Annotated in this window: 44 protein-coding genes and 5 pseudogenes; 18 read left to right on the top strand and 31 right to left on the bottom strand. The window is 35.9% G+C overall.

Annotated elements, in window-relative coordinates:
* Nucleotides 1-226: 226 nt before the first annotated feature.
* The 4 genes from yidD to ACP6PK_RS28050 all read right to left on the bottom strand — a co-directional run bounded on the left by yidD (nucleotide 227) and on the right by ACP6PK_RS28050 (nucleotide 4,479).
* Complete coding sequence (yidD, locus tag ACP6PK_RS28065) at nucleotides 227-463, bottom strand: membrane protein insertion efficiency factor YidD (protein WP_426564627.1); 237 nt, start codon at nucleotides 461-463, stop codon at nucleotides 227-229.
* Nucleotides 464-1,093: 630 nt separating this feature from the next.
* Complete coding sequence (locus tag ACP6PK_RS28060) at nucleotides 1,094-1,975, bottom strand: aspartoacylase (protein WP_426564648.1); 882 nt, start codon at nucleotides 1,973-1,975, stop codon at nucleotides 1,094-1,096.
* Nucleotides 1,976-1,990: 15 nt separating this feature from the next.
* A complete protein-coding gene (locus ACP6PK_RS28055) occupies nucleotides 1,991-2,866 on the bottom strand; it encodes a M15 family metallopeptidase (protein ID WP_426564625.1) in 876 nt (291 codons plus the stop codon).
* A gap of 980 nt (nucleotides 2,867-3,846) precedes the next feature.
* The gene (locus tag ACP6PK_RS28050; RefSeq protein WP_426564623.1) at nucleotides 3,847-4,479 is read right to left on the bottom strand and encodes a GUN4 domain-containing protein; all 633 of its coding nucleotides are present in this window, start codon (nucleotides 4,477-4,479) and stop codon (nucleotides 3,847-3,849) included.
* A gap of 472 nt (nucleotides 4,480-4,951) precedes the next feature.
* Between ACP6PK_RS28050 and ACP6PK_RS28045 the strand changes: the two genes are divergently transcribed.
* Nucleotides 4,952-6,076 (top strand): SGNH/GDSL hydrolase family protein, encoded by a 1,125-nt coding sequence (locus tag ACP6PK_RS28045; protein WP_426564621.1) that lies wholly within the window; start codon nucleotides 4,952-4,954, stop codon nucleotides 6,074-6,076.
* A 542-nt stretch (nucleotides 6,077-6,618) separates the two neighbouring features.
* Here the strand turns inward: ACP6PK_RS28045 and ACP6PK_RS28040 are convergent.
* The 5 genes from ACP6PK_RS28040 to ACP6PK_RS28020 all read right to left on the bottom strand — a co-directional run bounded on the left by ACP6PK_RS28040 (nucleotide 6,619) and on the right by ACP6PK_RS28020 (nucleotide 11,842).
* The gene (locus tag ACP6PK_RS28040; protein ID WP_426564619.1) at nucleotides 6,619-7,884 is read right to left on the bottom strand and encodes a glycoside hydrolase; all 1,266 of its coding nucleotides are present in this window, start codon (nucleotides 7,882-7,884) and stop codon (nucleotides 6,619-6,621) included.
* A gap of 243 nt (nucleotides 7,885-8,127) precedes the next feature.
* The gene (locus tag ACP6PK_RS28035; protein ID WP_426564617.1) at nucleotides 8,128-8,700 is read right to left on the bottom strand and encodes a hypothetical protein; all 573 of its coding nucleotides are present in this window, start codon (nucleotides 8,698-8,700) and stop codon (nucleotides 8,128-8,130) included.
* Nucleotides 8,701-9,303: 603 nt separating this feature from the next.
* Nucleotides 9,304-10,566 (bottom strand): valine--pyruvate transaminase, encoded by a 1,263-nt coding sequence (locus tag ACP6PK_RS28030; RefSeq protein ID WP_426564646.1) that lies wholly within the window; start codon nucleotides 10,564-10,566, stop codon nucleotides 9,304-9,306.
* Nucleotides 10,567-10,652: 86 nt separating this feature from the next.
* A complete protein-coding gene (locus ACP6PK_RS28025) occupies nucleotides 10,653-11,459 on the bottom strand; it encodes a class I SAM-dependent methyltransferase (protein WP_426564615.1) in 807 nt (268 codons plus the stop codon).
* Entirely contained in the window at nucleotides 11,408-11,842 is a 435-nt protein-coding gene (locus ACP6PK_RS28020) for a tetratricopeptide repeat protein (protein WP_426564613.1), read from the bottom strand. Before ACP6PK_RS28020 ends, ACP6PK_RS28025 begins: the two co-directional genes overlap by 52 nt.
* Nucleotides 11,843-12,024: 182 nt before the next feature.
* On the opposite strand from ACP6PK_RS28020, the gene ACP6PK_RS28015 reads away from it, so the two are divergent.
* Nucleotides 12,025-12,867 carry a Tab2/Atab2 family RNA-binding protein gene (locus ACP6PK_RS28015; RefSeq protein WP_426564611.1) on the top strand — a complete coding sequence of 281 codons (843 nt, stop codon included), beginning with the start codon at nucleotides 12,025-12,027 and terminating at the stop codon, nucleotides 12,865-12,867.
* 872 nt (nucleotides 12,868-13,739) lie between these two features.
* On the opposite strand, the gene ACP6PK_RS28010 is transcribed toward ACP6PK_RS28015, so the two are convergent.
* Complete coding sequence (locus tag ACP6PK_RS28010) at nucleotides 13,740-13,946, bottom strand: hypothetical protein (protein WP_426564609.1); 207 nt, start codon at nucleotides 13,944-13,946, stop codon at nucleotides 13,740-13,742.
* A gap of 837 nt (nucleotides 13,947-14,783) precedes the next feature.
* Between ACP6PK_RS28010 and ACP6PK_RS28005 the strand changes: the two genes are divergently transcribed.
* Nucleotides 14,784-15,656, top strand: coding sequence for an S-methyl-5'-thioadenosine phosphorylase (locus ACP6PK_RS28005; RefSeq protein WP_426564607.1), 873 nt, complete (start codon nucleotides 14,784-14,786; stop codon nucleotides 15,654-15,656).
* Between the two features lie 176 nt (nucleotides 15,657-15,832).
* Here ACP6PK_RS28005 and ACP6PK_RS28000 read toward each other — a convergent pair whose 3' ends face one another.
* From ACP6PK_RS28000 to ACP6PK_RS27990, 3 genes are all read right to left on the bottom strand, one after another.
* Nucleotides 15,833-16,519 carry a lecithin retinol acyltransferase family protein gene (locus ACP6PK_RS28000; RefSeq protein ID WP_426564605.1) on the bottom strand — a complete coding sequence of 229 codons (687 nt, stop codon included), beginning with the start codon at nucleotides 16,517-16,519 and terminating at the stop codon, nucleotides 15,833-15,835.
* Nucleotides 16,520-16,883: 364 nt separating this feature from the next.
* A complete protein-coding gene (locus ACP6PK_RS27995; protein WP_426564603.1) occupies nucleotides 16,884-17,675 on the bottom strand; it encodes a tryptophan-rich sensory protein in 792 nt (263 codons plus the stop codon).
* A gap of 106 nt (nucleotides 17,676-17,781) precedes the next feature.
* Nucleotides 17,782-18,156 carry a hypothetical protein gene (locus ACP6PK_RS27990; protein WP_426564601.1) on the bottom strand — a complete coding sequence of 125 codons (375 nt, stop codon included), beginning with the start codon at nucleotides 18,154-18,156 and terminating at the stop codon, nucleotides 17,782-17,784.
* Between the two features lie 229 nt (nucleotides 18,157-18,385).
* On the opposite strand from ACP6PK_RS27990, the gene ACP6PK_RS27985 reads away from it, so the two are divergent.
* Nucleotides 18,386-19,660, top strand: a complete 1,275-nt coding sequence (locus ACP6PK_RS27985; protein WP_426564599.1) for an RNA-guided endonuclease InsQ/TnpB family protein — start codon at nucleotides 18,386-18,388, stop codon at nucleotides 19,658-19,660.
* 700 nt (nucleotides 19,661-20,360) lie between these two features.
* On the opposite strand, the gene ACP6PK_RS27980 is transcribed toward ACP6PK_RS27985, so the two are convergent.
* Complete coding sequence (locus tag ACP6PK_RS27980) at nucleotides 20,361-21,182, bottom strand: DUF928 domain-containing protein (RefSeq protein WP_426564597.1); 822 nt, start codon at nucleotides 21,180-21,182, stop codon at nucleotides 20,361-20,363.
* Nucleotides 21,183-21,508: 326 nt separating this feature from the next.
* Between ACP6PK_RS27980 and galT the strand changes: the two genes are divergently transcribed.
* The 3 genes from galT to ACP6PK_RS27965 all read left to right on the top strand — a co-directional run bounded on the left by galT (nucleotide 21,509) and on the right by ACP6PK_RS27965 (nucleotide 24,296).
* Nucleotides 21,509-22,525, top strand: a complete 1,017-nt coding sequence (gene galT / locus ACP6PK_RS27975) for a galactose-1-phosphate uridylyltransferase (RefSeq protein WP_094674576.1) — start codon at nucleotides 21,509-21,511, stop codon at nucleotides 22,523-22,525.
* Nucleotides 22,526-22,905: 380 nt separating this feature from the next.
* Nucleotides 22,906-24,006, top strand: a complete 1,101-nt coding sequence (locus ACP6PK_RS27970) for a D-alanine--D-alanine ligase family protein (RefSeq protein WP_094674578.1) — start codon at nucleotides 22,906-22,908, stop codon at nucleotides 24,004-24,006.
* A gap of 137 nt (nucleotides 24,007-24,143) precedes the next feature.
* A complete protein-coding gene (locus tag ACP6PK_RS27965; protein WP_168186571.1) occupies nucleotides 24,144-24,296 on the top strand; it encodes a hypothetical protein in 153 nt (50 codons plus the stop codon).
* Nucleotides 24,297-24,563: 267 nt separating this feature from the next.
* Here ACP6PK_RS27965 and ACP6PK_RS27960 read toward each other — a convergent pair.
* From ACP6PK_RS27960 to ACP6PK_RS27950, 3 genes and pseudogenes are all read right to left on the bottom strand, one after another.
* Nucleotides 24,564-24,767 (bottom strand): annotated as a pseudogene (locus tag ACP6PK_RS27960) (IS5/IS1182 family transposase); the annotation flags it as partial.
* A 420-nt stretch (nucleotides 24,768-25,187) separates the two neighbouring features.
* The gene (locus tag ACP6PK_RS27955) at nucleotides 25,188-26,111 is read right to left on the bottom strand and encodes a tetratricopeptide repeat protein (protein ID WP_426564594.1); all 924 of its coding nucleotides are present in this window, start codon (nucleotides 26,109-26,111) and stop codon (nucleotides 25,188-25,190) included.
* A gap of 287 nt (nucleotides 26,112-26,398) precedes the next feature.
* Nucleotides 26,399-28,792, bottom strand: a complete 2,394-nt coding sequence (locus ACP6PK_RS27950) for a CHAT domain-containing protein (protein WP_426564592.1) — start codon at nucleotides 28,790-28,792, stop codon at nucleotides 26,399-26,401.
* A 60-nt stretch (nucleotides 28,793-28,852) separates the two neighbouring features.
* Here ACP6PK_RS27950 and ACP6PK_RS27945 point away from each other — a divergent pair, with 60 nt between their 5' ends.
* Nucleotides 28,853-29,020, top strand: a complete 168-nt coding sequence (locus tag ACP6PK_RS27945; protein ID WP_168186572.1) for a hypothetical protein — start codon at nucleotides 28,853-28,855, stop codon at nucleotides 29,018-29,020.
* Nucleotides 29,021-30,693: 1,673 nt separating this feature from the next.
* Here the strand turns inward: ACP6PK_RS27945 and ACP6PK_RS27940 are convergent.
* Nucleotides 30,694-31,032, bottom strand: coding sequence for a winged helix-turn-helix transcriptional regulator (locus tag ACP6PK_RS27940; protein ID WP_426564644.1), 339 nt, complete (start codon nucleotides 31,030-31,032; stop codon nucleotides 30,694-30,696).
* Nucleotides 31,033-31,623: 591 nt separating this feature from the next.
* Here ACP6PK_RS27940 and ppsA point away from each other — a divergent pair.
* Nucleotides 31,624-34,164, top strand: a complete 2,541-nt coding sequence (gene ppsA, locus ACP6PK_RS27935; protein WP_426564590.1) for a phosphoenolpyruvate synthase — start codon at nucleotides 31,624-31,626, stop codon at nucleotides 34,162-34,164.
* Nucleotides 34,165-34,979: 815 nt separating this feature from the next.
* Here the strand turns inward: ppsA and ACP6PK_RS27930 are convergent.
* Nucleotides 34,980-35,546 (bottom strand): Uma2 family endonuclease, encoded by a 567-nt coding sequence (locus ACP6PK_RS27930; protein ID WP_426564588.1) that lies wholly within the window; start codon nucleotides 35,544-35,546, stop codon nucleotides 34,980-34,982.
* A gap of 490 nt (nucleotides 35,547-36,036) precedes the next feature.
* Here ACP6PK_RS27930 and ACP6PK_RS27925 point away from each other — a divergent pair, with 490 nt between their 5' ends.
* The 3 genes from ACP6PK_RS27925 to ACP6PK_RS27915 are packed head-to-tail and all read left to right on the top strand — an operon-like array spanning nucleotide 36,037 to nucleotide 39,206.
* Nucleotides 36,037-37,068 carry a nuclease-related domain-containing protein gene (locus ACP6PK_RS27925; RefSeq protein WP_426564586.1) on the top strand — a complete coding sequence of 344 codons (1,032 nt, stop codon included), beginning with the start codon at nucleotides 36,037-36,039 and terminating at the stop codon, nucleotides 37,066-37,068.
* A 6-nt stretch (nucleotides 37,069-37,074) separates the two neighbouring features.
* Nucleotides 37,075-37,941 (top strand): 3'-5' exonuclease, encoded by an 867-nt coding sequence (locus ACP6PK_RS27920; protein ID WP_426564584.1) that lies wholly within the window; start codon nucleotides 37,075-37,077, stop codon nucleotides 37,939-37,941.
* 5 nt (nucleotides 37,942-37,946) lie between these two features.
* Complete coding sequence (locus tag ACP6PK_RS27915) at nucleotides 37,947-39,206, top strand: tetratricopeptide repeat protein (protein WP_426564582.1); 1,260 nt, start codon at nucleotides 37,947-37,949, stop codon at nucleotides 39,204-39,206.
* A 302-nt stretch (nucleotides 39,207-39,508) separates the two neighbouring features.
* Here the strand turns inward: ACP6PK_RS27915 and ACP6PK_RS27910 are convergent, their stop codons facing one another.
* Entirely contained in the window at nucleotides 39,509-39,808 is a 300-nt protein-coding gene (locus ACP6PK_RS27910) for an EF-hand domain-containing protein (RefSeq protein WP_426564580.1), read from the bottom strand.
* A gap of 134 nt (nucleotides 39,809-39,942) precedes the next feature.
* Between ACP6PK_RS27910 and ACP6PK_RS27905 the strand changes: the two are divergent.
* A pseudogene (locus tag ACP6PK_RS27905) lies at nucleotides 39,943-40,629 on the top strand (3-hydroxyacyl-CoA dehydrogenase family protein); the annotation flags it as partial.
* Nucleotides 40,603-41,019 carry a 3-hydroxyacyl-CoA dehydrogenase family protein gene (locus tag ACP6PK_RS27900; RefSeq protein WP_426564642.1) on the top strand — a complete coding sequence of 139 codons (417 nt, stop codon included), beginning with the start codon at nucleotides 40,603-40,605 and terminating at the stop codon, nucleotides 41,017-41,019. The pseudogene ACP6PK_RS27905 and the gene ACP6PK_RS27900, both read left to right, overlap by 27 nt.
* A 468-nt stretch (nucleotides 41,020-41,487) precedes the next feature.
* On the opposite strand, the gene ACP6PK_RS27895 is transcribed toward ACP6PK_RS27900, so the two are convergent.
* Nucleotides 41,488-42,960 carry an aldehyde dehydrogenase family protein gene (locus ACP6PK_RS27895; protein ID WP_426564578.1) on the bottom strand — a complete coding sequence of 491 codons (1,473 nt, stop codon included), beginning with the start codon at nucleotides 42,958-42,960 and terminating at the stop codon, nucleotides 41,488-41,490.
* 737 nt (nucleotides 42,961-43,697) lie between these two features.
* Between ACP6PK_RS27895 and ACP6PK_RS27890 the strand changes: the two genes are divergently transcribed.
* Nucleotides 43,698-43,865, top strand: a complete 168-nt coding sequence (locus tag ACP6PK_RS27890) for a hypothetical protein (protein ID WP_426564576.1) — start codon at nucleotides 43,698-43,700, stop codon at nucleotides 43,863-43,865.
* A 511-nt stretch (nucleotides 43,866-44,376) separates the two neighbouring features.
* Here the strand turns inward: ACP6PK_RS27890 and ACP6PK_RS27885 are convergent.
* From ACP6PK_RS27885 to lepA, 7 genes and pseudogenes are all read right to left on the bottom strand, one after another.
* The gene (locus ACP6PK_RS27885) at nucleotides 44,377-45,744 is read right to left on the bottom strand and encodes a UDP-glucose dehydrogenase family protein (protein ID WP_426564574.1); all 1,368 of its coding nucleotides are present in this window, start codon (nucleotides 45,742-45,744) and stop codon (nucleotides 44,377-44,379) included.
* A 447-nt stretch (nucleotides 45,745-46,191) separates the two neighbouring features.
* Nucleotides 46,192-47,064, bottom strand: a complete 873-nt coding sequence (locus ACP6PK_RS27880; protein ID WP_426564572.1) for an RNA-guided endonuclease InsQ/TnpB family protein — start codon at nucleotides 47,062-47,064, stop codon at nucleotides 46,192-46,194.
* Nucleotides 47,061-47,429 (bottom strand): transposase, encoded by a 369-nt coding sequence (locus ACP6PK_RS27875; RefSeq protein WP_426564570.1) that lies wholly within the window; start codon nucleotides 47,427-47,429, stop codon nucleotides 47,061-47,063. Before ACP6PK_RS27875 ends, ACP6PK_RS27880 begins: the two co-directional genes overlap by 4 nt.
* A gap of 333 nt (nucleotides 47,430-47,762) precedes the next feature.
* A pseudogene (locus ACP6PK_RS27870) lies at nucleotides 47,763-48,194 on the bottom strand (GDP-mannose 4,6-dehydratase); the annotation flags it as partial.
* A 3-nt stretch (nucleotides 48,195-48,197) separates the two neighbouring features.
* A pseudogene (locus ACP6PK_RS27865) lies at nucleotides 48,198-49,469 on the bottom strand (GDP-mannose 4,6-dehydratase); the annotation flags it as partial.
* A pseudogene (locus ACP6PK_RS27860) lies at nucleotides 49,470-49,988 on the bottom strand (GDP-mannose 4,6-dehydratase); the annotation flags it as partial.
* Nucleotides 49,989-50,571: 583 nt separating this feature from the next.
* On the bottom strand, nucleotides 50,572-52,377 hold the full coding sequence (gene lepA / locus ACP6PK_RS27855) for a translation elongation factor 4 (RefSeq protein ID WP_426564568.1): 1,806 nt from the start codon (nucleotides 52,375-52,377) through the stop codon (nucleotides 50,572-50,574).
* 523 nt (nucleotides 52,378-52,900) lie between these two features.
* Between lepA and ACP6PK_RS27850 the strand changes: the two genes are divergently transcribed.
* The 3 genes from ACP6PK_RS27850 (at nucleotide 52,901) to ACP6PK_RS27840 (ending at nucleotide 54,687) form a co-directional block, all read left to right on the top strand.
* Complete coding sequence (locus ACP6PK_RS27850; RefSeq protein WP_094675454.1) at nucleotides 52,901-53,128, top strand: type II toxin-antitoxin system CcdA family antitoxin; 228 nt, start codon at nucleotides 52,901-52,903, stop codon at nucleotides 53,126-53,128.
* A 290-nt stretch (nucleotides 53,129-53,418) separates the two neighbouring features.
* Nucleotides 53,419-53,886: a J domain-containing protein gene (locus ACP6PK_RS27845; protein WP_426564566.1), complete on the top strand. Its 468-nt coding sequence runs from the start codon at nucleotides 53,419-53,421 to the stop codon at nucleotides 53,884-53,886.
* A 528-nt stretch (nucleotides 53,887-54,414) separates the two neighbouring features.
* The gene (locus ACP6PK_RS27840) at nucleotides 54,415-54,687 is read left to right on the top strand and encodes a DUF3143 domain-containing protein (protein ID WP_094673211.1); all 273 of its coding nucleotides are present in this window, start codon (nucleotides 54,415-54,417) and stop codon (nucleotides 54,685-54,687) included.
* 15 nt (nucleotides 54,688-54,702) lie between these two features.
* On the opposite strand, the gene uppS is transcribed toward ACP6PK_RS27840, so the two are convergent.
* The 3 genes from uppS to ACP6PK_RS27825 form a co-directional block, all read right to left on the bottom strand.
* Nucleotides 54,703-55,449 carry a polyprenyl diphosphate synthase gene (gene uppS / locus ACP6PK_RS27835; RefSeq protein WP_426564564.1) on the bottom strand — a complete coding sequence of 249 codons (747 nt, stop codon included), beginning with the start codon at nucleotides 55,447-55,449 and terminating at the stop codon, nucleotides 54,703-54,705.
* Nucleotides 55,446-56,363, bottom strand: coding sequence for a diadenylate cyclase CdaA (cdaA, locus tag ACP6PK_RS27830; RefSeq protein WP_094673210.1), 918 nt, complete (start codon nucleotides 56,361-56,363; stop codon nucleotides 55,446-55,448). The genes uppS and cdaA overlap by 4 nt, the downstream gene beginning before the upstream one ends.
* 129 nt (nucleotides 56,364-56,492) lie before the next feature.
* Nucleotides 56,493-57,608, bottom strand: coding sequence for a group II intron reverse transcriptase (locus ACP6PK_RS27825; RefSeq protein ID WP_426564562.1), 1,116 nt, complete (start codon nucleotides 57,606-57,608; stop codon nucleotides 56,493-56,495).
* Nucleotides 57,609-57,671: the final 63 nt, after the last annotated feature.

Genomic DNA, 57,671 nt, shown 5'->3' with positions numbered 1-57,671 from the left:
GAAACAAGAAAAAATTTTCCTTTTATTCAACCCAATCCGTTTTAGGGAGAGGTAATTATCAATTATTGAACTGTTCCCTTTTTATATTTCCTGATACATTCAATCTCTAATCTCCAAGGAGAATTAAAACTTATTAAGAAACAGTATTCGCCAATCATATTTTTGGAGCATTTCCGCAACAAAAACTCAGTCATAAATTACTTTTTACTTTGTAACTTTTTACTTTTTACTTGTGTATAGTGCCCTCCTCTTTCGGAGGCACCGGGTCATAACCACCTGGATGAAAAGGATGACAACGTAAAATTCTCATAACTGCCATTCTACTACCTTTAAAAATTCCAAATCTTTCTATCGCCTCCATTGCATATTCTGAACAAGTCGGTTGAAAACGACATGATGGAGGTAACATTGGCGAAATTAACATTTTGTAGCCTTTAATTAAATTAATCAGTAATACTTTCATATCCAAATCAAAAGTAAAAGATTTTTGCTAAGGTTCCATAATATTATACTCTGTATCACAGTCATTTAGGCTGTTAATCTTGAATAAAATCATAGTCCGTAATACAGTCATATTGCCCCCTCTATACTGTACCTGATTGAGATGAAATTCCCTATAGATATAATGATTTTCAAAAAGAATGCTATACTTAGGAGACAGTTTAATTATTAAGGTAAGCATTCAGCCGTCAGCTTTTAGCTTTCAGCTAGATTATAATTTCTAAGTCTCGTCTTGAAATCAAAAATTATTATTGATATATTTCAGATAATTTCTAGCATCAATAAAAGCTACTCAGTTAATATAAGTGTTCTTAAACAAATCCTTACTTAATTCATAAAAAAAGCAGAGAGCTGATTGCTAATAGCTGTTTGCGCAGCATTCCGTTTGCGCAGCATTCCGCAGGAAAGGAAATGCTTACTATTAAGTAATTAAGATGAGCTTGTTAAATTTTTTGATAATTATTAGCTAGGAGCGCCTTAATTTTTCTTATGTTTACTTCTCCCCCACTCCCCCACTCCCCTACTCCCCTACTCCCTTACTCCCCCACTCCCCCACTCAAGAAAATGTAGCAAATATTTATCACCCTTAATATTAAACTGTGATACTCTCTTGTTTTGTCAAACACATAGCAATTCCTTTTTCATAATAAGCCGCCTCATTAATAAAAACTGGCCAAACAGGATTTTCTTCCTCATAATAAATTGTTTTGCCATCAAAAGTTAAAAACATTGGCTCACCCGGACTTAATTTTTGATAATCTTTCCCTTCTAATTTAGGATGAATCATTGCTGTTATTTCCCCCTCCTCAGTCTTAGGATAATCCACAACTTTTAAATGTTGATAAACGACAATATCCCCATTTATATGATGTAGCTTACCCTCATTAAAATATTCAACAAAATCTAAACTTGTCTGAACTAATTTTTCTGTTTTTTGAAATAAATCTGCCTGGATAACTCCTTGAGCAATCGGACCTACTTCAATACCAAAACCACGTTCACATATAGAATTTATAAAAGAATTTTCCACTCCTGGATTAATCCAACTATAAACTTTCACATTTGGCTCAACCAAACTTAAATAAGCAGCCATTTTTAAGTTAAAGGGATGATTATTTGCCAAAACAATTGTTAAGCCCATGTTAGCAGTAGTAGTATGTAAATCCAAGATTAAATCAAACTTAGGATTCCCTTTCGGTCCTAACATTTGATTAATAAATTTTGCCCGACTCTCCTCATAATTAGTCTTTGTATTATTTTCTAAATCTTTAACTTGAAAACAACGATTTAAATCTGTATCAACGTATCTTCTAACTAATTTCAATGCTTCAGGATTAGCCAATAATGTTTTAGTCTCAAAATTTGTTCTGCTAATCAAATCTGGAAACTTTTCAAATTTTTTGACAAGATATATTCCTGTAAATTCATTTCCGTGTGTTCCACCAATAATTGCTAATTTATTAATTTTTTCCATCATGCTAAATTATGATTATTCACCGTTACTTAATTCTGGATTTTCTTGAACTAACTCTGATTCTTCAGAGATAGTATTAGGTAGATTTTTATAAAAAGTTTCTAGACTTTGGCGATCGCCTACATAACGCCAATGCCAAGGTTCATAACCAACACCTTTCTCATCATCAACAGGTATCATTTCAAAGCTAAAGTAAGCAGCATTATTTTTTAACCACTGAAAAGCTGCCGTATTTTCAAATTCCACATTTTGGTAAGTTTCAGGTGCATTTTTATCCCCAATATCAACAGCATAACCTGTTATATATTCCCCATAACTTAGAGGTGAAAAATTGACCTTAGAATTTTCCTCAATAGTATTAGTCTCACTTACCAAATCCTCCAAATCAGACTTAGACATAAATCCTCTCAAAGCTACTAAATTAATCCCATCATTTCTAGCAGCATAAAGCATTTTCTGAAACTTTTTTGCTGCATTTATTTGCAATTTAATATCACTATCAGCAACTACATAAGCTAGTTCTATTTCTACTATTTGTGAGTAAGGCAAATCTGCAAGGGGATTTTTCTCAGGCTCAATTATAGGAGTTTCTGTAGTAGAAGAATTAGCTACCTCAATACTATCAGTTTCAGTTTCAGTTGATGAAGCATTAACTTGGTTGAGATTAGATTGAACTTGTAATCCTAGAGTAACTACTCCCACCAAAACTACTATTCCCGCCCAACTCCAAATCCATTTTTTATTGTTAGGTTTAGTTGGGATAATTTCTTCATCCTTTTGGGGGTCTCGCACTGCTTCAGGAATTTCATCCACAACAGTTTCCTGGACTAATGATAAATTGTCTGACAGACTTTCGTTGTTCAAAGCTTCACTCCTGCTAGTGAATTTCAAAATCGTTTTTTATTCTATAGGTAAATCTTGATAAGTCAACATTCCATACCTTTTCACGGAAGTCAAAAGTCGTAGGGGCGAATGGCCATTCGCCCCTACAAAAGCGAGTGCGTAATTCTGAGGTTTCCTACGGGGCGTATCAAAGTGGGGAAGTAATTCCGCACACAGCCCCTCCAGAATGTAAGACACACTCAAGACAGTCAAAAGTTATATTTTTAAGGATCAAAACTTTAACTATACAGTAACTTCAGGAAATTATTTCACATTTAAAGTTTGAAACTATTTGTGACATCTTTAAAGTTAATTAGTACGGAAATAAAAGGTAAGCATTCAGCTATAGCAATCCTCTAATCGGTTGTGGTATTTTGGGAGTATTTAGGAGTTGTAATTTTCAAGGTTTTCAGCTTGTTTTAACTATTATAAAACTTGTTACCGAAATAATTAATAATTAAGCAATTAAATAATTAAATAATTAGATAATTAGATAATTAGATAATTCACGCCTTGAAGCCTCCACTTTCAAGGGTGGAAAAAATAAATATTTTCCCCCTTTGTGTCAATCCTCTCCCTTTTAGGGAGAGGTAATTATCAATTATCAATTATCCATTATCCATTAATGAAGACCAATGCGCGGATTGCTATATAAACCCGGTTTCTAAACTTAAAAAAAATCATAGCCACCCATCACCAACCCCTTTTATATAAAATCCGGTTATACAGTAATTCCAAAACTACTTCTTCATTAAGACAAGTTTTTTATTGAATAGGAATTATATAATTTAATACTTCAAATCCAATATTTCTCCTAACTCCTGTACGGGCGTTAACGATAGTTATGCGAAGCTAACGGCCGTTTCGCGGAGCGACATGTTTGCGGAGCATTCCGTCAGGAAAACGCCCCTACGATTCCTGACTCCTCCGCAATACGATAACTAATTACCCGGATTCTATATTAGTAATAACTGATAACTGATAACTGATTATAGTCCACATTCTTCCACCCTAGAATATAGTACCCTACGCAAACGTTTAGTAATCATAAATTCGGGAATATTCACAGTAACTTCTGGTTCTCTTATAGCTACTGGTAAATGACCTTTAGGAGCATCTTCGGAGAAATTTAACTGCTCATATTTTTTCCATTTTCTGGCTTTTCTCCAACCTAGTCTATCCCCAAATATTTGATAACTTTGTGGATTATACCTTTCCAAGTTATTACCAGTTTCTAAGTAAATTGATATTTGGATACTAAGACCAAATTTATCTGCTGAATACTTCCGCCAGAGTTGGTCAATATTACCAATTTCTTCACAAGAAATTTTTTCTTTAATTGCTCTTGTGTTGATACCTCCAGCTCTAGTTCTTTGAGTTAATTTTAAAATCAAATCGTATGTTTCTTCATCTGCTTCTTGCCATTTATTCTCTGCTAATAAATTTTCTAACTGAATGTAAGGAGAATTATCTGAGGGTTGTGAAGTAATAATTTTAGATTGAGATATATCCGATTCTTTTTGGGTAAATATTCCGAAATTATTAGCATTCGCTAATGACGGAAATGCTACTAAAATTATCCCTAAAAAAACAATTAAAATTTTTGGTTTACATTGAATCATAAGTTAATACCCAGATTATTGCCAATAAGATTCTATAATTTATATCATCTCCGGTTGAATAGTTATAAATAACGATGGAGGAGTCAGGAGTCAGGAGGGAAGAATAGGGAATTTAATCGTACAAAGAGGAGAAAGTTTTTTTATCACTAATTATCCGGACACGATATTATTGAATATTTCCGACAATAGATCATATCATTTCAGGTGAATTAGTACAAAATATGAATAAGTCTAGATTTATTTTAATGATAAAATAGCCGCTCCTAACTCCTAGTTAAATTATCTCCTATGGAGCAAATATTTATCTAATTAGTATTACTCATATTACCAAGTCAAACTGGAGAAATACAGTTAAAGATAATTTAGTATCCCTAGGGAATTTTGCTTAAATTATCAAATTTAGTTTGACATTCCTAGGGAATTTTACTTATACTTCAAAAGTGAATCTATTATAATAATCAGGGTTAAATAAATGAAGAACAATATTATTTCAGTTAGCATGGCTCTAACTGCATCTGCTCTAACTATAGGGACCACTCCAGTTTACGCTGCAAATTCCAATTTAGATTTTTCCCAAATGTTCATCTTTGGGGATAGTCTTTTAGATACAGAAAATGCTTTTACTCTTACAAAAGGACAATTTCCAGACAGCCCCCTATCTTTTGAGGGCAGATTTTCTAACGGACCTATCTGGATAGAATCTCTAGCATCATCTTTAGACTTAGCTCCTACAGCTTTTTTTACTAATATTCCTATTTCTCCAGATGGAGCTAACTATGCTATAAGTGGGTCACGGAGTGGAGACCAGAATATTCTAGATAATTTTCCTCTAGGTTTAGAACAACAACTTGGGAGTTTTATTGCTCCTCTGTTAGAAACAGAACAGTCAGCTAACTCTGATGCACTATACACTATCTGGACAGGTGCAAATGACTATCTACATTCTACGTTATCTTTAGTGTCGGAGTCTATTTCGCCACCAGATGCACCTCCTAATTCAGATACAACTGTTAATAATATTACTAATAGTATTGAAGCTTTATATAACGTAGGCGCTCGTGATTTCCTCATCCCTAACTTGCCATCATTAGGTCTAACACCTTTGGCTACATTCACAGGTACATCTGACATATTGAATCAATTAACAAATGAGCATAACCAAAAACTGGAGTTAGCGATCGCTGAGTTAGAGCAATCTTTATCTGAAGCTACTATCACCTTATTAGATGTTAACTCTACTTTAGATGAGATAATTAATAACCCTAATCAGTTTGGTTTTAGCAATGCAACAGATAGTTGGTCAGATACAGTATTAGCTTTTTGTTCAGATGCCTCTTTAGGAGCAGATGGTTCAGTAAAATCTTGTGATGTTGATGTTCCCGATCCAGATGAATACTTATTCTGGGATATACTTCATCCTACAGAAGCAGCTCATCAAATAATAGGGAATGAAGCTCTATATGCTCTGAAATCTGAATATAATCAGACTGTTCCTGAACCTACTTCCATATTGAGTTTGTTAGGATTAGGTTTTAGTTTGCTAGGGGTGTCAGCTTTCAAGCAGAAAGATAAACAAACACAGAAACAGAAAGTATAATTAGGTGTTGGTGAATAAAGGTATGAAAATAAAAATTGAACAATCTCAAATATTTGTTATTCAATACTTTAGGAATTACCAAAAAATACAAATCATACCCTAATTTACCAACATCCTTTTCGGATTATGAATTCTTCCCACCCCACCTCATCTCAAGAAAAAAATGCGTACTTCATCAAATATTCATATAACTGTGTAAATTCCTATATCAACTTCATCAAAAAAAGAGGGAGTAGGGAGTAGGGAGTAGGGAATAGGGGGAAAGAATAGATTATTTATCTACGATAATTGATTTACAGCGGTTTTCATTTCAGTAGACCACAGTAGGGAGGTTGCATGCAACCTCCCTACTGTGGTTTTGGTTATGACGATATAGTTCATCAATTTGAAAAGCGCTGTAATTTTTGATTATTGGAGAGGTCTAATATTTAATCTCCCCATCTCCCAACAACTCTAATAAGTATTCAAACGGATTTGATCTGACTCCTACCCTCACCCATAAGACTTTTGAGCGCCAACCCTAAAAATATCTCAAACAGTATCTATAATATTTCCCTTGCCCAGTCAATAAATAACTTTGCCTGTTCCGCCCAAAAATCAGAACCCCAATAAACAAAACAACTGGTTTCACACAACAACAACGCTCTACTTTTTTCAGCAGAACCCTTACCAGAGTCTACAACCTTAGCATAATCTTGACTCAACCCTTCAACTGCTGCCAATACCTGTTGTCGCAAATCTCCCTCTTGCCATTGCTGATGACCTCCTATCCACGAACCTCCTGTTGATTTTAGTCTAACTTCTGTTGCTGCTCCATCTGCTAAATAACTATCAATATATTGACTCACCGTCATAAAACCAACATCCGACCAGCGATCGCTCTCCCGAAACAGAGGAGCAAAAGAATTCTTAAAATATTCAAACATCATCACATTACCATTTTCCCCATCAGAAGTCGGCACCACCAAAGCAGGCGGTTTCATTCCCACTTCTCCACCACGATATCGCACATCATTAATACAACCCTCAGCATTTTGACCACTTTGTTGTCGAATCCCCATATCCGTATCCCTCACCACACATAGAATACGTTCCGACTCACCCTCTGATTCCACCACCAACCAATGCACTCGGTTTTCTAACTCCGGGGTACTCCAACCTTCAGGATGTTCCAATGCTGCATTCGGTAAAATAATCCATTCATAACCGCACTTTTTCAACAGACGCACAAATCTCAACGCTTCCGCAGGATCGCCAGTCATTCCCATCTCCGGAGGCCAAAACCCTCTTACCCGTGATAGTGCATCTTCTCCAAACAAATCTGCAAACACCTTCCGCCATTCCATAATTTGAGCTTCATGGTCTCGTTCGGGAGTAGCAGGAAAATAACAATGACTATATGCACTACCAGTAAATTCTATTGTGTCTGAATATTCCGTCAGAACTTCTCGCCAAAGACTTATTACATCTCCTACCGCTTCGCCATCAACATGAAGATTAGAGAAAATGCCATTAGTCGAAAGTTTTGCCATCTCTTCGAGCAATACCCCAGAATAATCTACCATCATCCGGGGTCGATGACCTTCTGCCGTCAATTGTTTAGCATAACGAGCAGGATTTTTGTATGCTTGAGCAAACCATTGAGCATTCCAATGCTCTTCGGAGTTAGGTTCACCATTGAGCATTTTTTCTAAGTTGCCCTGTAATTGGCCATTATGCCAAATCGGAGGTTGGTGAAAATGTAACCAGGGGACAAATAAGACTTGAGGATTATTTAACATTTCGGCAACTCCCTGATACAAGACCACTAATTTATTTATTCTTTATACCATAGAAAATAAAAATTGATTTCAAGTTAATTTTCCAAAAGTCTAGTTTCTTACTTTTGACTTTTGACTTTGTATTTAATGACTATTTAACTGGCGATCGGCTTTGAGAAGCTCTCAGTTAAAATCCCCTGCAACCCCAAGGGCGGTATTGTTGAGTCGGTTGAAATCCCCTTCTAAACATTAATCTTGCTGAGTGCTGAGTGCTGAGTGCTAACCGCTTCATTAAAATCCAAAGCTCAAATCTATAACTATGAGCTGGCCGTCAAAAGCATAGAAACTAACTTTGTAAATATTCTCAGCATTCACAGTTAATTTGGCATTTGGAGGAATAAGTGAATCTGGGTAAAGTAAGTTTGAAGCGGGCATTTCATCTTGAACTAAGAGTTCTTCATTTTGATTATAGGCTGACAAAACAGTTCGGCGGGAACTCGTTACCAGCCCACTAACAAACTTGACTGGAGATTTAAACTTCATTTCTATTAGGCCACTTTTTGGCGCTCCCATTAAGACTTTAATACCTGAAGGGACTGCAAAAGCTGGGTTTGAGGGTTCGATGGCGATGGTATTAGAGAAAGTTACGCCCCAATTTTTAAACTGATAGTCTACTACTTCAAAAGATTTTAAATCTTCTAGGCCAAGGCGAATACAACTGGGCATAGTTGAAAGTTTTAATAATTCTGATTCAGTCTGGTCATACTCAGGAGTGGCTACAAATTTATATCCATTTTTGACCCTGAAGTTATCGGTTAGAGGATTGATGTTGTGGGTTGTATCAATCTTAAGACTCTGTAGCATTGGACCTCCTTAATCAATTTACTAATTGAGGGGTCTTACCCCTCACCTATTATTTATTTATAGCTTATTCTTTTGATATGCGCTTTGACCAGGAGAATTTTCGTTTTAATTGACAATTATTTATTTTGAATTTATTGATATTACAAATAAAAAATACTTTTATGAATGTATTATTTGTTTAACAAACCTTTTCATTAAATATAAAAAATTATAAATTGTAGCAATATAAAATTGACATCAAAAAGAACAATACATAAAAAAACAACCGAGTTTCTAACTAAAACAGTATGATAAACTCGGTTTATGAAGCTTTTCAGCAAATTCAACTTTAATTTTTTTTTCAACTAAATAGTGTTTTTTCTATTTGTAGGATCTTGAGGTATTTACCAATGGATAATTGTTGGGTTTCCCTTAAGGGAAGGAAGGTACGTTCCTCAATCCCACCTACTACTAATGGGTGTGCATGAGGGTGGGTTGATATAAATCTGAGAGTGAGCATGAAAATTCTAGCTAAAACCCGCCCCTACGCTTTGCACAATTTCTAGATATGTTTGTTGGATTTCGTTCCTCAACCTAACCTACGCGAATATTAGTTGATGTGGTTCAAAAAATCGAAATTATCATTTTTGCCAAACGTTTCATTCCCTCTTGAATATCCTCATCAGAAGCTGTCAAACTAATCCGAATACACTCTTGTTTATGAACCCATTCTTCACGCAAACCAGGAAAAAATGAACTACCAGGCACAACAATAACCCCCACTTCCTTCAACTTTTGGTAAAATTCCCAGTCAGTCATCGGTAAATCTTTTAACCACAACCAAGCAAAAATAGCTCCCTCAAAACGATGGAGAAACCAGGGCAAATTTTTCGGTAAAACTTTTTCTAAAGTTGATTCTAAAATCGAAAATTTATTTTTATAAAAAGGTCGAATCACTTCAGTAGAAATTTCTGCCAGAGCGCCAGAATTAATTGCATCAGTAGCGATCGCCTGTCCATAACGAGGCGAATGAATACACATATTAGTCTGAAACGCCTGCAAAACCTCAATTATTCGTTCATTCCCAATCGCAACGCCAATTCTTTCTCCTGGAAGTCCAGCCTTTGATAAACTCAGACAATGAACAATATTGTCCCCAAAAACAGGGTCCATCTCCACAAAATTTAATCCTGGATAGGGGGGAGCATAAGCAGCATCTACAAATACTGGCACATCATAAACAGCAGCTTGATGAGCAATTTTTTTCACCTCATCAATACTAATAACATTTCCAGTAGGGTTACAGGGACGTGAAAAAATAACACAACCAGTATTTTCATCAATAACCAATTGACTAAAGTCGGGACAATATTTGAAGCGATGACCCTCAAAATCAATATCTAGAGTTGGTTTGTAGGCAACTACTGCCTCTGGCACTAAACTAACTCCCCCATAACCTGTATAATCTGGACTGAGGGGTAGGACAATTTTTTTCAGAATTTGGCTGTCAGTATATCCGCCAAAAGCATTAGCAGCATAGAAATATATAGACTGAGAACCTGGAGTAATCAAAACGTTGCGATCGCTCAAACTCAACCCATAGCGAGAATTAAAGTCATTAACCACTGCATCAATAAACGGTTGATAACCCTGAGACGAACCGTAACGTCCTACTACTTCCCCATATTCTGGACTTGCCAATAATTTTGTGGTACAATCCTTCCACAATTTTTCTACTTCTGGTAAAACTAGAGGATTTCCAGAACTGAAGTTGAGAAATTCCTGACCTTGACCCGCTCGTAGGGTGGCAATAATATCTGCCATAATAGCTCGCACACCCGTAAGGCGGGACATTGTTGTACCAAATTGACTCAAGGCAGGATTGATCATAGGATTGAATTAACAATAGGTTGATATTTGGTTAATTTTAGCTAAAAGGAATTAAATCTACTAGACTGGCCAAGCCTTTTCCGTCACTCTAAAAATTTCTCATCTGCTGGAAGATCAAAATCTGACCATCTATTATTTTTTTGGTCTTGTGGCACGCTAAGGGTATTATTAACCTTCCGCTCTGCTTTGCTAATATCGTCAACTAATCCTGAAACACAACGCTTCCCAATAGTGTTATTTTCCTGTTCAGATTTAAAAATCACACACATAGAGTTCAGAAAAGTAATTGAGTGAATACTTTGAAGATTGATAGCGTCAATTTGAAAGTTGTATTTCTTAAAAAAGCCTTTCAATATACTTTCTCTTTTTTCTTTTACTCCCCAATGTTCATAATTAATTACATCAACAAGATGCTTTAAAAAAGTTATAGAAGAAAAAGGGTAAAATATACCACCTTCATATTTTTTCCAGTACGAAGTATGTATGTCTTCAACTATGTATACCCCTCCACATCTCAAAAGAGGAAAATATTTCGCAAAAGATTTTATAATGTCTGAAGAATAATGAGAACCGTCGTCAATAATAATATCAAAGCTTTTAGATAACTTAACAAGATTGCTTTTAACCTTATCACTGGTAGCATCACCCACAAGGACATGAATCCTTGGATCTTCATAACTCAAATTTGCACACTTGGGGTTAATATCGCAACCTACAATTAATTTGGCATTAGAGAAATATTTAGCCCATATTTCTAGGGAACCACCATTTTGAACACCTATTTCCAGCAATCTGACTTTTTGATTTCTGTAGCTTTTTAGGATTCGATCATATACTACTAGATATGAAGACCACTTATCAGATACTTTTCCAGTATGTTGTGAGTACAATTCTTCAAGGGTTTTTTTTTATCTAATATTTGACCAAACCTATGATGAAATTTGTGATAATCTGGGTTAATTTCAACAGCCTTTTGTAAATACTCAATAGCACCCTCTGAATCTCCTTGTTGCCCTAAAGCCTCTCCCAAACTATAATGCAGCCAAGAAGAATTAGGATTATTTTTTAAAGCTTGATAATAAAAAGCAACCGCCTCATCTAAATTCCCCTGTTTAAGAAGAGCATCTCCCAAATAATAATAAGTCCAAGCAAAATTAGGATTAATTTCAATAGCCTGACGATAGAGAGCGACCGCCTCATCCAACCTCCCGGCCCTCTTCAACTGATTGGCCTGCTGCAACAAGTGGCCAGCAGTTATACCCTGATTACCCATAAAAACTCACCCAAAATTCCCCTTTAATGTCAGAAGAGACCAATTATACAGGACTTACCTCAAAGATGAAACTAGACACCAGAGGAACAAAAACTTCCTCAAATAACTTTGGCCAAAGTTTCCAAAGTTGTAAGATAGCACTAGATTTCCCTCTTTCTTTCTTCCTTCTTCCTTCAAAATAAATGGACACTCAAACTATCTGGCAAGTAGATTATTATCGCCGTCCCCTCCAGGATAAACATAAACAAGGTCAACAATTATGGGAATTGTTGATTTGTACTCCCACTCGTAGCTTAGAATTTATTGCTATGTGTCCCCAGTCAGAAGTTAACGCTAATTGGCTGATGGCACAACTGCAAAAAGTGGGTCAAGACCAGGATTTACCAGATATAATTCAAGTATTTCGACCTCAGTCTTTGGGGTTAATAGAAACTGCAGCTCAAATGTTAGGGTTGAAAGTCGAACCGACTAGACGCACAACAGCTTTAAAACAATGGTTAGTAGAGAGGGTGCAACAATATCAGGATATGGAAACATATACTGGGGAATTTTACGACCCCTTAGTATTAGATGCTCCTCCACCTGTACCATTAGCTGAAAATTTGTGGGGCGATCGCTGGAGATTTGCTACATTACCTGCTGGTAATATTGAGGATATTATAGAACGTCCTATTCCTATTTTAGAAGCACCAGAATTTCTTTTGCCGTTAAATTTAGGATTATCTTCAACACTCCCAATACCAGGGGTAGTAATAGATGGTGGTCGTCAGTCTATGAAATTAGCGAGATGGTTAGAAACTGCGCGACCATATCTTTTAAAGTATATTCCTGGCGATCCTGATGGGTTAATTTTAGAGACAGGGTTAGTAGATCGGTGGATAGTTGCTACTTTTTCAGATCGAGAAGTGTCAGCAGCAGGTCAAATTTATGAGCAGAGAAAACAGCAGAGTCAGGGGTTACATTTTTTGTTAGTGCAACCGGATGATTCTGGAATGACTTATAGTGGATTTTGGCTTTTGCGGTAGAAATTAAGTGTGAAAATTAATTAATCAAAATTCTTCAGGACTCATATCATATCATGTCCGGTTGAATAGTTATAATTAAAGTTCGTAGCATTGCTTGAGCAATAAGTTATAGATATTACTCAAGCAATACTACAAACAAAAACTTTTTTATCACTGATTATCCGGACATGATATTATACCAATTCCCATGCATTAATGCTATACTTGGGTCCGACTTCATTTATTAATTAATAATTACATATCAAATCTTTTTTTTGCTAGTTGTAGCTCATTTAATATTAATTATTGTTATTTTTACCTCTCCTGTACGGACGCCCTTATGCAACGTCCCTACCCACTCCCCCACTCCCATACTCTACAAAATGTAGAAATGTTTTTGAGAAATGATATTATTCCTAATTTCCCTGCTTTCTGCTCTCTACTCTCTACTTCCTTTTCCATGCTCTCAAAAAGATGTAGCAAAAATGGCTGAGATTTAGCATTACGCATCTAGCACGAAAGTATTGACTTGAGATTACTCTCCTGACGGACAACTTCGCCAACACTTTCGCTTGTAATGACATAAAGACCTTGTTTTCTATAAATCCTAATTGTTAAAATCTCGATCAATAAATTATTCAGTGTTTTTTTGCTAAAATACTGCCATTAAAGCTGATATTATCAAAGTTATGAAAGTTATTAAATCCGATCGCTAATACATCTAGTGAACTTCATCTCAATCTGATAACTAACTGAAATGTTGAGCAAACACAACAATTTTTGATTGAGCAAAGGTAAGGGAACAGGATAAAATCATCAAGAATTAATTCTCTACTTTACACTAATGCTCAATGCTCATAACTCATAAATTTGGCATAAATTTTAAACTCCCATTACTTGATCAGACTAATTCGTCCCGCTTCTAATTCTTCATAAACTTGTTGAATTTGGTCTTGTTCTCTAAGACTTAAAGAATGAAGCGAAAATAAAGCTAATCTTAAAACCTGGCGGTCGCTGGAGGAAATTTTCCGAACTGCCAAAATATTTTCTACAACTGATTCTATGGGAATTTTTCTGGCTTCAACGTTGGAATTATTCATTTTTCTTAACTAAAATTTAGATGATTTTGACACAAACAAAAAATATTCAATCAATGGTAGATACCCCCAGAAACATGAAAAAATCTGTGGGCCAGAGAAAAAGAAACGATATTATATTGATATAAACTATCAATAGATATTTCACTACATTACGATAAAAGTCCGGTAGTTTTTATGAAGATTTGGTAAAGATTACGGATAATTGCGGATCTAACCAGAATATACAATTTTTTTTATGTTTTTTAACAAAAAATATTACTAAATAGTAAGTTGGTGCGAAATAATACGAACCTATATCCACTAATATCAAGTCCCCTGGATCGATCTTCATTAATGGATAATTACCTGGTGGTTAAAACCGTAAGGGAATTGAATAGAAGGAAATATCCTAGCACTTTTCGAGTCGGGGAGATTGGATATGGCGTTTAGCGCTCCGATAGGAAAGTTGTGCGCTAGCTAAACGACCGCTTTTTCCCCTTGAAAGGGAGCGCTCATAAAGCTGAATTATTTAATTAATAATTAATAATTATTAATTATTCGGTAATCAAAATGTTCTCCTCTCTCTCCTGCCAAATATCCTAAATATTTCCCTGTGATAGCTATTTCATACAAATGTTCCTACATTAAGTTTGTTGGTATATGGTATGTGTTAGGAGGTGGGCAAATATCTGAATAGTTATAGTTTTACAGAGGATTTTACTGTAACGATCTTTTTTGAATTTGGTATTACCTGTTGCCTATTTCCTCTTCTGTGTTCCCTATTACCGATTATTTGTGGGTATTTAACTAGACATGATATAAAATATTCGAGTAAGAGTAATATCAGGTAATCAAAGCATGACTGAAGTAAAGATTGGCATTATTGGCGGTAGTGGTTTATACAAAATGGAAGCACTCAAAGATGTAGAGGAGATAAAGTTAGATACACCTTTCGGTTCTCCCTCTGATGCTTTTATTGTTGGTACTTTAGAAGGAACACGAGTAGCATTTCTATCCAGACACGATCGCAACCACACTTTATTACCATCTGAATTACCATTTCGTGCCAATATTTATGGTATGAAAAGTCTGGGTGTGGAATATTTAATCTCTGCTTCTGCAGTAGGTTCTCTCAAAGAAGAAGTTAAACCCCTAGACTTAGTAGTAGTAGATCAGTTTATTGATCGCACAAAAGGTAGGCAATCTACATTTTTTGGTCAAGGAATAGTAGCACATATTACTTTTGAAAATCCTACTTGTCCCCAACTAGCACAAATACTGGCGGATGCTGCGGAAAGTTTAAACTTGCAGGATGTAAATGTACATCGCAGTGGCACTTATTTATGTATGGAGGGTCCTGCTTTTTCTACTAAGGCGGAGTCAAATTTATATCGTAGTTGGGGCGCAACAGTTATCGGGATGACAAACTTGCCAGAAGCAAAGTTGGCAAGGGAGGCGGAAATAGCTTATGCAACTTTAGCTTTATCTACGGATTATGATTGTTGGCATGAAGAACATGATAGCGTGACTGTAGAAATGGTGGTTGATAATTTAAAGAAAAATGCTGTGAATGCTCAAAAAGTTATTCAGGAAACCGTGCGGAGGTTGAGTGAACATCAGTTTGTTTCTGATTCTCATTCAGCGTTGAAAAATGCTATTTTGACTCCTTTGGATAAGGTACCTGCTACAACTAAGGAAAAGTTGGGGTTATTATTGCAGAAATATATTTAACAGTACATACAAAATTCGGGCGTTAGTTTGTGATTTAAGGTTAAGGTGCGTTCCAACGCACCCTACAACTTTAGTTGTCCCGTAAGTCCTTCCCACACCCCCACACTCCCTATTCCCTTTTTAATAGCACTCAATTTCCACATCCCAGATAAAAACGCTATATATCATTAGCCATACTAATTTTTACCAATTAAATTTTGACTTCGCAAAAGTGTTTCTGTCATAGTTGCCAATTTCTGCAAACTATTTGCTAATTCATCAGCACGTTCTTGATGTTTTCGCTTGCGAATTAAGGCAGCACGAGCTAAATCTTCCCGGTTTTTTTTAAGCGCTGCAACCGCAACTTTTTGCCAGTTATCTATTTCCTGTAAAGTTTGTTTATATTCAGGTTGAATATTTTCCCAAGCTACTTTAATATCTGCTAAAGCTTTACTTACTAATTCAGCAGTACCTAGTTCAGTTTTTACGCCTAAAATTGCCTGCTTAATTGGTTCTGATATTTGCTCGACATTAATATGATGAAGTAGAGGAATAAAGTTTTTTATTTGTTGACTATAGCTAACTCCAGTAATACACCAAGTCGCAAAGTGTTCGCAATTATTAAAAAGAATATTATATTTTCTTTCTCCTAGTCTACTTTCTGCTCTTTGAATGACTGTATCGGCAATATAACGAAGTGGGTAACGTTTAACATAAACTTTTCTGCCATCAATAAAATATGCTTTAGAAGTTCGTTCAATAGTTTCTGTTCCTTTGCGATAATGAATAACTGTTCCATCGCCATAGTCAATACCATGATGTTCGTAAACACCATCTATATTTAGAAATTCTCTAATAGTGTATATTTGTTCTCCCCGTGCCATATTATTTTCCCTAACTTTATCTCATTACATTTTAATCTAAAATATAAATAACAGATGTAGAGTTTCACGATTATCAGAATGTTTTTAGATAAATTTAGATAAGTATTTAGATAAGTATTTAGATAAATATTTAGATATGAAATCTGTTTGCTTTGGAGTATTATAATACCGTTTCACGGAAGTTAAAAGTCATGCATTAAGATTTTGTAGGATCAAAACTTTGACGATAGAGCAATTTCAGGAAATTATTTCACTTATGTAGTTTGAAACTATTTGTGACATCTTTAAAGTGAATTGGTATAAGAAACCTGGTTTATATGAGGTAGATGTCAGTATGGTAGGACATCTAATACAAACCCGGTTTCTATACTTTATCAATCAAACCTTTTGAAAAAAATTTGAGACCAACTAAAACTGCTAATCCTAAAGCTAATATTCCAGCACTAATAGCAATAACTAGAGTATCTAAATGACGAACTGCAATTGCTGTCAATGCCCAAACAAATACCAAACTATAAGCAATATCTTGTTTTTGAATATTAATAATTGCTGCAATAACGGCTCCAATTATTAACATAATTATTGTCCAAACAATAGCAACTTGCTGTGAACTATTCCAGCCTAAATTATCTAGAGCGCAGGCCACATTCACAATTGTTGCCACACTAATCCAAGCAAAATATATACTGATGGGATGATGAACTAACCATTTATCTTTTTTTGAGACTCTTTCATAACTAATACCTAAATTTAGATATAGGCAAATCAAACAGCCTAAAATTCCTAACATTGCCAAAACTGAAAGGATAAACAGTTGATATTGAAATAAAAATATCCAAACAATTTGTGATAGACTGGCACTTACTAAAAAATATTGACATCTGCGTAAAATTTTATTTTCTCGTTGAGCAGGTAATACTTGATAAATTCCGAAGCTAATTAAACCCAAATAAATTAATCCCCAAATAGCAAAAGCATAACTGGCAGGAGTAATCAAAACATTCTTAAATATAGTATTAGAAATTTCTCCTATTGTTTGACCGCTTGGAGGAGCAAGATTTACATAAATATTCAGAAAAAAAGCCGCTAAAATAGCAATTAAATGAGCATACTGTCGAATAATATCTGAGTTGAATTTGCCTGTATTAGTTTGCATAATTATCCTGACTATTTTGTATAAATATTATTAAGAAACATTTAGACTTAGCCCGGAAGTTGTTGTTGATAAAACCGACCGGGCTACCCAATCAAATAATACAGAATTAATCTTGAATTACTTCTAGCCCACAAGCTTCTGCTAGTTGTTGTGCTATACTCTTATATTTACGAGGTGGGGTGTTAGTATCGAGGTCTAAATTAAAACCCTCTACAACACGCTGAATTAATTTTGAACGCCATATAGCTTCTATTTCATAATCAGAACTAAGACTACCTTCTGATAATGCTGCCATTAATTTATCTAATATTTGATATTGCCCGACTAAAATTGCTGCTTTAGTAACATCACCAGAATCAGTATCAAGAGCGTCCAATTGTCTACTAACTCGATTCCATTCAGTATCAATTATTTTGAGCAAAACTGTAGCTAGTTTAGCATCACGTTGCTGTTTCAATATTTGGAATTCTTTGTTAGTCATTATTTTTAGCTCCTAAATATATTATTATAAGCTATTTAATTTTATATATCACATCTATCTAGTTTTTCCTATGAATATAATCTTAAATTCATCAAATAGTTTCGGGTAGTTGGAAACCAGCCAGTTTCAACGGCTGAATGAAAACGACTCGAAGGGTTTTAACCCGTAGTCAAGTTGACACCCCTAACAGTTTTCGCTATAATATTTATCATACAGCGAAAATTATACTATGTATCTAACCCAAAAGAACAAAATTAGAAACCTGTCTAGTGAAGAATTTAAAGCCTTGAGACAATTGTGCAGATTGACCAAGAATATGTACAATGTAGGGCTTTACTCTGTACGACAGTTCTATTTTACTGAGGGCGGATATTTAAGATACGAATCAAATTACCATTACTGCAAAGATAACGAAAATTACCAGCTACTTCAAACCGACATCGCACAGCAAACTTTAAAAGTTGTAGATAGGTCTTTTAAGTCATTTTTCAACTTAATTCAGAAGGCGACAGAAGGTTTATATCGTTTTGAACAAATACGATTACCTAGATATCTAAATAAAGAAGGTTATTTTCCTCTAATAATACCTCGAATCAAAGTAAGAAATGGGTATTTTAATATCCCAATGTCTATAAAATTTAAGGCTGAATATGGTGCAGTAAAAATCCCTTTTCCTGAAAGATTAGCAGGTAAAAATCTGAAAGAAGTTCGGATAATTCCTAGATTTGACGCTAGGTTTTTTGAAGTTGAATTTATTACAGAAGAGAACCCACAGCCAGCAGTAAAATCTGATCATGCACTAGCAATAGACCTTGGTCTAGATAATCTAGCAACTTGTATATCAAATACTGGGTCATCGTTTATTTTAGACGGTAGAAAACTTAAATCAATCAACCAGTGGTACAACAAGGAAAATTCTAGATTACAGTCTATAAAGGATAAACAAGGTATTAAAGATTTAACCAAAAAGCAAGTCAGTATTACGGTGAATCGAAACAATAAAGTTAGAGATTACTTAAATAAAGCAACTAGATATTTAATCAACTGGTGTAGTGAAAACAATATATCTACTATTGTTGTAGGTGTAAATCCAGGAATGAAAAAAAATCTCAATTTAGGTAAAAAAACTAATCAAAAATTTGTGCAAATACCACACCATAATTTCAGATTAAAACTAAAAGGTATGTGTGATAGGTATGGTTTAACTTACAAAGAACAAGAGGAGTCTTATACCTCTAAAGCTAGTTTTTTAGATAGAGATAAAATACCTGTTTACAATGCTGATAACCCTACTGAATATAGTTTTAGTGGCAAACGAATCAAGCGTGGCTTGTACAAAACTAAGCAAGGAAAATTGATAAATGCTGACTGCAACGGAGCTGCAAATATTGGAGCAAAAAGCAACCTGAATGGGTTTACCCCGGACAGACTAGAGGCATCTTTGGCCATGCCATTAAGGGTTAAATTTGACGTGAGGAAAGTCCATCAAATTTATTCCGCTTAAGAATCCACGCGACTTTAGTCCGTGGAGTGTCAATATGTACCTAATTTAACCATTTTGTAAGCATTCAGCGGTCAGCTATTAGCTATCAGCTTTATTACTATTAAGTGAGGAAAAAGTAATTGAGAGATTTCAAAGAATTAAAAGTATGAATAAAATTTCATTAGTCAACCTTAATAGTCTATCGAACTACATAGTTCATTAAAAAGCTGAATGCGAGTGCATTCCGCAGGAAATGCTTACCTTAAAAATAACTACTCGAATTTATTTTAGACATTCATTTCTATTATTTTTCCCTTTTTTTTTTCAATATTTACTCCTTCTTCCAACTTCAGTCTTTCCTGTTCCTTACTTCTACCATTTGTCACAAACATTTCAGAAAATTAGATATTGGTGTGAAGACGAAACCAGAACTGGGCTAAAAATTGTCACGGGTAGATTGTAGATTATTAACACTCAAGGGCATTAAACCTATAGGTAAACACCAATGGCTGTTTAAATATTTGTTGCTTTATGGTTTGATATAACCCCAAACAGGAGATAGTTTTTTCTATGAGTTTAGCCACTTAAATCTGGTGTGTATGGTGTGTGGAGATAATAAGGGTACAGTACCTATAATAGTTAGATGAAAACTTAATTCCATTACCTTTACCATCCTTGAGGATTGACCAATTTTTGAATTCAGAGTATTGTGTTATGTAGGTTATCTAAGATCAGAACTGTCCTGATTTTGTTTTGTTTCGGTGGGTTGGTTACTGTCTGTTAATAGTGGTGCATCCGCGACGGTTTCTAGCCCCACTGATTTGAGAATCTCTGGCCATTGAATAAGAAAAGTTGAATTATTGGGATCAGACTGGCGTAGTGTTACTAGGGAGTCGAGGGTTTCGTGCCAAATACCGGCTTGAGCATAAACTTGGGGATGATTATCGGGTGTTGTTGTTTGTAACTGCTGAAGTAAGGTTGGGGTGATTTCGATTCTTTTAATCCAGCCAGATGATATTTCGAGATCTGAACTTCGATCCCAAATATCCAAGACTCCAAGTACCCTCCATTGATATTTTTTGCCAACTGCTAAGGGTGTTATACTACCATCATCAGGCAGGTTAATCCTAATAATACTCCTGGCATCAGGAAGTTTAAGTTCGGTGATATAGACAGTCTTGCCTGCTTCATCGAATAACTCAAATTCTGCTGGTTGATAAGAATAACCACACTCTCCATCTTCTGTTGGAAAATATACAAAAAATTTCGGATACTCAGCCAAAGTTAACCCAATATTAGTTTCTGGTATCAAAGCAGTAGGTGCATCTTTAAATTCACACCTACTTCGAGTTCCTTCCTTTATTATTGAAAACGTTCTAGTTCTATTTCCCTGCTCTCTGATTTCTGGCGTTTGGAATCTAATATTTTGTGCTATTACTTCCCGTTGCAATATCTCAATTTCTGCATTAACAACAGAGGTTAAGCATATTGGAGTTAATAAGGCTACAGTACCTAAAATAGTTAGATGAAAATTTAATTTCATTACCTTTAACCATTCTTGAGGATTTAGGAATTTTTTTCAACTCGTACATTATCATATTATTAAGTTTTTGTCAAAATAGAATAATTGTATTTATGACATGAGAAAAATTTTTGACAAAAAAATTGATGAGAATTGTTAAAAATCATATACTTTATCCAGAGATTCCCCCAAAAAACTTAGTATTATTCTATATTAATTACTAAATATATGGGTGTGTAAATGACTAGGGTTAATAACCAAGGTTTAAAGCTACTATTTATGACTGCAATTGTTAATCATAAAAACACGATTATAGTTAGATTAATCAAATAATTGGAAAAACACCAATGACTGAACTAAGACAAAATTTAATCACTAGAGATTGGGTCATTATTGCGACAGAAAGAGCCAAAAGACCTGATAATTTTGCTAAACCCGAAAAATCGCAAATTGTCATCCCATCGTATCAACCAAATTGCCCATTTTGTCTCGGCAATGAACATCTAACAGGACCAGAATCATTTCGACTAAAAGATAATAATAGTTGGAGAGTTAGGGCAGTACCTAATAAATATCCAGCTCTAACTCCAACAGGTGAAAAAATTAGAAAAATAGATAAAACTTTCCGTTCTCTGACAGGAGTTGGGTTCCATGAAGTGATTATCGAACACCCACGCCATGACCTGACAATACCATTTCTAGAACTTCAAGATATAGTCAATATTTTCAGAGTTTATCGCCTGCGATCTTCACAGATAAAACAAGATAAACGAATTCAAACTATCCTAATTTTTAAGAATCATGGTAAAGGTGCCGGTACATCATTAGAACATCCCCATTCTCAATTGGCAGCAACGCCAATTGTACCTTATCAATTACGGATTAGGATACAGGAAGCAATGCGATATTTTGATGATACTGGAGAATGTTTATTTTGCCGAACTTTAGCAGATGAACTAGCTGCTGAAGAGAGAATAATTTATGCCAGTAAATATTTTGTTTCATTTATTCCTTATGCAGCACTTTCTCCATTTCATACTTGGATTTTTCCCAGGCGTCATTCATCATCTTTTGATGAAATTACTGAGTCAGAAATGTTAGATTTAGCTGATAATTTGAGAACTGTTTTAGGGAAACTTTATTATGGCTTAAATAACCCAGATTATAATTATATAATTCGTTCAATTCCAACCGATGAACAACGTACAGATTATTTCCATTGGTATTTAGCAATTGTTCCTAGGGTTTCCCTTACCGCTGGATTTGAAATGGGAAGTGGAATGTTTATTAATACTGCTGTGCCAGAAGAAAATGCTGCTTTTTTACGTTCTGTGGAAATTCCTATTAGTTGCAGTTTAGATTAATGGTATTTTCTACATTCTGACAAATAAATTGTCTAAGTTATGAAGATTTGGTTTTTACTTTGTCCAGCAGTTTATCTCACTAGCCATAAGTTCTTCAATTATTAATTATTCATTAGACCTAGGCGTGAAAAAGATATAGATTTTTTGCGCATAGTAGGGAACAGGGAACACTTAACTGGGAACAGGTAAGATATTTTTACGAAAAAGGCAGGAAAAAGGATTTTTTATAGTGACTTTTTCTTTCTTTAGCTAATACAACTAAAAGGTTTATTTATTTTCCACCAGATGTCTATTATTAATTATTAATTACGATGAGAATGACCAATTAGCTTAAGTATGATAATCTATCTAAAATAAAATTCTGTTAAAGGAATCCGATCATGACAAAATTACGAGTAGGTTTATTATTTGGTGGTTGCTCCGGCGAACATGAAGTATCCATTCGTTCCGCTAAAGCGATCGCTACTGCTTTAAGTAAGGGTGAAAATAACAGCAAATACGAATTGATACCAATTTATATTCAAAAAGATGGTCGTTGGCAACCAAGTGATTTTGCTCAAAAAGTTCTAGAGTCTGGCAACCCTCCATCATTGCCATTAACAGATGAAAATAATAATGATTCCAATACATCCCTAACTCAAGAAACTTCTTCTAATCTTTGGCAAACTCCTCCCGAAGCAGCACAGGTAGATGTCTGGTTTCCAGTTCTCCACGGTCCGAATGGGGAAGATGGTACTATACAGGGTTTACTGAAGTTAATGCAGGTTCCCTTTGTGGGGTCTGGGGTTTTGGGTTCGGCAATGGGTATGGATAAAATAGCGATGAAAATAGCTTTCGACCATGCAGGTTTGCCCCAGGTTAAATATCAAGCAGTGACGCGATCGCAAATTTGGTCTAATCCTTGTGTTTTTCCCAAATTGTGTGATGATATTGAAGCAGCTTTAGAATATCCCTGTTTTGTTAAACCAGCAAATTTAGGTTCATCAGTGGGTATTGCTAAGGTGCGCTCTCGTTCAGAATTAGAAACTGCCTTGGATAATGCTGCCAGTTATGACCGTCGAATTATTGTTGAAACTGGTGTAGAAGCGAGAGAATTAGAATGTGCAGTGTTGGGGAATGATGTGCCGAAAGCTTCTGTAGTTGGTGAGATTACTTTTGAGAGTGATTTTTATGATTACGAAACCAAATACACAGAAGGAAAAGCAGATTTATTTATTCCAGCGCGAGTCAGTGAGGCGATCGCCACTCAAATCAAAGAAATGGCTACTCAGGCATTTTTAGCAGTGGATGCAGCAGGTTTAGCAAGAGTAGACTTTTTCTATGTGGAGAAAACAGGAGAAATTTTTATTAATGAAATTAATACCATGCCTGGTTTTACTGCAACCAGTATGTATCCTATGCTTTGGGAAGCTACTGGCATTCCTTTTGATGAGTTAGTAGATATTTTGATTCAATTAGCTTTAGAAAGACATTCTAAGTAACTAACAATTTTCTGTAGGTTGGGTAGAGCGAGTGCGAAACCCAACATTTATCTTTAAATATTTTTGTCATTCTTAAGTAGACAGTAGTATAATTCATATTAAATAAGTACACACATACAATTTAGGAATCATTAATTGTGGATAGAGAAAAAGAAGCGATCGCCTTACCAAAAAGAACTCAAAAATTTCGGACAAGATTATTCCCTGGAAAGACTTTACCTGCTCAAGAAATAGCAAAACGCAAAGCTATCAAAGCACAACAAGAGCGATCGCTGTCGAACAGTCTTTGAAAAATTTTGCCCTCAATTAATATCATGTCCGCTTGAATACTTACACTTTGGTGGAAGGAAGGCAGAGGTCAGAAGGTAGAAGGTAGAAGGGTTTATTACAATTGTGACCTAATCCTATAGATGCTCCGATGCTACCGGACATGATATAATTGACATTGCAGTTGCAATTATCAATTATCAATTATTAATGGCTTTGTTGCATGAAAGTTGCGATATAGCTGGCGCTAGGCTCCGCCAACGCGAAACTCCCCTTAGTGGAGTTAACTACTAGATTCCAACTTTGTAGCTTTTAGGCTTACCTTTTTGAATCATACGGTTAAGCATGGCACATTGTATGAATAGCTCCACTGCTTGGGCATCAAATTTTCGTCGTCGCAACTTACCTCCAAATATCACTTTGAGCCTGAACATGGTGGTTTCAGATAGAGAGCGTCGATGGTAGCCACTTTCACGCTTCCACTTCTTTCGCCCCAGTCTAGCCTGCTACGCATAAAAAACGCAATCGTTCTCTTTCTATAGATTGATGTTTTATTCATCTATTGTCCAATAGTTAGGGGTGGCTGATTAAACCTCAAAACTTTTGCCTGTAAAGGTTTCAGTCTTTTTATATTAAAGATTGATGTTTTATTCATCTATTGTCCAATAGTTAGGGGTGGCTGATTAAACCTCAAAACTTTTGCCTGTAAAGGTTTCAGTCTTTTTATATTAAAGATTGCTGTTTTATTCATCTATTGTCCAATAGTTACAGCAGTTTCCGCGCGTTATGAAGTACAGATGCGGAGCAAGTGTGGCAGCTATATACTTTCATGCAACAAGGCCGTAAATCATTGTTTTGAGCAATAGACGTCTATGAGAAACCGGGTTTGGGGGTTTCGCCTGCGTCAGTCCCGATCAATTATTTCTTTTCCTCAAAATATTCCAATCAGTTCTCATCAGAAAATCCCAATCTCGTAGTGCCACTCGTGACCATAACCAGTTTTTTCGGAGTTCAGGAATATGATATTGTTTCGCAGCTTCACTCATTACTTTTGTCCGATATTGAAGCGCTCTCAACCAGCGGTCTCTTTGGTCATTTCCCTGAGAATTTTTAGCAGATTTCATCATTACTAATCCAATCCCTGCATAAGCATTAAGAGCATCTTTTTGTTCAACTTCTGGAGTAGTAATATCCTCAGTTGAAATATTCTGCAATCTTTCTGTTTCTGGTAAAATTTCTCCTGATAATTTTAAGACTTTTTCCCAAGCATCATAAGCTTTTTTCAATTCTCCTTTTGTATAGTAAGCAAAACCTATAGCATTTTGATATAAAATAGAATCAGGACGTTGAGAAACTGCTTTTTCCCAGTAAAATAAAGCTTCATCTACATTATAATTTCTATTTCCATCTTGGGCTAACTCCCAAGCTAATCGACCGTATAAAAAATCAATTTCTGGATCGATATTTTTGTTATTCTCAGATACATTTTTTAGAATATTAAGAGCTTCTTTTGCCTCTAAAAAAGCACCTCTATTTAGCAGGGAATCGACAGCTTTTTTTCCAGCTTCAATATCATTTTTCTTAAATTGTTCAATAGCTATTTTTTTTTCTACTTCTACAGTATTAGCACTATAATTAATAGGTTGTTCTTTGTTATATCTTTCAAGGTTAATTGGATCGGGAGTTAAAGGTATAGTTTTTGCATAATTTACTGGTCGATTTTGAAACAACCAAACACCACCTAGAGTTAACAAAACAGCAATTAGGTGTGAAAGTATTCTGCCAGAAACTGAGTTAAAAAAAATTACTGTGTTTTCCTGTTTTTGTGTCATAGTCATATTTTATAGAATTAGATTAGTATTTAAAAGGAATAAATTTTGAATATATCTAACCGTCAGCACTTTCTGCGGAATGCGGAGCTAATGGCAGTTAGCTATTGCCGAATAGAGGAGACAAAAGCCATTGAGAAATTGAGAGAGAATTAAAATAAAAAGTTACTGCTAGATGTCAGCTCCCTTAACTACGAGAATTTCAAGGAAAAGTATGAGAGGCTAATACAAATTATATATAAATTATATTAGCCTATTAACAAATAAACAGTCACTAGGTCTACCATGACTATCACTTAAGTCAGCGTTTCTAAAGTTTGATTATGTTTAAATTGCTGCTGGTCTCGAAGTTTCAATAGTTTATCCCAATCTTGACGGGCTTTAGGAGACCACAACCAATTTTTTTGCAGTTGTCGGATATGAAATTCGTGACCAGCTTTTCCCATAACTTTACCAAAATATTTGAAAGCTTGAACGGGAGTTATTTGTAAATTTTGAGCATATTTAAGTGTTACTAATCCGAGACCTGCATAAGCATTCAGAGCTTCTCTATTTTTGACAGATAAATTTGTCTCGTTATTATAAGAAACAGGACGAGTTTTTTCGATTTCTGGGGCAATTTCTCCAGATAAAATCAACACTTTAGCCCAAGCTGTTTCAGCTTTTTTGATTTCACCTTTAGTGTAATAAGCAAATCCTAAAGCATTTTGATATTGAATATTTTCTGGTTTTTTTGCAGCCGCTTTTTCCCAATAGCTGATAGCTTGATCTATCAGATTATTTTGATTTGTATCTTGAAACTTTTCCCAAGCTAATCGACCGTTAAGAAAATTGATTTCTGGAGCGTTGCTTAGTGTTTCTGGTACAGCATTTATTGCTGCTTCAGCTTTTATTAATTCACCTCTTTCTAGTAATGTTTCTACTACCAATTTACCAGCCCGAATATCATTTTGATTAAACTGTTCAATTGCCAGATTCTGTACTTCTGGGATATTATTGATTGTCTCATTAACAAGTCGAACCCTATTATATTCATAGTTCAAAACTGGAGCAGGTGCTTTGGGCAATTTAGCAGTTATTGGTTGACGATTGATACTAATGAGGTTAGTACCAAACAATAACATCATTCCTGAAACAGCATATCCTAATGTTTTTTTCCAGGAAAACTTAAATATTGGCTGAGTTGATTCTTCACCACTTTCTTTAGGTGTAATTAAATCTTCTTGTTTTTCATAGTATTGATGATTCAGTTGCTCTATTATTTCTCTTTCTTTCAATAACTCCTGGTCTGTCATTACTACTCGATTTTTACCATCTTCAACTTGACAATTCAAATTATTAGTTCCAGGTTCAGTAGGGTACTTCTCCAGTTGCTTTGGATCAATATCTGGTTGTACAGGAGTTGAATCTTCTGGTGAGTTAGGAGATTCAATTTTTTCATCAATAGACGTCAGGATATCCTCTTCTATTTCATTTTTAGAATCGTTTTGTTGTTGAATTAGATATCCATCAAAATCTGGATGTAGATAAACAACAGGTAATCCCCACCAAGAAAGTTGATCGGAACTGTAGGTAGAAATCAAACCTTGTCTTGCTCGATTTAAACTTAAGTCTATCGGATAACCTTGTTTAAGGTTGCGATAAAAGAACTTTGTCAGAATGATAGCAACATCATCTTGAATGCGTTCCGCCATTGCTAAAACTCCTGGAATTCCCCGTTTGGCCATTGCTTCTAATAAGTTTATCTCTGCTCTCTCATTGGTGGGGTGAACAAGATGGTTGTAAGCACCTCGACAAGAGTTGAAGACCGCCATCTGAATACCATTGTTAACTAGCAAACCTGCTAGATCATTACCACTCATACTTTCTGTTAAACCTGTTATATTACTCACTAGAGATATTTCACCGCCAGAAATACCCGAGTTACTATGACCTGCATAGTGGAAAACTTGATATTTACCTTGTTCTAATTTTTGGGTAAGTTCTTCTCTCCCCGGTTGATGAAGAATATCTAGGTGAATTTGAGTTTCCCCACTATTTCTTTGCAATTCTTCTTGTAATGCTTTATATTCTTTTTCTAGTTGTAGACTGTCCTTATCAGTAGGAGTTGCGATCGCCATCAATATTTTCAATGGTTCTCCAGGAGTTAGTACCCGGGTATATTTAGGTAAGGAGGTATTAGGTTGAGAGCGAGAGAACACAATAGGTTGATAGCGAGAAAAAACAAAATCAGATAAGACAGTAGTATTACCAATGGCAATGGGGCGATCGTCTGCATGGAGTACCTCCCAAGGTAAACTGGATATACGTCTGTCTTTAATACCTAGACGTAACCGTAAGTCCTTGTCTAGATGATTAGCTATTGCTTGGGCAGAATTCCAGCTATCTCTCAGGGTGTCTTTGAATAGTTCTTTATACATTTCTTGGCCTAATGCTACTAAACTTGGACTTACTACTTCCCCAGACCTGGCCACAATCTGATCGGGGATAACTACCTGAGAATTGGACTTTTCTTCTAGGATATCGGTAAATGGATCGCCAAGTAGGTGACGTGCTTGGGCCAGCCATTGTTCTACAGGCCATTCGACTATTTCTTCGGCCAGTGGGCAACCAACAGGTACGTTTTCTGTACGGACAAAATATTTGTCTTCTCCCAGGGGAGTAATTGAAATATGAAATTCTTGAGTCACTTATTTTCTATCCTTATGCTCAAATTATTCCGCCAAAACTCCCGATCTTCGCTTTGATGTGTGAATACATGGGAAAGAAATGACGGCTGTGGTTTTGGTGCTAGTCTAAATAAGGTCAAAGTAGTGCTGGTTATGATTTCCCAGACCTATCAATTTGCACACTTAGTTTTGGCGTTATCTATTACTAACTTGACTGTTGGGATTATTACAGACTGGTTGGTTAGATAATTATAACGCTCATTTTTTGGCCTCTTCATCTATGTTAGTATTAGGTTTCTGAGGCTTGATCTTTAAATTTTCTCTACAACTACTTATTAACTAATTCAGGAGGACTTTCTGGATAATTTGATCATCAGCACTAAAATATTAATCTAGGTATTAATTCCGTTAAATACCTACATTTTAATTTCCGGCCCGACATCTAAAATAGTAGATATTGGGTAGCAAGTAGCAATAGTAATTATTAATCTGGTTAAGCTGACCAAATGACAGATTAACCTATTTTTTCCCTAGACAATATTATATGTAAAAAGTTTCTTTTTTGTCTGGTTTATTGACTATAATTTTTGTTTTGCTTAACAGAACCGTATTTGTTTAAAGCCATTAAATCACCTTTTTTCAATTGATAGAATATCAAATTATCCATTAATGTTGTAACTCCGGTAGGTGAAACCATCATTTTTTTTCTATATTCAGAACGCTAGAAAGCTCTTGAGTCACGATAATCTAGATATGAGAAAATTTTGCTGTAGAGTTGATATCGGATAAATCGGATTATATGAATGCTATCTTTTAAATCCTTTGATTGTAGAGTTTTCTTTTTCTTAATCTGAGGAATTTGACTGTGGTTAGTAAGCAAGATTACAGCAAATTTCGTCTTAGTGAGGTATAATATTGCGGGGTAAAATTCCCTGACTCATTATAGTAGTTTTCATTAATATAGAGTACAGAGATTTGGGTTTAAAGGAAGAAAGAAGAAGGCTTTAGTTATCTAGGAGAGAAGGAAGAAGTTTTGTAAGTCAACATGAGTGAAAACCGCTATAATTTAACGCGGAACCCGCCCCTACTATTGCAACATTTTAGGTGTTTCACGCCACTACTGGACTCTTTCATCTAATGGGTGTGCATTAGGGCGGGTTTGTTTACAGCGCTTTTCAGATGGATAAACCACATCGTCATAGCCAAAACCCTGTAGGGGCGATTTCCGTTCCGGAATACTTCGTAAACGCGTTTGCGCAGCATTCGGAACGAAATCCCCTCTACTGTGCTCTACTGAAATGAAAACCGCTGTAATCTTTGGTTGAGTATCGAAATTTCGACTAAAACCCGCCCCTACTATTGCAACATTTTAGGTGTTTCACGCCACTACAAACATCCATTAGCGTTTGCGGAGCATTCCGCAGGAAAGCTTTGCAGTTAATATTTGTACCTCATATAGAACCCATTTGGTATTTATTGTTTTATACATGATGGGGGTGGGGAGTGTGGGAAGTGTGGGGAGGGTGGGAAGATGGGAGCATTTTTATACCTTTTTCCCCTATTTTATTTCTTAATCTCCTGACTTCTGTACGGGTGATTTCCGTTTGTCATGCTCCTAAGGCAAGCGTTTACGTTTGCAGAGCATTCCGAAGGAAAGTATTCCGGAACGAAAATCACCCCTACTCCTGAGGACTGAGCCAAAAACTCGCAACAAAGCCCAAGATACCAAATGGGTTCTATACTTGGAATATACTTTCAATAATTAATAATTACCTCTCCTTAAAACGGATATAATTGAGCAAAATGATTTTTTTTTCTCCTTAAAAGGAGAGGCTTTATACCTTAATTATTCGGTAATTTGAAAACAATTTTCTCACTTGGGAATATGAGCGATCGCTCCCCAAAAATCCCTACTTATTCATCTAACAACTACAATTTTTCTCGCCTAACCATTGCTCTCCTAACTGCTGGAGAGCTATCATTACTGGTTGCACTTCTAATCCTTTCTCTGTCAAAGAATATTCAACATGGGGAGGCACTTCTGGATACACCCGCCTTGCTAACAAACCATGTTTTTCTAATTCCCTCAGTCTTAAGGTCAGGGTTTTCGAGCTAATTCCCGGTAGAGCTTCTAATAATTCGTGAGTTCGGCGATCGCCACTCAACAGCTCTTGCAAAATCAATACCGACCATTTACTACCCAATATTCCTAATACAAACTGAATCGGACAATTGTTGCTTAAACACAATATATCCCTCATTTTAACATCTGATTTGACACTTTTATTTTTAAGTTTCATTTTCTTCTAACTCTTAAAAATTTATCTTTCTTTAATAATAACCTTTACCACTGAAAAAACAAAAATTTTTACTTTTTGTAACTAAAGAATTTTTCAGACCCTATATTGCAATTACAGTAGAAAGTATTAGGATATAGATGGAGGAAAAAAAACCTCCTCTAGCTGAAAAGCTAGGATATATATAGAAATAATTCACCTTACTTATGGAGTTTAACGTTTAGGGATCGATAAGTTTGTTTTTCTTAACATCCCATAAATAAATCATTCGGTTTAACATTTTGAAAAAAAAATAAACAAAACTAAATAGTAAGCATTTCCTGACGGAATGCTGCGCAAACAGCACTCAGCTAACAGCTATCAGCCATTAATTCATTATTTTGTCAGGAGGAATTAGTCTTCAAGGAGAATTAAAAGTCCGACACGAAAAAGGTCTTCAGCTAATCTTAGTAGTTGCTTTATTCTTGACGAAAATACGAAAAGCTGAATCCTTACATTAAATAAATAAATCCTGCCTAGCAACACGGTATAAATAAAACATTGGAGAAGAAAATTATGGTGAACCTATTAGGTCAAAAAAACATAACAAAAGTAGATAAAGAAACAGCTTTTGTCCTATGGTTTGAAGAAGTAGGAATTGCAGATATTCCATTAGTGGGAGGCAAAAACGCATCCCTGGGAGAAATGATTCAACAATTAACTCCCAAAGGTGTAAACGTTCCCAATGGATTCGCCACTACAGCTTACGCATATCGGTATTTTGTCAAAAAAGCGGGATTAGAGAAAAAACTGCGAGAACTATTTGCTGACCTAGATGTAGAAGATGTCAGGAACTTACGAAAGCGGGGAAAACAAGCTCGTACTCTGATTCTTGACACCCCATTCCCAGAAGAGTTAGAATCAGCCATCGTCGCAGCATATCATCAAATGTGCGATCGCTACGGAACTTCCGCCGAATATTGCGACAAACTAGAAGGAAATTCCAAACAAGAATGTGAACGTTACACCAAAGAAGTAGATGTAGCAGTACGTTCCAGCGCAACTGCTGAAGACCTACCGGATGCCAGTTTTGCTGGACAACAGGAAACCTACCTCAACATTTACGGTGATGAAGCAGTATTAGAAGCTTGCCATAAATGTTTTGCCTCCATATTCACAGACCGCGCCATATCCTACCGTACCATCAAAGGTTTCGACCACTTTGACGTTGCCTTGTCAGTGGGCGTACAAAAAATGGTACGTTCTGACCTCGCTTCCTCCGGCGTCATGTTCTCCATCGATACTGAAACTGGATTCAAAAATGCTGCTCTTGTAACAGCAGCCTACGGTTTAGGTGAAAACGTTGTCCAAGGAGCAGTCAACCCAGACGAATACTTTGTTTTTAAACCTACCCTCAAAGAAGATTTCCGCCCAATATTGGAAAAACGTCTTGGCACAAAAGAACTGAAGATGATTTATGACATCGGCGGTTCCAAACTTACCAAAAATGTGCCAGTGCCAGTTTCCGAACGGGAAAAATATTGCATCAATGACGACGAAATCCTGCAACTAGCAAAATGGGCCTGTGTTATTGAAGAACATTATTCTCAAGTGCGCGACCATTACACGCCAATGGATATTGAATGGGCAAAAGACGGTCTCACTGGTGAATTGTTCATTGTGCAAGCGCGTCCAGAAACAGTACAATCTCAAAAATCTGGTAGCATTCTCCGTAACTTCAAACTTAAAGGTAGTAGTGATGTATTAGTTCGCGGTCGCGCCGTGGGAGAAATGATTGGGCAAGGTCAAGCTCGTGTTATTCTTGACGTGCATAAAATTGACGAGTTTATGGCAGGGGAAGTTTTGGTGACAAACAAAACCGATCCTGACTGGGAACCTATTATGAAAAAGGCTAGCGCTATAGTTACTAACCAAGGCGGGCGTACTTGTCATGCTGCTATTATTGCGCGGGAGATGGGTATTCCAGCAATAGTTGGTTGTGGTGATGCGACTAAAGTGTTGATGACTGGTCAGGAAGTGACTGTTTGTTGTGCTGAGGGTGAAGAGGGCAAGGTTTATGAGGGTATGGTGCCGTTTGAGGTGCAGGAAACTTTGTTGGGTGACTTACCTAAGACTAGGACTAAGATTTTGATGAACGTTGGCAACCCAGAGGAAGCTTTTGGTCTGTCTTCTATTCCTTGCGATGGCGTTGGTTTGGCAAGGTTGGAGTTTATTATTGCCAATCATATTAAAGCTCACCCATTAGCTTTAATTCACTATGACGAGTTGGACGATCCGTTAGTAAAACGGGAAGTTGGTAATTTGACCGGGTTGTACGAACATAAACCAGATTTCTTTGTAGATAAATTGGCGCAAGGTGTAGGTACGATCGCTGCTGCTTTTTATCCTCATCCTGTAGTGGTGCGGATGAGTGATTTCAAGAGTAACGAATATGCGAACTTATTGGGTGGTCGTCAGTTTGAACCAGGGGAAGAAAACCCCATGATTGGTTGGCGAGGTGCGTCTCGTTACTACGATCCAAAATATCGCGATGCTTATGCTTTAGAGTGTAAAGCGTTGAAGCGAGTACGGGATGAAATGGGTTTAACTAATGTGATTCCAATGATTCCTTTCTGTCGGACTCCTGATGAGGGTCGCAAGGTGTTGGCAGAGATGGAGAAAAATGGTTTGAAACGGGGCGAGAATGGGTTGCAAGTGTATGTGATGTGCGAGTTGCCCAGCAATGTGATTTTTGCCGACGAGTTTGCCCAAGTGTTTGATGGTTTCTCTATTGGATCTAATGATTTGACTCAGTTGACTTTAGGTTTAGACCGAGATTCGGCATTGGTGGCGCACATTTTTGACGAACGGAATGAAGCGGTACGTCGGATGGTGAAAATTGCTATTAAAGCTGCTAAGAAATACGATCGCAAGATTGGTATTTGCGGTCAAGCGCCTAGTGACTATCCTGAATTTGCTCGCTTCTTAGTTGAGGAAGGTATTGACTCATTGAGTTTAAATCCTGATTCATTGTTGAAGACTCTGTTGGATATTGGTAAGATGGAGGAGTCGGGTTCCGTAATGGATGACATTATGGATGTAGCAAGGGCGAAGTAATTTTACAGCGGTTTTCCTGCACGGTAGTAGGGACGTTGCATGGAACGTCCCTGCAAGGTTTTTTTATAGCGATGTAGTTGATTAAAAAGCACTGTAGTGGAACTACACAGCTAAAATAGTGCAATAGTAGGGGCGGGTTTTATCTAGAATTTTAATGCTTACTCTAAGATTTACATAAACCCGCGTAGGTGCACACCCATTAGTTGTGTCAGTCTAGTAAGTTTTTGATAATTTCTATCTTTGTCTAGAAACTAGCGATCGCTCTTTTTGTTAAACAGAGATTCTATGGGATAATATAGAATCCGATTGAATAGTCGTCATTGCGTTTCGCTCCGCGACATGTTTGCGGAGCATTCCGTCAGGAAAAAGCGCAGCTTTGCGATAGCAAGCGTCAGCGCAGCAATCTCAGGGGTGCGCGGAGATTGCTTCCTTCCACTCCGTTCCAGTCGCAATGACCCAGGCTATACTAAAAACTAGCGATCGCTCCTTTTGTTAAACATATATTCTATGAGATAATATAGAATCCGATTGAATATTCGTCATTGCGTTTCGCTCCGCGACATGTTTGCGGAGCATTCCGTCAGGAAAAAGCGCAGCTTTGCGATAGCAAGCGTCAGCGCAGCAATCTCAGGGGTGCGCGGAGATTGCTTCCTTCCACTCCGTTCCAGTCGCAATGACCCAGGCTATACTAAAAACTAGCGATCGCTCCTTTTGTCAAACATAGATTCTATCTAGTAAAAAGGAGCGATATTGTCTGTTTTTACTGATAACTGATAACTGTTAACGAAGTTCCTCTGCAAGAGGCTAACTGAAATCTATTCTTCCTCATCAAAGACTGGCGGCCAAAGTTCAGAAATGGATATTTCCCAACCAGGGAACAGTTCAGGAATGCTCAATATGTCATCCCCTGTAAGTTCAATGGGTTCTCCTGTGGGGCGATAAATTATTACTGTTTCTTCATCGGGATCGATTAATATTGCAACTTCCACCCCCAATTCAATATATTTTAGGAGTTTCTTCTTCAGAGGGGGAACTCTATCGCTTTGAGACTTGATTTCCACTGCTAGATCGGGTACCATTTCTGCAAAATAGCGGATGCTTCGTGGCAAGCGATCGGCTTTGACAAAAGAAACATCTGGTGCTTTGAGGTTGCTATCAGGTAAAATAAAACCACCAGCAGAGTCGAATACCCGTCCCAGACGACGGGGGTTTATCCAAGCATAAAGAGAAGCACTTAAACGTATGGTTATTTCGCTCGAAACAATATCTGACGGCCTCATAATTGATATTTTTCCACCTTCTAATTCTAATTGATAATCTAAACCTGCTTCATTGAATAGGGTTTGTATTATTTCTAAGTCTTTGATAGTGACATCCGACATACTTGATCAGCAATTATATGATGATAGGTTGATTTCTATTTTAGCAAAAGATTCTACATATTGAAGTTAGGCAGCAAGTGACTATCCTGAATTTGCCCGCTTCTTAGTTGAGGAAGGTATTGACTGTAAACTCTCAAAAAATTTTTTTGTATACATCAGTGAAAACTAGGTAAATTGATATCAATTTAATCAAAAAAATCAGTATTTTTATGTAAAACTCGTTTTTTTTATTGTCTATTTTGACTTTATATATTTAAGTATCAGGTTGAATAAAACCCCGCATATTATACCCCTTTATTGACTAAATCTAACTACTGTTATTACAGAAGAATTACTTAAATTTAAAAATTTAAGCGATTAAAAGTTTCTGCCTGACTAGGTTAGGAAAAAATCTAGATTCACCAATCAAAAATAATTGACATTGTAGTGTTATAGTGGATATCAATTAGTTCAAATAAGTTTCCAGTTAATTGGTCAATCCAAATTAATTATGGCACAAATTATTCCTGACAGCATTGCATCTGAAGCTAGTGCTGGTGAAAAACGTTTGTATAATATTTTATCTAGGCTACCTGATGATTTCTCGGTTTGGTATGAACCTAAGATTAATGGGCGTTATCCTGATTTTATCATTTTATCTCCCGACTTTGGCATCTTAATTATTGAAGTGAAAGGATGGTATTTTAATTCTATTTTGAAAGCTAACTCAGACTATTTTGAGATTAAATGGAGGCAAAATAATAGAGAAACAAATCAAAAACAAAAATCACCTCTAAGTCAAGGAAGAGATTATCTTTTTAAGATACTCGATCAACTAAAAGCACACCCGATTTTGACTCATAGATCGGGGAATTATCAAGGAAAATTATGCTTTCCTGTGGGTGTTGGGGCGGTGATGTCTAATATTACTTATAAACAAGCATCTGAATCTAAACTTGACCAACAGATATTACCAATAAAAAAAGTAATTTATAAAGATGAATTATTAAACTGGGAAGAAGGACAAGTACCAAATGAGAGAATTATTCAACGTTTTCAAGAAATGTTTGAAATCCAATTTAATTTTCCGAAATTAACACTCGATCAAATTACGACTATCAAAGGTTCGATATATCCGGAAATTGTGATTAGAGAGGAAAAAGCAACTCCTGATAGCGTGCCTGATAATATTCAATTTTTACCTAGTGATACTATCTTAAAAATACTCGATTTTAGACAAGAAGGATTAGCTAAAAGCATTGGAAATGGTCATAGACGTTTCTTTGGTGTTGCCGGATCGGGAAAAACATTACTATTAATTTCTAGGGCTAAGTATTTAATAAATAATAATCCTAAACTAAAAATTTTAGTTGTTTGTTTCAATGTCAGTCTTGCAGCTTATTTACGCTCCGTTTTACATCAAGATTCACAAAATCCCCAATATCAAAATATAGAGGTTACTAATTTTCATAATTGGGCTATTTCAATCACTGGTTATTCAGAAAATAAACCAGGTGAAAACTATGATAAAAAAATCGCCTAGGAAACTTTGAAACAATTATCGAACTATTCAATTGAGCAAAAATATGATGCTATTTTAATTGATGAAGCTCATACTTTTGTGCCTAGTTGGTTTAAGTGTTGTGTTAGTGCTTTAAAAGATAGTGAAAATGGCGATTTAATGATTGTTGCTGATGGTAATCAAAGTCTTTATCAACGTAGTAAATTTATATGGAAAAGTGTAGGAATTAAAGCAGTAGGTCGTCGGACAATTAGTAAAATTTTTGATTTAGATAAAAACTATCGGAATACACAACAAATCTTATCAGCAGCTTCAGAAGTTTTAAAACCAATAAATGATAGGGTTAATTCATCATTAGAACAGCAAGATATAAATTTTCCCCTAATACAACCTACCTCAGCAGTAAGGCAAGGAGAAATTCCTCAATTACATTTAGCTAGCAATTCAGAAAACCAAGACAAAAGTATAGTTAAAACTATTCAAATATTGCATAAATCAGGATTAAATTTTAATGAAATAGCGATTATTTACCGCCATAATACTAGGTTGAAATCAATCATTTCCATGATGAATCAATCTGATATACCCACTTATTGGGTGAGTAAAGATAAGAAAAGTAAAGCAAAGTATAATCTGAATTTAAAAGGAGTAAGAATAATCACTTGCGAATCGTCTTTAGGATTAGAATTTAAAGCAGTCTTATTAATTTGGTTAGAACAATTTGATGACTCTATAGGAAAAACTAAAACTGATGCTGAAATATTAGCAAGGAGAAAAATATATGTTGGGATGACTCGCGCTCAAGAATATTTGCATTTATTTTCTAATAAAAATGCCAAAATTGCTCCAGAGTTAATTAATGGTAATTATTTTGATATTATTGATGAGGGTTAAACACAATGTCTAATAATCTAATTGAACAAGCTCAACAATTTTTAAAACAGGAAAACTTTCCCGCAGCAGGCAAAATTTTTCGTCAATTTTGGGAAGAAGAAAATAATAGCTATGCTGCAAGTCGTTATTTATCTTGTTTAAGGAAAGCAGGACATCCTGGTGCTGCCATCAGACAAGGAAAAAAAGCTAAGGAACAATTCCCGGATAACAATTATATTAAAAGTGAATTAATTTGGGCTTGTTATGACAGAGATATTAAAAAATTTGCAGCAGAAGAAAATTTATATGATTTGATAAAATCAGCCATCAATATTTTAAGTCTTCAACCAGAGAAATTGCCAAAAGAATTAACAGTTATGGCTGTTGTTAAATTAGCAAAACAAAAAGAAGAATGGCAGATAGTATCAGAATGGTGTGATAAATTAGAGCCGCAAATGATGGATAACACCACAATGAATGGCAAGGGAAAATCTAAACAAGAACAATGGTTTTTTGCTAAAGTTAAAAGTTTAGTTCAATTAGAATTATGGAAAGAAGCTCGTTCTTGGGCATTAGAAGCTATCAAGTTATATCCAAAAGAAATTCATTTTTATCGTTGGGCTGCTTTAGCTTTAGGATATCAAGGAAAAGTCAAACAAGCTATTAATGAATTAGAAAAGATAATTTCAACCAAAATAGTAGAATGGTATATATTCCAAGATTTAGCAAATTTTTATTCCAGTTTAAATCAACTAGAGCAAGCAATTAGTTGTAGTTGTCGTGCTGCTTTAGGATCAGGAGAATATAAAGCAAAAGTTACTCTCTACATGAATATTGCTCAACTAAGTTTAGATACAGGAAATATAGAAATGGCTGTCAGAAATATTGAACTATCTAAAGCTATTCGCGAACAGGAAGGATGGAAAATTAAAGAAGATTTACAAAAGGTAGACTTTAAAATACACCAAGAGTTAGAAAAATCTCAAAAGACGATTGAATGTGAAAGTAGAAATATTAATTACCTAGTTAAATTATGTCAAAAAGACTGGAAAAAGCAGGCTTATTACAATCTGCCTCAAGAAAGCGGAATTATTAATTATTTACCCCAAGATAAATCTCATGGTTTTGTAATTACCGATGATGGTAAACGCGTTTTCTTTTTACAGAGAGATTTACCACCTTATTTGAGAAAAGAAAAGTTAAGAGTATATTTTAATTTAGAAAAAACTTGGGATAGAAAACATCAAAAACAATCATTTAAAGCTGTTAATTTCTCTAGTTCATAAATATCTAATATTACTCAGCCTAAATAACCTCTAATAATAACCATATTTATAGCAGTTTTTATGTGAGTAAACCACAGTACAGACTTGCCATAGAACCTCTCTGCAAAGGTTGTCGTCTGGACTGGGTTTACCTATCTGAAAAAGGCTATAATTTTTGCTAACAATTCTCTGAATAATAAGGAGGAAGAAATGAGATTTATTAATCCTAAAACTGATTTCAAGAAGAAAAACAAAAATTTGTTTATAATGACGAAATAAAATTAGTATTTCTGGAACTAAGAAAATTCCAGAAATCAAACGAATTAACTATTCATCTGAGATGACAACAAAAATTGTGTAAAATTCTCAAAAAACTCAGCCTTAGATAAACTACCATCCTGGTTAACATCGCTGACTTTCCAGAAACTTTCAATCTCTTGCTCAGTATAACCAAGCTTCTTAAACTTAGATTCAATTTCAGACATTTCTAAAATACCATCTTTATTGACATCAATCTCTTCAAAAACTTGCAGTATATAATCCTTAAAAAGTGCCTGAGAAAAAGCCTGACAAAGCCCCTTTTCAATTACATCTAAAAACGAACTTTTTTGAGTTTCGGTCAACCAAGGGTCCAGAACCGTAAAATATCACGCTATGTGACGTTTTATATCAGTTTTATGAAGCAGCAGTTGATAATTTTTTAATATAAAAATGGTATAAACTTGATGATAATAATTCTCCTAGTATTGAAAACCAAATGAATATCCAAAAAGTTGCAATTGTTGGAGCTGGTTTAATGGGTCATGGTATTGCTCAAGAATTTGCTTGTGCAGGATATGAAGTATATTTACCGAATAATTAATTATTTATTAATTAAATAATTGTGGTTTAAAGCCTCCCCTTGGATAGGGGAAAAAAAGAAATGATATTTCCCAATCTTCAATCAAGAACGGTTTTAACCAGAGGTAATTATCAATTATCAATTATCAATTAATGAAATGACCTCACGGAAAAGACTCTCGAACAGGCAATGAGCAATATCAAGGTAAACCTCCAGATGCTCATAAAAGCTGGACTAATGACTCAAGATCGGATGGAGTTAGGTTTAAAACAAATCCATCCCGGAACACAACTCAAAGATATTGTTACAGATGTCGATCTGGTAATTGAAAGCGTATTCGAGAATCTAGAAATTAAACAGACCGTTTTTCAGGAACTAGACAAATTTTGTCCAGAACATACGATCTTCGCCAGTAATACTTCCACATTAATGCCAAGTCAGCTTGCATCTGCAACCCAAAGACCGGATCGGGTTCTTGTTACCCACTACTTCAACCCCCCATATTTGCTCCCACTTGTCGAAGTTGTCAGAAATTCAGAAACCTCCGATAACACCATTACAACAATCATCGATCTTTTGACAAAAATTGGGAAACGTCCAGCTCTCATCCAGAAAGAAGCTCCAGGATTCATTGGCAACCGTCTTCAAGGCGCCCTAATTCGGGAAGCATTGTCAATTGTGAAACAAGGTATTGCTAGTCCACAAGATGTAGATATTGTGGTCAAGAACGGTTTTGGACGACGTTTAGCAAATGCTGGTGTCTTTGAGATATTTGAAATCGCAGGTTGGGATTTAATCTTGGCAATTTGGCCATACCTCATTCCTTACATTGAAAATTCCATTGAAACACCATCATTACTCCAAGAGAAAGTCGATACAGGTGAGCTTGGCCTGAAAACGGAAAAAGGTTTCTATGACTGGACTCCAGAATCATCAGAGGCTTTAAAAAAACGACTTTCTGATGCTTTAATTAAGATTGCTCAATGGTCATAAGTATCTAGGTTAAATTAACCTAACATTTAGAACTTTAATTTTTAAGTCTCAAATGTAATTTTTGCGAACAATTTTCTGGACAGGATTTGGAAAATATGTTGTAGGGAATAGGGAATAGGTAAAAAAAATCAAGTATTTTTCTATTTTAATCGATCATTAAGCAAATATAGCAGTCGCCATTACTGGCGCGAACATTCTCAAATATAGTCACAGCAAAAATTTAACTTCAGCCTTCAACCTTCAGCCTTCTGACTTCAGTTATGAAGCCAGTGTTTGTTCTGTTAGGATAGAACGCCAAATACAGGACTTACGCAGTACCGCTGTATTTAGTATGGGCGTATGCCATTTGCCCCTACGGGTGCTGCATTATTTAGTATTTTGCGTAAGTCCTGAAATATTCTTGTAGGGACGTTCCATGGAACGTCCCTACTTTTTTTCGGAGTAGTCTAGTAAGTAATGAATCACCAACTACATCTTCATAGTTACAGTCTTAATCTCTGTATACTGCTGTAAAGCATACTCACCTTTCTCCCTACCAATACCAGACTGTTTAAAACCACCAAACGGTGCAGCAGCATCAAACACATCATAACAATTTACCCAAACAGTACCTGCTCGCAGTCTATGAGCTACAGTATGAGCCTTACTCACATCTTGTGTCCATACACCAGCAGCCAAACCATAAATCGTATTATTTGCTCGTTCTACCAGGTCATCAATATCCTTAAACTTAATAATGCTCATCACCGGACCAAAAATTTCTTCTTGAGCAATTTTCATATCATCTTGCACGTCAGCAAATACAGTTGGTGCAATAAAATAACCGCGATCGCCAACTCTTGAACCACCGCATAACATCTGGGCACCATCCTGCTGACCAGACTCAATATAACTCATCACTTTATTAAACTGTTCTTCATCAACTTGAGGCCCTTGTTCCACACGTTCAGCAAATGGGTCGCCTACCATCCGGCGTTTTGCCCGTTCTACACTCTTGGCAACAAAATCATCATAACATTTCTCTTCTACAAACAGACGAGAACCCGCACAGCAACACTGACCTTGATTGAAGAATAAAGCAAAATGGGAGCCTTCAATAGCCGCATCCATATCCGCATCGGCAAACACTATATTCGGACTCTTGCCACCGAGTTCTAAAGTCACCCGCTTTAAGTTACTCTTGGCAGCAGCTTCCATGATTAAATGACCGACTTCTGTCGAACCAGTGAAAGCAATTTTATCAATATCGTTATGGTGAGAAATGGCAGCACCAGCAGTTGGGCCGTAACCAGATAACATATTGATTACACCAGGAGGAAAACCAGCTTCCACCGCCAACTCTCCCACCCGAAAAGCTGACAATGGTGTTTGTTCGGCAGTTTTCATTACTAATGTATTACCCATTGCCAATGCTGGGGCAAGTTTCCAAGCTTGCATTAATAAAGGGAAGTTCCAAGGAATAATTTGACCGACAACTCCTACTGGTTCGTGGCGAGTGTAGCAGAAATAGGGGCCATTGAGGGGAATAGTTTTGCCTTGAACTTTGTCCGCCCATCCTGCATAATAGCGATAACAGGCGATCGCCAAAGGTAAATCTGCACTGAGAGAGTCTTTGAGTGGTTTACCATTATCCAGGGTTTCTAACCTTGCCAACTCTTCTATATTTTCTTCCATCAAGTCTGCTAACTTATATATAAGTTCACCTCGTTTGGTAGCAGACATTTTTTGCCAGTCACCACTGGTAAATGCTTTGCGGGCTGCTATTACAGCTTTGTCTACATCAGGTGCATCTGCTTCTGCAACGTCACAAATAACTTCTCCTGTTGCAGGGTTAATAGTTTCAAACCGTTTCCCAGAGGCACTTTCTACCCACTCGTTATTAATTAATAGTTTGGTTTGGCCAATTTTAACCTTTTGTTCTGGTATTGTAGTAGTTACCATAAATTTTTCTATTACTTTGTCGTGAATATAACCTTTTTATCTCTTCGTAGTCTTTATGTCTAAAAAACTTTAGAAATTTTTAACAAAAAAAATATATAGAAATGTGGGTTTATACTGATATAATTTCGAGTTGAATAGTTATAATTAAACACCGTAGTAAGGCTTTAGTACATTAAATATTTATCTTAGGGCTAGAGCAATTCTACCGGTAAAGAAGCAGAAGCAAAATAATTTGGAGCGCACCATTTTTGTAATTGGAACAGTCATTTCAGTTATCAGTTATCAGTTATCAGTTAACAGTACCTCTGGCTAAACCCAGAGGCTTGAAATACTGAAGTTAATTTTTTTTCATCCCCTTAAAAAGGGAGGCTTGAGACCTGATTTTTTGGTCAAGAAGAGATCGCAGCAGCTAGTAGCAGTGTAGATTTACTTATTAGTGCTGTTTCATCAGAAGTTGATTGGGATAAAGCTTTTAGTTTATTAGCAAAGAACGGCGTTTTCTGTTTAGTTGGACTTCCTGTTTCGATGTTATATCATGTCCGCTAGCATCAGTATTGTATAGCAAAGGTAGGGAACACTTAACTGGGAACAGGGAACAGGTAGCAAGGCTTAATATCAAGCAAGAAAAAAACTTAAATTTCCTGTAAATATTTACGCTTGGGTTTACACAAACGATATAAAGGGACATGATGTTAAATATACCTTTATTACCTTGAGTTTTCGATCAAAAAGCTGTTGTGGGTAGTGTAGTTGGTGGACGGCGTTTTATGACAGAAATGTTGGAGTTTGCAGCCATTCATCAGATTAAGCCAATGATTGAAACTATGCCTATTTCTCAAATTAATGAAGCAATGGATAAGGTATTAGCAAATAAGGCTCGTTATCGGAATTGTTTTAACTTCTGAATAGAAAAGATTTATCAAATTTCTATATGGTGTCATATATGATCCGGGTAATTAGTTATCGTATTGCTTAGGAGTCAGGAGTCAGGAGTCAGAATTCATAATTCAGGAGAAAGAAACAATTTGAATAGTATGAATTTTTCAATTTAGTATTCAATAGAAAACCTGTATTAAGAGGAAGTAATTTTACGATTACTATATAATATCATGTCCGGTTAAATAGTTATAAATAAAAAGGGAGGAGTCAGGAGTCGTAGGGGCGTTTCATGTCGCGCAGCGAAACGGCCGTTAGCTTCGCATAACTATCGTTAACGCCCCTACAGGAGGGAAGAGGGAAGAGGGGATCAAAAAAGTATATGCATGAGAAAGTTTTTTTGGTCGCGTAAGCGGAACGGAGTTCTATCACGCTCTTATCCGGACATGATATAACCGGATTTTATATCAAACAGTAGGGACGCTCCATAGAACGTCCCTACATGATTTTTCAAATTAAAAGCTAACTGCTAAAAGATTTTTAATGACCTATCCCTACATACTGAAAACCAGCAGCTTCTAACTCTTTGCGATCGCAGAAATTACGACCATCAACAAACAAATTATGCTCCATCGACTTTGCCATCTTGCCATAGTCTAATTTCTCAAACTGTTTCCAGTCTGTCACCAACACCAAAGCATCACAACCATCAGCAAGTCTTTCTGGGTCAGTCTCAACTACTACACCTGTTAAACCATGACGCATACCAGACTGAGAAATGATTGGGTCATAAGCTTTCACCTTAGCACCCAACCTGTTCAACTCTTGAATCAAATCTAGAGAAGGTGCATCCCGCATATCATCAGTATCAGGCTTAAACGTCAAACCTAATAACCCAATAGTTTTACCCTTAAGAATTTTCAAAGACTGCTGCAACTTGTCCACCGCTATCATCCGTTGATGCTTATTCACCTCAACTGCTGCTTTTAATAAGTTTGCTTGACAACCATAGTCATCAGCAGTATGAACTAAAGCAGAAACATCTTTCGGGAAACAGGAGCCACCCCAACCAATACCAGCTTGTAAAAACTTATTACCAATGCGAGAGTCTAACCCAATACCCTTAGCAACCTGAACTACATCTGCACCCACGCGATCGCAAATATTAGCAACCTCATTCACAAAACTAATCTTAGTTGCTAAGAAAGAATTAGCAGCATATTTAATCATCTCTGCCGAGTTCAAATCTGTAATTACCACTGGCACTGGTGGTAGAGACTGGTCGTCACCATACTTGCGTTCGACTAAAGGTGCATAAAGCTCCTGCATCATATCTAACGCCTTTTGACTATTACTTCCCAACACAATTCTGTCTGGGTTAAAAGTATCAAAGATGGCAGAACCTTCACGCAAAAACTCTGGGTTACTAACTACATCAAATTCTGCTTCAATATCTGTACCAGTTCCCCCTTCTTCTTTTTTACGTTCCTCAACCCCATCTAAAACGATCCTCCGTACCCAGTCACCAGATCCAATAGGTACAGTTGATTTATTAACAATCACTTTGTAACCTGTAGTCAAATGAGCGCCTATACCCTTTGCCACCGCTTCCACATAGCGAGTATCACTTTCCCCTGTAGGTAGTGGAGGAGTACCAACAGCGATAAATAAAATATCACCATGATTGACTCCTGCTTTTAAGTCAGATGTAAACTCTAGCAACCCGTCTTTAGTGCTACTTTGCATTAGTTCAGACAAACCCGGTTCGTAAATTGGAGACTGTCCTGATTTTAACAACTTGACTTTTTCTTCGTTATTATCTATGCAAATAACATGATGTCCTGTATGAGAAAGACAAACTCCTGTAACTAAGCCAACGTAACCAGTACCAATAACGCAAACACGCATATTTATATCCTCAAAATTTTTAACACAAAAATGGATAATTAATAATTAATCCCTAGAGGTTTAAAGCCTCTCCTTATCAATGGATAATTGATAATTAATTCATTATCTAGACAGTGTAAAGTTATAGGAATAACTATTGCTAGCTAAGACTTTCAGTTATCTAAAGGTTAGAAACTTTACTATTCAGAAATTTAGGTGCTGTAAGCATTTTCCAGTAGGACTTTCAGTCTTAAAAGCAATCATTTTCTTAGAATAACTTTGTACTCTCCAATCATTATCAATTAATAAATAATTATCCATTATTCATTATCCATTATCAATTCATTAGATTTCCGTACTTGATTCAATCCTCTTCACCAATGGATAATTGATAATCTCTAATTGATAATTAGATCTAGTTTTCATTATCCATTATTCATTGCACCGCTCAACTAAACTCAAACTTACTCAAAAATCTGAAAACTTAGTTGTTCGTAGTGGATCGATCGCTACAGGGTTAAACGGCAAACCCTTTATTCCTTGGTCAAAGACATCAGGAATTACTTTTTTAATTATATTCAATGACCCATTTACATCTGCATTTAATGATTTATTTTCCCTGGTTTTATACAACCCTCTTGTTACTCTTTTTCCACTAAATTTCGTTTTTTTATCTCCATATTTCGGTAAATTATCCCCATCTAAACAGCTCGATTGAGACGTATAAGATTCTTCTGTAATTATTACTTTTATTCCTCTTAGTTGGGCTTTATATGTTAACATCTCTATCAACCTACAATGAGGGATGTTCACAAATTGTTGATTGTTCTTTTTTCCTGATTTTATTTCTTGTTTCCAGGTCTGGTTATGCCCGATAATTAAGATTCCTATTTCATGCTTAATGCACCAATCTATTACTCTTTTACTGGCTGTATGGAGATAATTTTCTACTCGACAATTTCGTTTGTGAGTTAATTTTTTTAATCTACGATAATTACTTTGATTGTGGTTGGTTTTTAATTGAGATTGTAAACAAGAGCGCTGTTTATTATAAAATGTATTAATCGCTTTTAATGGTTTGCCTTTAATCAAAAGAGGTGCAGTTCCTGTTTGATTTGTCGTTACAGCCATTAAATTATTTACGCCTACATCTACTCCTGCTACTTGTTGATTTTTTGTGGTTTCCTCCGATTTTTCATAGACTATTTCTATTATGTAACAGCTACTTTTGGGGACGATTCTGGCCTCTATTATTTCTGTCTGTGAAGTGAGAATTTTTATTTCACTCATCGACAGATGACAAATTCCTTTTTTTAAGGCTTTGCGCGTAAATTGATTCATCTGGATATGGCAGAATATTTCGGCATGCATGTCTTATGTTTATATTTAGGAATTTTCGGTTTTCCTAAAAATTTACTAGGCTGTTTTTTCCATTCTTTTAAAGCAGAAAAATAACCAGTCCAACATCGATCTAATCTGCTAATAATTTGCTTACTTACCTTGGTAGGTAAAGCTTGATAATCAGAACTTTTAGATACCTGGTGATACAGTTCAGTAAAATTTAATTTCTTTTTATTAGTAAAGAAATATTGACGATAATAATAGTTAGCTAAATTAAACAGATTTTTAGACAAAAAAGCCTTGTGGTCAATTTCAGACCAAAAAGGATGGTTTTTCGTGATGACATGACGTTCAACTAGCTTCATACATTAATTGTAGCTGATAGCGACTCAAATAAAGACAACTGAACAAACTTACCCATTTTAGTTTAATAGCTCTAGTTATAAGTAAGTTTGAGGAACTTTAGACAATTTTTCGCTTTCTGTATTTACCAAAAAATGAGGTCTTTTGAAGGGGATAAAAAAATATTCAATTCAGTATTTCAAGCCTCCGACTTGAGTCGGAGGTACTGATAACTGTTAACGTCAGCGTTAGCGCTGCTCCTCTGGAAGAGGCAGCACCTCTGTTTGCGCAGCATTCCGCAGGAGGCTAACTGTTAACGTAGTTCCTCCGCAGGAGGCTAACTGAAATGACCCCTTTTAGCTTTTTGGCGGTTCATTTTTGAGCCGCTCTTGAAAATCCTCTATAGTCAATTTTAACCCTTCTTCGAGAGGAACAGTAGGCTCCCAACCCAAATATTTTTTCGCACGAGTAATATCTGGTTGTCGTTGTTTTGGGTCATCTTGTGGCAGAGGTTTATATGTTATCTCTGCATCTGGATTAACCATTTCTTGAATTTTCTGAGCTAATTCTAGTATTGTATACTCTCCAGGGTTCCCTATATTAACTGGTCCGATAAAATCTTGATTCATTAACCGGATAAACCCTTCTACCAAGTCTGAAACATAACAGAAACTCCTGGTTTGGGAACCATCGCCATAGACTGTTAATGGTATTCCTTTTAAGGCTTGTGCGATAAAGTTACTAACAACTCGACCATCATTTTCTAACATTCTTGGTCCATAAGTATTATGAGCAAAAATACTGTAACTTCCCCCTATAAAGTTCTCATAATTTGGCACGGAGAAATCGTAGACATAATCATCTATTTCAAATTCTTCCATACTTTCTATTTTTGCCCAGATAATATCACCTGTAGTTTGGGCTGATATTTTCTGCTGAATGTTAGACAAATTCTGGATATTGTTATCTTCTAATCCCTCTACTATTATCCGGTAAATTTGTTCTTCTTGTTCTTCTGTTTCTGAAACATCTGCTACTAATCCAAACTTAGCGAGAATCAATACTAACTTTTCAGCAACTAACTGACTATCACTATTAAATTCAAAGATTGAATTTCTTTGATTTTCTAGATTTTTACCTTCAGCAAATCCCTGTAAAAAGCTAATTAACTGTTTTTGAGGAAGTTGTAAAATCCAATTAGGAATATCTTTTTCTGTCTTCCCAAAATTCAACCCATCTCTAATTAAATCAACCAGGATTTTTGACTCAATACTTATATATCCTGCTTCATTAATTTCCGACTTACAGTCAAATATTCTTTCTATTACTTCTATTACTTTTGCTAGTTTCTCAGCTTCTCCTTTGAGCAACAGTTTATCTTGTACAAAACTTCCTTTAGCTACATAAAACCCTAATAACCATAAAAATTCTTCTATATTGCCGATACAATTTTTAACTGCTTTTGTAGATGAGTAGCAAACTTTTTCTTTTTCCGATAGAGGAAGTTCTAAATATTCCCATAGATGCCAAGGAATTTGATTTTTAGCTTCGTAGTTTTTCAGTGTGGAATAAAGTTGACTAGGATTTAAACCTTTTGCCAATAAATACTCCCGAATTTTATCTCCATATTTTTCTAGATAGGAAATTGTTTCTTCACTTTCTACAGATATTTCTTCTTTGTTTAATATCTTATCTGTAATCTGGAATGGTTGTAAAGGCTGTTCCAAAAAGCTGATATAACTGGGAACTCCTATTTCATCTCCCACCTTTAATTCATTTCCAAAAGCTGCTTGAGGTTTATTATTTTCATCCCTAGTAAATAAACTATGATCTTCTGTAATTTTTATCTCCTTACCCCAAACAGTTTTTATCTTAAAACCTTTCTTCTTGACGTGATGTTTCCAAATTGCAGAAATTGGTTTAATTACTGTTTGAGAATTTTCATCAAAACAAGGCACTGATACATTTGATATATCCCCATTAATTCTGTCATAACATTCAGCAAAAGTTTCATAATGAAGCTCTTCACCAATGTAATAAAGTACCTTTTGGTCTCCAGTCAAACTGTTAAAAATTCTAACTACTCGAATATCAACATTATTTTGACGATGGTAATCAAATGCCAAAGTTTCCGCTACTCGCTTGCCCTCGTCATAACACGATCGAATACCAATACAATTAACATTACCTCTATACTCTTCTGTTTGAGGATGTACATCCGGGTCTCCATATACCTCAGATGTGGAAGCCAAAAAGAATCTTGCTTTTACTCTTTTGGCTAACCCCAACATATTCAATGTCCCCATCACATTTGTTTTAATTGTCTTGACAGGGTTGTACTGATAATGTATAGGACTAGCAGGACAAGCTAGATGATAAATTTGATCTGCTTCTAATCTAATTGGTTCAGTAATATCGTGGCGAACTAATTCAAAATAGGGATGATTCAACCACTTATAAATATTGCGTTTAGTTCCTGTGTAAAAATTATCGAGACAGAGGACTTCATGGCCTTGTTCCATTAATCTATCGATGAGATGAGAACCAAGAAAACCCGCGCCACCTGTTACTAATATTCTCATTATTGCCAAAGAACTAGGATTATAATTTGTTGTGGTTTTCAATGGATAATTGAATAACCACATTAAATTCAATCATACACTAACAAAGTCTTGCTCTGAAATACTTTGTACCGTTAGCTTATCAAATCTTAAAAAAAACTACTTTCTTTCACTGGTGTTGCACAATCTAGATAATAATTATAAATATTTACCCTCTTTCACTACTTCTGTTCCTATTAGACATCTCCAGAAAAGAGGGAAAAGGGAACAAAGTCTTGCTCTGAAATACTCTGTAAAGCTAGCTTATCAAATCTTTAAAAAACTACTTTCTTTCACTGGTGTTGCACAATCTAGATAATAATTATAAATATTTACCCCCTTTCACTACTTCTGTTCCTATTAGACATCTCTAGAAAAGAGGGAACAGGGAACATATAACAGGTAACAGTGAGAAATAATTGACAATTTCTAGATCAGAATTGATTTTATTTTTCATTGTTGGAGATATCTATTAAGAACGAAACACTCCGTAGGGACGTTGCATGCAACGTCCCTACCTTAAAAACTCAAATCATACCCATACTTCAGCAATTCCCTTTGATTATTAATCTAATCGCAAAACTGCCATAAAAGCTTCTTGTGGTACATCAACTGTACCTAATGACTTCATTCGTTTTTTACCTTTGGCCTGTTTTTGTAGTAATTTTTTCTTACGGCTAATATCCCCACCATAACATTTAGCTAAAACGTCTTTCCGTAAAGCAGGAATATGCTCACTAGCAATAACTTTAGCGCCGATGGATGCTTGAATTGGTACTTTAAATTGATGACGGGGAATTAATTCTTTCAGCTTTTCTGCCAAAGCACGACCTACCCCATAAGCCTTATCCTTATGTACGATTACTGCTAAAGCATCCACTGGTTCAGCATTAATCATAATATCCAACTTCACCAAAGGATTCTCACGGTAGCCTATAAGATGATACTCCATACTAGCATAACCACGAGACCGAGATTTCATTTGGTCGAAAAAATCTGTCACTACCTCTGCTAAAGGTATTTCATATATTAAAGTAGTTCTACCCTGAGCAAGATACTTCATGTCCTTAAATACACCCCGTCGTGATTGACCCAACTCCATTAATGTCCCTACATATTCTTCTGGGGTAATCATTTCTACTTGGACATAAGGCTCTTCGATTTTTTCTCGATAATTAGGCTCTGGCAATAAGTTTGGGTTATCAACTAGGATTACTTCTCCTTGATTAGTAGTTACTTGATAAACTACTGATGGAGATGTGACAATCAAATCTAAGTTATATTCTCGCTCTAATCTTTCCTGGACAATTTCCATGTGGAGCAGTCCTAAAAAGCCACACCGAAATCCAAAACCCATAGCGCTTGATGTTTCTGGTTCATAAGACAAAGCTGCATCATTAAGTTTGAGTTTGTCTAATGCCTCTCGCAAATCTGGGAACTGGTCAGCATCGGTGGGAAATAATCCACAAAATACCATAGGTTTAGCTTCTGTGTAACCAGGTAGAGGAGCTTTTGCTTGTTTTTTGGCCAGAGTAATTGTATCTCCTACTCTGGCATCTTCTACTGCTTTGATAGCTGCTGAGAAATAACCTACTTCTCCTGCATGGAGTTCTTTTACTGGTTTTTGGGTAGGGGAGAGAACTCCTAAGTCATCTATGTCATATTCTTTTCCTGATGCCATAAGTCGGACTCGATCGCCTTTAGCAATAGTCCCATCCATGACTCGGAAATATACGATGACCCCTCGATATGGGTCATAATAACTATCAAATATTAAGGCCCGTAATTTTTCATCAATAGTATCTTGTGGTGGTGGTACTAATTGAACTATGGATTCTAGAATTTCAGGAACTCCTATTCCTTCTTTGGCAGATGCTAAAATTGCCCCCGAACAATCTAGGCCAATTATATCTTCTATTTCTTGTTTAACTCTATCTGGTTCTGCTCCAGGAAGGTCAATTTTATTTAAAACTGGAATAATTTCTAGGTCATGTTCCAAAGCTAGATATACATTAGCTAAGGTCTGAGCTTCTACTCCTTGGGAAGCATCTACTACTAATAAAGCACCTTCACAGGCTGCTAAGGAACGGGATACCTCATAAGAAAAATCTACATGACCAGGCGTGTCGATTAGATTTAATACATACTCTTTACCATCTTTAGCGCTATAATCCATGCGGGCAGCTTGTAGTTTAATTGTGATGCCACGCTCCCTTTCTAAGTCCATTGTGTCTAGGAATTGCTCTTTCATTTCACGATCTGCCACTGTGCCAGTTGCTTGTAGGAGGCGATCGGCTAGGGTTGATTTTCCATGATCGATATGAGCAATGATTGAAAAGTTACGAATGTGAGATACAGGAACTTTTGTCATACTTTTGTTAATAATTTGAGCTTCCGTGTTTTTCTTATGGTCTCGGTAAAATATATCTATTTTCTTAACATATTTTAATTATTGAAGTCGCACTCAGTAGTTAGCGGTTAACCTCTTCCTATCCCCTGGGGATGGGTCATGCTCCGCAAACATTTTGTCTAGCAAAACAGCTCTCAAGGTAGAATAATGGCGGATGCTAACCCATATCTAACCTACACCACTAATTTTTCGCTCTAACCATGGAAGACTTAAACCCAGCGATTTTAGCTAATAGCTGATGGCTTGTTAAATTTCTGGCCTTCCTTCATTTCTGTTCGAGTCACTGTTAAAAATCAAATATATTACTCGTAAATATGTATAAGATTATTTTCTGGTTTGACAAATCAATCTTTATGTGGTATTTTTACGAAAATATCTTTAAACGTAAATCATAAAAATACAAATTCATCATATTCCTTAAGTTAAATTAGTTAGTAGATATTAGTATATTATAGAAGTCTTCTAAATTTAGGATTGTCTTATTATGAATGAGCCTAAAGTTGATCGGCAAAAGTCTCTGGAGAAAGTCGAATTATCTATAAGTATAGACCCTAGGTTATTAGATCAAGTTAAGCATTTAACAAATGACCCTAGCAAAGTAATTGAAAGTGCCCTTCGTCAGTGGTTGAGAGGAGGACTGCCAGAAGATGAGTTAGCTCTAACCCTTCAGAGAAATCCCCCGATTCCTCCAAGAGGGGAATGGAATGATTAAAGTTTAAGCTTTTCTAAGTTTTCTAGTCTGTAATAATTGTGATTAATATTAATTAGATTATTTTAAAATTTGAGTGGGATGAGACTGATTTAGAAAATGGTAAATTATCTAAAGATTAGGATTAATTCACTCAATCTTTCATATAGTTAATTATTGATAAAAAATAATCTTGCGTCATTGTGCAATCCTAAACAATTATAGTTGCTATAGTGTCAAGAGAAATTAGTAAATAAAAAGATAACTATTGGTAAAAATTAATTTAGTGAGATAAAGTTATAATAATTTGAAGAATGTCAAAATATACTCCTTTGGGCGTAACTTATTATTCTTTACTGGGACTCCAACCAAAAGCATCTAATCAAGAAATTAGAAGAGCATATCGGGAATTAAGTAAGCATTATCATCCAGATACTACAGATATGCCACCAGCACTCGCCACTGCTAAATTCCAGCAAATTAATGAAGCTTATGCTACTTTAGTAGACTCCGAAAGAAGATTAGAGTATGATAAAAAGATTAGGCATTTATATATAAATGATTTTGAGGAAAGAGTTAACTTCAGCACTCATGTATCCCGTTCACAATGGAGAAATTTATCTAGTTACTTAGACCCTACAGATAGACCATTATCTGCGGGTGAATTATTTGCCCTATTGATTATGGGTCTTGCTCTCCTTGGTTGTTTGGTAATAGCTATTATTATAGGTCTCATGCGTCCTGAGTTAACTATCCAACCTATCGAACCACCAGGAATTTAAGTTATATATCTAGGCTTGATCTAGCATCCTTATGATAATTTTCTAATTCCATCAAATTTAGACTAGTTCGACCTGAAATTAATCAAAATATCCCAATTAAATTAAAAATTATAGAAGTTTTCATAATTCGTAAAAGATAGTAAGGAGATTTCATGGAAGATACCTAGTATTGCTACTGTTTTATATTAATTTAGTTAGTATCGTTTGTGTAAAAACTCAAGAAATATCTACCCTCCTAGGTTTAAAGTTTTTCCTGCTTTATTAGAACTTCTGACTTATGACTTGACCTCCACTATAACAATACCGATGTACCAGACTTGATATTAATTTTGTGGTTCATCCATGCCAAAACCGCTATATAATTAAGAGAGTATCAGAAAAATCGGCGTTGCTGAGTGGTAATGATTTTTATATTAAGTATCAACGAAAAACATAAGTTTTCCGATGTTACCTTCAGCTACTCACCATTACATTTCAGCAACGGCGAAAAATCTAGATATTTTTTGTTGTTTTGTAGAAATAAAAGAAATGGATCTTCCTAACCCAGATACTCCCTTATATAATCATCCTCTACCGAAAATTGAGCAATGGCTTCAAGAAAATGGCTGCCAACAAAATTCGGAAAAATTGCACTGTTGGTGGGTTGAAAGACCAGCTTGGAAAGCAGAGTTATTACTTGAAATAGATCAACTTACTGTACGTTATGTAGATGCAGGTATTGATGGTACTGATATTCAACGCTCTTTTAAATATTCCTTGGCTCGGCAGGATCTTGAAGCAGCAATCTTTTCCGGACCTTAGTTTCACTTCAATCAATCAGATTTTGCCAAATCTACGTTCACGTTGCTGATAAGCGGATAAAGCACGATGAAATTCAGGACGATTAAAGTCAGGCCAAAATGTCTCAGTTACATAAATTTCTGAATAAGCAATTTGCCAAAGTAAAAAATTACTAATTCGCATTTCCCCACTGGTACGAATTAATAAATCTGGATGAGAAATGCCAGTAGTATAAAGATATTGCTCAAAAATTTCTTCATTAATTTCTTCAGGTTTGAGCAGACCTTTTTCTACTTGAATGGCGATCGCTTGACAAGCTTGTATAATTTCTTGACGTCCCCCATAATTAGTAGCTACAGTAAACTTAATTCCCTGATTTGGCCTCGTCGTTTCCATTGAGTTTTTAATCTCAGCTTGTAAAGACAGAGGCAAAGAACTTAAATTACCAACAAATCTAATTTGAACATCTTCTGCCATCATCTCTTGTAGCTCTTGACGCAGAACTCTTTCAAACAAAGTCATTAAAAAATTAACTTCCTCTAGAGGTCTGCCCCAATTTTCACTAGAAAAAGCATAGGCAGTTAAGGCTTCTATACCCCAATCTCTACAGCATCGTAGTAGATCCTTCAGCGCCTCTACTCCACGCCTATGACCCATAATGCGAGGTAAACCACGATCTTTTGCCCAACGACCATTGCCATCCATAATCACAGCTACATGGTTAGGCAACCTTTCCGGTTTCAAGTCAACAGGTAAATCTTGTAAACAAGTTCCTTGATTCATCTTTTCTTTCGAGGAGCTGATGGACTTTGACGAAGTACCCATGAAATTAATCTCGATCCTTTTGATCCTATTTGACGTCCCAGACTAAGTATAGGGATTGAATTTGTATTTTTTTCACTACCGGATAGAAATAGACGTTCTTCTAATAACTCCTTTAGTTTATTACCTGTTAAAGGCCGATTCAAAGTTCCTTTTTCTGCTAGAGAAATAGAACCAGTTTCTTCAGATACCACTATACAAAGGCATTTTTCTACTTGTTCTGTAATTCCCATAGCCGCTCTATGACGAGTCCCTAGTTGTCTGGAAGCTATTCTTTCAGAGAGTGGTAGAATCACACCAGCCGACATAATCTTGCGTTCTCTAATTAGAACTGCTCCATCATGTAATAAAGTTTTTGGCTGAAAAATAGTTTGTAATAGCTCCTTAGAAAGTTCAGCATTTAACTTTACACCAGGTACAGAAAAATCTCTTTCATCAATAGGTCCATCTGTTTCTATAATTAACAAGGCACCTATACGATTTTGGGACAATTGTTTGATTGCTTCTACTATTACATCAATAATGTTATCTGATTCAGGTAGAACTCGGCGATCGTGTCCAAACATTTGTAGAATTTCCCCCTGTCCCAACTGTTCGAGAAATCTACGGAATTCTGATTGTAATATTACTGCCATTGAGACGGCAGAACCAATCACTAGGCTGTTGAGGGCAAAACTTAATAGTCTTAATCCTGCCCAATGACTTAAAGCAGAAGCCAACATTAAGACTATAAAGCCCCTTACCATCCATAATGTACGACGTTCCCCTATGATGACTAGCACCATATATATCAGGGCTAGAACCAGTCCAATATCAATACTATGTAGTAATAAGGACTTCATCAAGCCTGGGTCATTACCAAGACCCGATTTCATTGAACTTTAATTATTAATCTAGTGTCAACTTTTAATTTAGCTTTCTTGTTAAACTAAGTCAGGTAAGTTACCCTACCCGACTCGTCTTTAGAACCGGACTTGAGACTTTCACCTCATCCGGCTCCTCTCTTAGCCGTCCTTTTTCATAGGCACATCATGCTTTAAAATTAACATATCGTCAATCCATACATAATTTTCAGGTAAGTCCTGTGGCCTAAATTTTGGATATGTCTTTTTATCTAAAGCCGTTTTACTGTCGTGGCAATGTCGGTGTAACAATTGTTTATTTTTATATGTGTTGTCACCACCTTTAGACCTTGGTTTTATATGGTCAATTTCCATAAGGTCAGTCGGGCTAAAGGTTAGTCCACAAAATGCGCATTTATTCTTTTGCCGTCTTAACAGCGTTGTGACTTCTTTCCTTACACCTGGATATTTACCGATTCTATTACTCCAATAAGTCCAATCGCCGTCATAAGGGGATTTATTACCTTTTACTTTAATGTGTCTTACAATAGGAACATCTGAGTGTAGGTTTAGTATATATTCGCCGTCATTAAGCAACCAATTTCTGGTTTCTTTACAATGAGGAAAATACTTTTTCTTCACCCATTTAGCCGACTTATTTGGATGCCTTCTACTTGCCCATCGCCATAATCTTTTCCATAGAAGCATATCCATTTTTGCAAATGTCTTCTTACTGACTACGGTTGAGAAGTAGTTACACCATCCTATGATTACCGGATTTAGTTGAACTATCAAAGCTTTGGTCGGAATGGTTTTACGTTTATCGGATATATTATCCGCCAGTTTCCGATAATGAGTTTTGATACTCTTGGAGGATGGTTTAATCAGCGTCTTAAATCCTTGTTTAGTTGACTTAACCTTCCATTGCCTGATTGTGAATCCTAAGAAATCAAATCCGGGTTTATTACCTTCATATTCTTCCAAGGTTTGGGCAATTTTGGTCTTTTCTGGTTTTAGTTCTAATCCTATCTGGTTTAACCATTCCTGTATTACGGCTTTTGATTGTAACACTACTTTGATATCTTCATGTAGGATTACAAAGTCATCGGCGTAGCGTACTAGAGTGATCCTTTGGGCTTTGCTACTTGGACTTAATTGCTTACCATTCCATTTCATATAAGTGGTTTTGGCAAACTCTTTTATCCTTTTTTCCATACCGTGTAGGGCGATGTTTGCTAGTAAGGGACTAATTACCCCGGACTGTGGTGTACCTTCCATGTTTGTTATCAAAAACTCAGGCTCTTAACCATTGTTTGATTAATCGTCTGTATGGTGTTTGGC

The organism is Dapis hubbardiae BLCC-M172 (genome assembly GCF_050016015.1).
Lineage (GTDB): Bacteria > Cyanobacteriota > Cyanobacteriia > Cyanobacteriales > Microcoleaceae > Trichodesmium.
The sequence above is the reverse complement of the archived record's forward strand: the minus strand, read 5'-3'. Positions and strand labels throughout refer to the sequence as shown.

What these genes read in the sequence shown, in the direction of transcription:
- yidD (WP_426564627.1), bottom strand. Translation starts at nt 463, where the DNA reads ATGAAAGTATTACTGATTAATTTAATTAAAGGCTACAAAATGTTAATT.
- ACP6PK_RS28060 (WP_426564648.1), bottom strand. Translation starts at nt 1,975, where the DNA reads ATGGAAAAAATTAATAAATTAGCAATTATTGGTGGAACACACGGAAAT.
- ACP6PK_RS28050 (WP_426564623.1), bottom strand. Translation starts at nt 4,479, where the DNA reads ATGATTCAATGTAAACCAAAAATTTTAATTGTTTTTTTAGGGATAATT.
- ACP6PK_RS28045 (WP_426564621.1), top strand. Translation starts at nt 4,952, where the DNA reads ATGAAGAACAATATTATTTCAGTTAGCATGGCTCTAACTGCATCTGCT.
- ACP6PK_RS28035 (WP_426564617.1), bottom strand. Translation starts at nt 8,700, where the DNA reads ATGCTACAGAGTCTTAAGATTGATACAACCCACAACATCAATCCTCTA.
- ACP6PK_RS28020 (WP_426564613.1), bottom strand. Translation starts at nt 11,842, where the DNA reads ATGGGTAATCAGGGTATAACTGCTGGCCACTTGTTGCAGCAGGCCAAT.
- ACP6PK_RS28015 (WP_426564611.1), top strand. Translation starts at nt 12,025, where the DNA reads ATGGACACTCAAACTATCTGGCAAGTAGATTATTATCGCCGTCCCCTC.
- ACP6PK_RS28010 (WP_426564609.1), bottom strand. Translation starts at nt 13,946, where the DNA reads ATGAATAATTCCAACGTTGAAGCCAGAAAAATTCCCATAGAATCAGTT.
- ACP6PK_RS28005 (WP_426564607.1), top strand. Translation starts at nt 14,784, where the DNA reads ATGACTGAAGTAAAGATTGGCATTATTGGCGGTAGTGGTTTATACAAA.
- ACP6PK_RS28000 (WP_426564605.1), bottom strand. Translation starts at nt 16,519, where the DNA reads ATGGCACGGGGAGAACAAATATACACTATTAGAGAATTTCTAAATATA.
- ACP6PK_RS27995 (WP_426564603.1), bottom strand. Translation starts at nt 17,675, where the DNA reads ATGCAAACTAATACAGGCAAATTCAACTCAGATATTATTCGACAGTAT.
- ACP6PK_RS27990 (WP_426564601.1), bottom strand. Translation starts at nt 18,156, where the DNA reads ATGACTAACAAAGAATTCCAAATATTGAAACAGCAACGTGATGCTAAA.
- ACP6PK_RS27985 (WP_426564599.1), top strand. Translation starts at nt 18,386, where the DNA reads ATGTATCTAACCCAAAAGAACAAAATTAGAAACCTGTCTAGTGAAGAA.
- ACP6PK_RS27980 (WP_426564597.1), bottom strand. Translation starts at nt 21,182, where the DNA reads ATGAAATTAAATTTTCATCTAACTATTTTAGGTACTGTAGCCTTATTA.
- galT (WP_094674576.1), top strand. Translation starts at nt 21,509, where the DNA reads ATGACTGAACTAAGACAAAATTTAATCACTAGAGATTGGGTCATTATT.
- ACP6PK_RS27970 (WP_094674578.1), top strand. Translation starts at nt 22,906, where the DNA reads ATGACAAAATTACGAGTAGGTTTATTATTTGGTGGTTGCTCCGGCGAA.
- ACP6PK_RS27955 (WP_426564594.1), bottom strand. Translation starts at nt 26,111, where the DNA reads ATGACTATGACACAAAAACAGGAAAACACAGTAATTTTTTTTAACTCA.
- ACP6PK_RS27940 (WP_426564644.1), bottom strand. Translation starts at nt 31,032, where the DNA reads ATGAGGGATATATTGTGTTTAAGCAACAATTGTCCGATTCAGTTTGTA.
- ppsA (WP_426564590.1), top strand. Translation starts at nt 31,624, where the DNA reads ATGGTGAACCTATTAGGTCAAAAAAACATAACAAAAGTAGATAAAGAA.
- ACP6PK_RS27930 (WP_426564588.1), bottom strand. Translation starts at nt 35,546, where the DNA reads ATGTCGGATGTCACTATCAAAGACTTAGAAATAATACAAACCCTATTC.
- ACP6PK_RS27925 (WP_426564586.1), top strand. Translation starts at nt 36,037, where the DNA reads ATGGCACAAATTATTCCTGACAGCATTGCATCTGAAGCTAGTGCTGGT.
- ACP6PK_RS27915 (WP_426564582.1), top strand. Translation starts at nt 37,947, where the DNA reads ATGTCTAATAATCTAATTGAACAAGCTCAACAATTTTTAAAACAGGAA.
- ACP6PK_RS27895 (WP_426564578.1), bottom strand. Translation starts at nt 42,960, where the DNA reads ATGGTAACTACTACAATACCAGAACAAAAGGTTAAAATTGGCCAAACC.
- ACP6PK_RS27885 (WP_426564574.1), bottom strand. Translation starts at nt 45,744, where the DNA reads ATGCGTGTTTGCGTTATTGGTACTGGTTACGTTGGCTTAGTTACAGGA.
- ACP6PK_RS27880 (WP_426564572.1), bottom strand. Translation starts at nt 47,064, where the DNA reads ATGAATCAATTTACGCGCAAAGCCTTAAAAAAAGGAATTTGTCATCTG.
- ACP6PK_RS27875 (WP_426564570.1), bottom strand. Translation starts at nt 47,429, where the DNA reads ATGAAGCTAGTTGAACGTCATGTCATCACGAAAAACCATCCTTTTTGG.
- lepA (WP_426564568.1), bottom strand. Translation starts at nt 52,377, where the DNA reads ATGACAAAAGTTCCTGTATCTCACATTCGTAACTTTTCAATCATTGCT.
- ACP6PK_RS27850 (WP_094675454.1), top strand. Translation starts at nt 52,901, where the DNA reads ATGAATGAGCCTAAAGTTGATCGGCAAAAGTCTCTGGAGAAAGTCGAA.
- ACP6PK_RS27845 (WP_426564566.1), top strand. Translation starts at nt 53,419, where the DNA reads ATGTCAAAATATACTCCTTTGGGCGTAACTTATTATTCTTTACTGGGA.
- ACP6PK_RS27840 (WP_094673211.1), top strand. Translation starts at nt 54,415, where the DNA reads ATGGATCTTCCTAACCCAGATACTCCCTTATATAATCATCCTCTACCG.
- uppS (WP_426564564.1), bottom strand. Translation starts at nt 55,449, where the DNA reads ATGAATCAAGGAACTTGTTTACAAGATTTACCTGTTGACTTGAAACCG.
- cdaA (WP_094673210.1), bottom strand. Translation starts at nt 56,363, where the DNA reads ATGAAATCGGGTCTTGGTAATGACCCAGGCTTGATGAAGTCCTTATTA.
- ACP6PK_RS27825 (WP_426564562.1), bottom strand. Translation starts at nt 57,608, where the DNA reads ATGGAAGGTACACCACAGTCCGGGGTAATTAGTCCCTTACTAGCAAAC.